The organism is Pseudoclavibacter sp. JAI123 (assembly GCF_013409665.1).
In the GTDB taxonomy this organism is placed as follows: Bacteria; Actinomycetota; Actinomycetes; order Actinomycetales; family Microbacteriaceae; genus Pseudoclavibacter.
Genome location: NZ_JACCCM010000002.1, coordinates 514,369 through 572,039, shown reverse-complemented (window position 1 = coordinate 572,039; position 57,671 = coordinate 514,369). Strand labels below are relative to the sequence as shown.

Annotated in this window: 48 protein-coding genes and 1 tRNA gene (2 of these 49 only partly in view); 16 read left to right on the top strand and 33 right to left on the bottom strand. The window is 69.9% G+C overall.

Going from position 1 to position 57,671, the window contains the following annotated elements; genetic code table 11:
- The 9 genes from HDC34_RS14750 to HDC34_RS14710 all read right to left on the bottom strand — a co-directional run.
- On the bottom strand, positions 1 to 514 hold the 5' portion of the coding sequence (locus HDC34_RS14750; protein WP_179557548.1) for a universal stress protein. 329 nt of this gene lie to the left of the window's left edge; 514 of the gene's 843 nt are visible here — the first part of the coding sequence; it begins with the start codon at positions 512 to 514; its stop codon lies off the left edge, out of view.
- 31 nt (positions 515 to 545) lie between these two features.
- Complete coding sequence (locus HDC34_RS14745; RefSeq protein ID WP_179557547.1) at positions 546 to 1,718, bottom strand: hydroxymethylglutaryl-CoA synthase; 1,173 nt, start codon at positions 1,716 to 1,718, stop codon at positions 546 to 548.
- 26 nt (positions 1,719 to 1,744) lie between these two features.
- On the bottom strand, positions 1,745 to 2,791 hold the full coding sequence (locus tag HDC34_RS14740) for a hydroxymethylglutaryl-CoA reductase (protein WP_104311488.1): 1,047 nt from the start codon (positions 2,789 to 2,791) through the stop codon (positions 1,745 to 1,747).
- Positions 2,788 to 3,873, bottom strand: coding sequence for a type 2 isopentenyl-diphosphate Delta-isomerase (gene fni, locus HDC34_RS14735; protein ID WP_179557546.1), 1,086 nt, complete (start codon positions 3,871 to 3,873; stop codon positions 2,788 to 2,790). The genes HDC34_RS14740 and fni overlap by 4 nt, the downstream gene beginning before the upstream one ends.
- Positions 3,866 to 4,954 carry a phosphomevalonate kinase gene (locus tag HDC34_RS14730; protein WP_179557545.1) on the bottom strand — a complete coding sequence of 363 codons (1,089 nt, stop codon included), beginning with the start codon at positions 4,952 to 4,954 and terminating at the stop codon, positions 3,866 to 3,868. The genes fni and HDC34_RS14730 overlap by 8 nt, the downstream gene beginning before the upstream one ends.
- On the bottom strand, positions 4,951 to 5,964 hold the full coding sequence (gene mvaD, locus HDC34_RS14725; RefSeq protein ID WP_218855262.1) for a diphosphomevalonate decarboxylase: 1,014 nt from the start codon (positions 5,962 to 5,964) through the stop codon (positions 4,951 to 4,953). The genes HDC34_RS14730 and mvaD overlap by 4 nt, the downstream gene beginning before the upstream one ends.
- Complete coding sequence (gene mvk / locus HDC34_RS14720) at positions 5,961 to 6,908, bottom strand: mevalonate kinase (protein WP_179557543.1); 948 nt, start codon at positions 6,906 to 6,908, stop codon at positions 5,961 to 5,963. Before mvk ends, mvaD begins: the two co-directional genes overlap by 4 nt.
- 125 nt (positions 6,909 to 7,033) lie before the next feature.
- A complete protein-coding gene (locus HDC34_RS14715; RefSeq protein WP_179557542.1) occupies positions 7,034 to 7,444 on the bottom strand; it encodes a VOC family protein in 411 nt (136 codons plus the stop codon).
- Positions 7,445 to 7,669: 225 nt separating this feature from the next.
- Positions 7,670 to 8,242 carry a TetR/AcrR family transcriptional regulator gene (locus HDC34_RS14710; RefSeq protein WP_179557541.1) on the bottom strand — a complete coding sequence of 191 codons (573 nt, stop codon included), beginning with the start codon at positions 8,240 to 8,242 and terminating at the stop codon, positions 7,670 to 7,672.
- A 70-nt stretch (positions 8,243 to 8,312) separates the two neighbouring features.
- On the opposite strand from HDC34_RS14710, the gene HDC34_RS14705 reads away from it, so the two are divergent.
- Positions 8,313 to 8,906: an NAD(P)H-dependent oxidoreductase gene (locus HDC34_RS14705; RefSeq protein WP_179557540.1), complete on the top strand. Its 594-nt coding sequence runs from the start codon at positions 8,313 to 8,315 to the stop codon at positions 8,904 to 8,906.
- Here the strand turns inward: HDC34_RS14705 and HDC34_RS14700 are convergent.
- On the bottom strand, positions 8,870 to 11,638 hold the full coding sequence (locus tag HDC34_RS14700) for a rhomboid family intramembrane serine protease (protein ID WP_179557539.1): 2,769 nt from the start codon (positions 11,636 to 11,638) through the stop codon (positions 8,870 to 8,872). The two genes, HDC34_RS14705 and HDC34_RS14700, sit on opposite strands and share 37 nt — an antisense overlap.
- Positions 11,639 to 11,757: 119 nt before the next feature.
- Here HDC34_RS14700 and HDC34_RS14695 point away from each other — a divergent pair, with 119 nt between their 5' ends.
- From HDC34_RS14695 to HDC34_RS14665, 7 genes are all read left to right on the top strand, one after another.
- On the top strand, positions 11,758 to 11,985 hold the full coding sequence (locus tag HDC34_RS14695) for a hypothetical protein (protein WP_179557538.1): 228 nt from the start codon (positions 11,758 to 11,760) through the stop codon (positions 11,983 to 11,985).
- 104 nt (positions 11,986 to 12,089) lie between these two features.
- Positions 12,090 to 22,568 (top strand): non-ribosomal peptide synthetase, encoded by a 10,479-nt coding sequence (locus tag HDC34_RS14690; protein WP_179557537.1) that lies wholly within the window; start codon positions 12,090 to 12,092, stop codon positions 22,566 to 22,568.
- An 80-nt stretch (positions 22,569 to 22,648) separates the two neighbouring features.
- On the top strand, positions 22,649 to 22,858 hold the full coding sequence (locus HDC34_RS14685) for an MbtH family protein (RefSeq protein ID WP_218855261.1): 210 nt from the start codon (positions 22,649 to 22,651) through the stop codon (positions 22,856 to 22,858).
- Positions 22,855 to 23,838 carry an ATP-binding cassette domain-containing protein gene (locus HDC34_RS14680; RefSeq protein WP_179557536.1) on the top strand — a complete coding sequence of 328 codons (984 nt, stop codon included), beginning with the start codon at positions 22,855 to 22,857 and terminating at the stop codon, positions 23,836 to 23,838. Before HDC34_RS14685 ends, HDC34_RS14680 begins: the two co-directional genes overlap by 4 nt.
- A complete protein-coding gene (locus HDC34_RS14675) occupies positions 23,835 to 24,635 on the top strand; it encodes an ABC transporter permease (RefSeq protein WP_104311477.1) in 801 nt (266 codons plus the stop codon). Before HDC34_RS14680 ends, HDC34_RS14675 begins: the two co-directional genes overlap by 4 nt.
- On the top strand, positions 24,632 to 25,435 hold the full coding sequence (locus tag HDC34_RS14670; protein WP_179557535.1) for a 4'-phosphopantetheinyl transferase superfamily protein: 804 nt from the start codon (positions 24,632 to 24,634) through the stop codon (positions 25,433 to 25,435). Before HDC34_RS14675 ends, HDC34_RS14670 begins: the two co-directional genes overlap by 4 nt.
- Before the next feature lie 158 nt (positions 25,436 to 25,593).
- Entirely contained in the window at positions 25,594 to 25,863 is a 270-nt protein-coding gene (locus HDC34_RS14665; RefSeq protein WP_218855260.1) for an acylphosphatase, read from the top strand.
- Positions 25,864 to 25,869: 6 nt separating this feature from the next.
- Here the strand turns inward: HDC34_RS14665 and HDC34_RS14660 are convergent, their stop codons facing one another.
- On the bottom strand, positions 25,870 to 26,523 hold the full coding sequence (locus tag HDC34_RS14660) for a TetR/AcrR family transcriptional regulator (RefSeq protein WP_179557534.1): 654 nt from the start codon (positions 26,521 to 26,523) through the stop codon (positions 25,870 to 25,872).
- A 71-nt stretch (positions 26,524 to 26,594) separates the two neighbouring features.
- Between HDC34_RS14660 and HDC34_RS14655 the strand changes: the two genes are divergently transcribed.
- Entirely contained in the window at positions 26,595 to 27,548 is a 954-nt protein-coding gene (locus HDC34_RS14655; protein ID WP_179557533.1) for an NAD(P)-dependent alcohol dehydrogenase, read from the top strand.
- Here the strand turns inward: HDC34_RS14655 and HDC34_RS14650 are convergent.
- The 16 genes from HDC34_RS14650 to ileS form a co-directional block, all read right to left on the bottom strand.
- Positions 27,545 to 28,303 (bottom strand): DUF1345 domain-containing protein, encoded by a 759-nt coding sequence (locus HDC34_RS14650; protein WP_179557532.1) that lies wholly within the window; start codon positions 28,301 to 28,303, stop codon positions 27,545 to 27,547. The genes HDC34_RS14655 and HDC34_RS14650 overlap by 4 nt on opposite strands.
- A gap of 106 nt (positions 28,304 to 28,409) precedes the next feature.
- Positions 28,410 to 28,485 (bottom strand) — tRNA-Ala (locus HDC34_RS14645).
- A 76-nt stretch (positions 28,486 to 28,561) separates the two neighbouring features.
- Entirely contained in the window at positions 28,562 to 29,347 is a 786-nt protein-coding gene (locus tag HDC34_RS14640) for a sulfite exporter TauE/SafE family protein (RefSeq protein ID WP_258068066.1), read from the bottom strand.
- Positions 29,348 to 29,352: 5 nt separating this feature from the next.
- Positions 29,353 to 29,757 (bottom strand): ribosome silencing factor, encoded by a 405-nt coding sequence (gene rsfS, locus HDC34_RS14635; protein WP_104253061.1) that lies wholly within the window; start codon positions 29,755 to 29,757, stop codon positions 29,353 to 29,355.
- A 70-nt stretch (positions 29,758 to 29,827) separates the two neighbouring features.
- The gene (locus tag HDC34_RS14630; RefSeq protein WP_179557531.1) at positions 29,828 to 30,604 is read right to left on the bottom strand and encodes a hypothetical protein; all 777 of its coding nucleotides are present in this window, start codon (positions 30,602 to 30,604) and stop codon (positions 29,828 to 29,830) included.
- On the bottom strand, positions 30,601 to 31,230 hold the full coding sequence (gene nadD / locus HDC34_RS14625; protein WP_104311471.1) for a nicotinate-nucleotide adenylyltransferase: 630 nt from the start codon (positions 31,228 to 31,230) through the stop codon (positions 30,601 to 30,603). Before nadD ends, HDC34_RS14630 begins: the two co-directional genes overlap by 4 nt.
- Before the next feature lie 22 nt (positions 31,231 to 31,252).
- A complete protein-coding gene (locus HDC34_RS14620) occupies positions 31,253 to 31,507 on the bottom strand; it encodes a hypothetical protein (RefSeq protein ID WP_146080758.1) in 255 nt (84 codons plus the stop codon).
- A 28-nt stretch (positions 31,508 to 31,535) separates the two neighbouring features.
- On the bottom strand, positions 31,536 to 33,044 hold the full coding sequence (obgE, locus tag HDC34_RS14615) for a GTPase ObgE (RefSeq protein WP_104253065.1): 1,509 nt from the start codon (positions 33,042 to 33,044) through the stop codon (positions 31,536 to 31,538).
- 106 nt (positions 33,045 to 33,150) lie between these two features.
- A complete protein-coding gene (gene rpmA, locus HDC34_RS14610; protein ID WP_068481308.1) occupies positions 33,151 to 33,405 on the bottom strand; it encodes a 50S ribosomal protein L27 in 255 nt (84 codons plus the stop codon).
- An 18-nt stretch (positions 33,406 to 33,423) separates the two neighbouring features.
- Positions 33,424 to 33,732, bottom strand: a complete 309-nt coding sequence (gene rplU, locus HDC34_RS14605) for a 50S ribosomal protein L21 (protein ID WP_068481311.1) — start codon at positions 33,730 to 33,732, stop codon at positions 33,424 to 33,426.
- Positions 33,733 to 33,954: 222 nt separating this feature from the next.
- On the bottom strand, positions 33,955 to 36,615 hold the full coding sequence (locus HDC34_RS17915; RefSeq protein WP_257023301.1) for an Rne/Rng family ribonuclease: 2,661 nt from the start codon (positions 36,613 to 36,615) through the stop codon (positions 33,955 to 33,957).
- A gap of 287 nt (positions 36,616 to 36,902) precedes the next feature.
- Positions 36,903 to 38,168: a M20 family metallopeptidase gene (locus HDC34_RS14595; RefSeq protein ID WP_179557530.1), complete on the bottom strand. Its 1,266-nt coding sequence runs from the start codon at positions 38,166 to 38,168 to the stop codon at positions 36,903 to 36,905.
- A gap of 90 nt (positions 38,169 to 38,258) precedes the next feature.
- Positions 38,259 to 38,681 (bottom strand): nucleoside-diphosphate kinase, encoded by a 423-nt coding sequence (gene ndk, locus HDC34_RS14590; protein ID WP_179557529.1) that lies wholly within the window; start codon positions 38,679 to 38,681, stop codon positions 38,259 to 38,261.
- A gap of 62 nt (positions 38,682 to 38,743) precedes the next feature.
- The gene (locus HDC34_RS14585) at positions 38,744 to 39,193 is read right to left on the bottom strand and encodes a DUF4233 domain-containing protein (protein WP_179557528.1); all 450 of its coding nucleotides are present in this window, start codon (positions 39,191 to 39,193) and stop codon (positions 38,744 to 38,746) included.
- Positions 39,190 to 40,518, bottom strand: a complete 1,329-nt coding sequence (locus HDC34_RS14580) for a folylpolyglutamate synthase/dihydrofolate synthase family protein (protein ID WP_257023343.1) — start codon at positions 40,516 to 40,518, stop codon at positions 39,190 to 39,192. The genes HDC34_RS14585 and HDC34_RS14580 overlap by 4 nt, the downstream gene beginning before the upstream one ends.
- A 230-nt stretch (positions 40,519 to 40,748) precedes the next feature.
- Positions 40,749 to 44,054, bottom strand: coding sequence for an isoleucine--tRNA ligase (gene ileS / locus HDC34_RS14575; RefSeq protein WP_179557527.1), 3,306 nt, complete (start codon positions 44,052 to 44,054; stop codon positions 40,749 to 40,751).
- 405 nt (positions 44,055 to 44,459) lie between these two features.
- Here ileS and HDC34_RS14570 point away from each other — a divergent pair, with 405 nt between their 5' ends.
- Positions 44,460 to 44,945: a hypothetical protein gene (locus tag HDC34_RS14570; RefSeq protein WP_179557526.1), complete on the top strand. Its 486-nt coding sequence runs from the start codon at positions 44,460 to 44,462 to the stop codon at positions 44,943 to 44,945.
- 53 nt (positions 44,946 to 44,998) lie between these two features.
- Here the strand turns inward: HDC34_RS14570 and HDC34_RS14565 are convergent, their stop codons facing one another.
- Positions 44,999 to 46,516, bottom strand: coding sequence for an HNH endonuclease signature motif containing protein (locus HDC34_RS14565; RefSeq protein WP_179557525.1), 1,518 nt, complete (start codon positions 46,514 to 46,516; stop codon positions 44,999 to 45,001).
- A gap of 378 nt (positions 46,517 to 46,894) precedes the next feature.
- Between HDC34_RS14565 and HDC34_RS14560 the strand changes: the two genes are divergently transcribed.
- Entirely contained in the window at positions 46,895 to 48,019 is a 1,125-nt protein-coding gene (locus tag HDC34_RS14560) for a hypothetical protein (RefSeq protein ID WP_179557524.1), read from the top strand.
- Here the strand turns inward: HDC34_RS14560 and HDC34_RS14555 are convergent.
- Positions 48,004 to 48,639: a helix-turn-helix domain-containing protein gene (locus HDC34_RS14555; RefSeq protein WP_179557523.1), complete on the bottom strand. Its 636-nt coding sequence runs from the start codon at positions 48,637 to 48,639 to the stop codon at positions 48,004 to 48,006. The genes HDC34_RS14560 and HDC34_RS14555 overlap by 16 nt on opposite strands.
- 49 nt (positions 48,640 to 48,688) lie before the next feature.
- Between HDC34_RS14555 and HDC34_RS14550 the strand changes: the two genes are divergently transcribed.
- Genes HDC34_RS14550 through nikE form a run of 4 tightly spaced genes read left to right on the top strand, consistent with a single transcriptional unit; the run spans position 48,689 to position 53,886 of the window.
- The gene (locus HDC34_RS14550; RefSeq protein ID WP_308807359.1) at positions 48,689 to 50,338 is read left to right on the top strand and encodes an ABC transporter substrate-binding protein; all 1,650 of its coding nucleotides are present in this window, start codon (positions 48,689 to 48,691) and stop codon (positions 50,336 to 50,338) included.
- A gap of 40 nt (positions 50,339 to 50,378) precedes the next feature.
- Positions 50,379 to 51,380 carry an ABC transporter permease gene (locus HDC34_RS14545; RefSeq protein WP_307852839.1) on the top strand — a complete coding sequence of 334 codons (1,002 nt, stop codon included), beginning with the start codon at positions 50,379 to 50,381 and terminating at the stop codon, positions 51,378 to 51,380.
- A complete protein-coding gene (locus tag HDC34_RS14540; RefSeq protein WP_179557521.1) occupies positions 51,377 to 52,261 on the top strand; it encodes an ABC transporter permease in 885 nt (294 codons plus the stop codon). Before HDC34_RS14545 ends, HDC34_RS14540 begins: the two co-directional genes overlap by 4 nt.
- Positions 52,258 to 53,886 carry an ABC transporter ATP-binding protein gene (nikE, locus tag HDC34_RS14535; protein ID WP_179557520.1) on the top strand — a complete coding sequence of 543 codons (1,629 nt, stop codon included), beginning with the start codon at positions 52,258 to 52,260 and terminating at the stop codon, positions 53,884 to 53,886. Before HDC34_RS14540 ends, nikE begins: the two co-directional genes overlap by 4 nt.
- A 40-nt stretch (positions 53,887 to 53,926) precedes the next feature.
- Here the strand turns inward: nikE and HDC34_RS14530 are convergent, their stop codons facing one another.
- From HDC34_RS14530 to HDC34_RS14520, 3 genes are read right to left on the bottom strand one after another with little or no spacing between them, the layout of a single operon-like run.
- Positions 53,927 to 54,760 (bottom strand): DUF4097 family beta strand repeat-containing protein, encoded by an 834-nt coding sequence (locus HDC34_RS14530; protein WP_179557519.1) that lies wholly within the window; start codon positions 54,758 to 54,760, stop codon positions 53,927 to 53,929.
- Positions 54,757 to 55,485, bottom strand: a complete 729-nt coding sequence (locus tag HDC34_RS14525; RefSeq protein ID WP_179557518.1) for a response regulator transcription factor — start codon at positions 55,483 to 55,485, stop codon at positions 54,757 to 54,759. The genes HDC34_RS14530 and HDC34_RS14525 overlap by 4 nt, the downstream gene beginning before the upstream one ends.
- Positions 55,473 to 56,702, bottom strand: coding sequence for a sensor histidine kinase (locus HDC34_RS14520; protein WP_179557517.1), 1,230 nt, complete (start codon positions 56,700 to 56,702; stop codon positions 55,473 to 55,475). Before HDC34_RS14520 ends, HDC34_RS14525 begins: the two co-directional genes overlap by 13 nt.
- Before the next feature lie 112 nt (positions 56,703 to 56,814).
- Between HDC34_RS14520 and HDC34_RS14515 the strand changes: the two genes are divergently transcribed.
- The gene (locus HDC34_RS14515) at positions 56,815 to 57,336 is read left to right on the top strand and encodes a metallophosphoesterase (RefSeq protein ID WP_104311459.1); all 522 of its coding nucleotides are present in this window, start codon (positions 56,815 to 56,817) and stop codon (positions 57,334 to 57,336) included.
- Here HDC34_RS14515 and HDC34_RS14510 read toward each other — a convergent pair.
- On the bottom strand, positions 57,252 to 57,671 hold the end of the coding sequence (locus HDC34_RS14510) for a helix-turn-helix domain-containing protein (protein WP_308807358.1). Its footprint extends 1,113 nt past the window's final position; the window shows 420 of its 1,533 coding nt (coding positions 1,114-1,533); its start codon lies beyond the right edge, outside the window — the gene reads right to left on this strand; it ends in the stop codon at positions 57,252 to 57,254. The two genes, HDC34_RS14515 and HDC34_RS14510, sit on opposite strands and share 85 nt — an antisense overlap.

Genomic DNA, 57,671 nt, shown 5'->3' with positions numbered 1-57,671 from the left:
GCTCCCCTGCGCGACTCGCCTCCTCCGCAGCCACCGCCAGGGCATTCTCCGAGAGGTCCGACCCGTCGACACCGACGACCACGCCGCGTCGGGCCGAGAGATCGGTGTCCGGGACGACCGCAACCGGAGATTCGCTGGCAGCGGCGACGCGAACGCTGTGCGTGCCACTCGCGCGTCCAGGAGCGTCACCACGGTTGCTGCCCACGACAAGCAGGCCGGAGGACTTCGAGAGCTCGGCGAGGGTCTCGATGACCGGACCCGTCAGCACGACGGTCTCCACGTCGAGGCCGGCGTCGACGGCGAGCGCCGCCTCGGTCGCCTCCTGCAGGATGCGCGCCGCAGCCGACTCCGCCTCGATCAGGAGGTCTGGATTCCCGGCACCCGCAATTCTCGGATCGACGATATGCGCGAGTTTCAGGCGTTTCCGTCCGCGTGACGCGCGGGCTGCCGCCCACCGCGTCGCGACGATTCCAGGATGGTTACCAGCGACTCCGACGGTGATGTTCTCGCTCATACCCGAATGCTAGCCCCGCACACCAGTGGAATCACTGCGTAGCGGCGTACTCGCGCTTGAGGTCGCTGAAACCGGCCAACCGGAATGGACCCTCCGTCTCGTTCGGGAGCGTGAACTCCCCCAACTCGGTCGGATCCCGACGTTCATGCCACTCCAGGTATTGTGCGGCATCTATGGGAACGCGATTCGCGAGCGTTGCTCGATTCTCTTCGGTTCGCAAGTGCTCTCGATATCCAGGTTGAACCGTGCCGCCGAAGAACTCCGCCACGCTTCCGGAGCCGTAGCTCAGGAAGCCGATACGGCTGCCTTCCAGCTCTTCCTCGCTGTCGAGCAGGCTCAGGAGCGCAAGGTAGATCGATGCGGTGTATGTGTTGCCGATGACCCTGTTGTAGCGCAGTGTGGGCGCGATCTGGGCGTCGAGAACCGCCGGTTCGAGGTCACCTCCTGCTGTCTTGATGAGGTGGCGGTGCGCCTTCGAGGCCATCTTGGTGAACGGCTGGTGGTAGCAGAAGCGATGGAAGTCGCCGATGGGGAATCCGCCCTGCTCGGTGTAGTCGTTCCACGCGCTCTCCACGGCCTGGAGGTACGCGCGAATCGAGTACTTGCCGTCGACGAGCGCGGTGACCTGGCCGTTCGGACGCCAGAAGTCCATGATGTCGCTGGTGAACACCCCTGAGCCTGGCTCGATGACGACAAGATCCGGGTCGGCCGCCACCAGCATGGCGACTGCGCCGGCCCCCTGGGTCGGCTCACCGCTCGAACCCAGTTCGTAGCGCGCGACGTCGCTCGCCACCACGAGCACGCGTTGCCGCGGGTCGCGTGCGACGAGGGCCGTGGCGAACTGCAGCGCGGCGGTGGCCGAGTAGCAGGCCTGCTTCAGCTCGACGACTCGGCAGGTGGCCGGCAGACCGAGCAGCTGGTGCACGTACACGCCGGCCGCCTTCGACTGATCGATGCCGGTTTCCGTCGCGAAGAGAACCGTGCGGATCCCCTCGGTGCCGTGCCGGTCGATGATCTGCTTGGCTGCCGCCGCGCCCATCGTGACGACGTCCTCGTCGGCGGCGGTGATGCTCATCCGCGCCTGGCCGATGCCGATGGTGTACTTCTCGATCTCAGTGCCGAGCCGCTCGGCGATCACCGAGAGGTCGAGCACTCGGGACCCCGTCGCGAAGGCGAGGTCGTGGATGCCGATTGGTGTTGTCATAGTGTTCGCTCGTTTCCGCGCGTCGCTCAGTTCGCGGCGCGTTCCAGCTTGATGTGCGAGGCCATCAGCTCGCCCTGGTTCGTCTGGGCTGCCATGAGGGAGAGCTCGCCGCAGAGAACGGTTGCCGCACACAGTACGGCCAGTCGCCGAGCGTTCGCTCCGGGCTCGCGGTCTTCCTTGCAGCCGAGGCGTTCGAGATTCGCCTCGATGAAGTCGAGCCCCTTGCCGTTGCCGACGCTCCCGACGATGAGGTTGGGCAGCGTGCACGAGAAGTAGAGGTCTCCGTCGCGCACCTCGGCGTGGGTGATTCCCTGCGAGCCCTCGACGATGTTCGCCGCATCCTGCCCCGTGGCGAGGAAGAAGCCGAGGAGCATGTTCGCGTAGTGCGCGTTGCCCGTTCGAAGGCCGCCAGCCAGCATCGTGCCGATGAGGTTCTTGCGCACGTTGAGCTGCGCGATCTTCTCCGGAGTCGACCGGAGCCAGCGCTCGACGGTGCGCCGCGGGAGCACGAGCTCCGTGACGACGTTCTTGCCCCGGCCGAGGATGCCGTTGACCGCGGTCGCCTTCTTGTCGGAGCAGAAGTTGCCCGAGATCGACTCGTAGCGGAGCTCTGGCCAGCGACGCAGGATGAAGTCCATGAGTCGCTCGGAGGCGAGCGTCACCATGTTGTGGCCGGACGCGTCGCCGGTCGTGAGCTCGAACCTGAGGAAGAGCAGGTTGCCGGCGATCTGCGCGTGCAGGTCGATGAGGCGAGCGAAGCGGCTGCTCGTCGCGACCACCTCCTGCAGCAGGTGCATGTGCGACTGGATCTCGTGGAGCGCCGTGAGCGCGACGCCGGCGTCGTCGGCCTCGAAGAGCACCGAGCGGCTCATGCGCTCGTCGATCAGGGTCGCCTTGATGCCGTCCGGCACGAGCATGGACATCTTGGCGCCGCGGCCGACCGAGGGCCAGAGCGGCTGCTCGTAGGTCGCGAGCGGGACGAGCTGCTCACCCTCCATGACGTTGCCGGTCACGCGGACTGGACCCACCCATTTGAGCGGAACTGGTGCGTGGTCGAGGAGCTCGGTGCTCATCGCTGTCCTTTCGATGGGAGGGTGCCGCGCCCGCGGGCTCGCGAGACGACGGCCGGGTCGATGCCGCGGGAGGCGCAGAACTCGAGGAGCGCGCCGTGGAGGATGAGCTCCTGCTGGCCCAGAGCCGCAGGAGTGGGAGCGCCGAGCATGGTCTGCAGCGCAGCGAGCTGATCCTGCCAGGAGCGGATGTGCTCGACGAGCGCCTCCAGGCCGTCCTCGACGAGCACCTCGAGGAAGTGGCCGGATACGCCGACGGCGCGCGCGCCGAGGGCAAGCGCCCTCAAGACGTCGAGTGGCGTTCGCACGCCTCCCGAGGCGAGCAGGACGGGCGTGGGCGAGGTACTGGCGTCCGCCTCGATGAGCGCCTCAGGGGTCGACTGTCCCCAGCCGACCAGAGAGGCGTAGTCGCCCAGGCGCCGTCTGGAGTTCTCGATCCTGGCGAAGTCCGTGCCACCCCGGCCGCTGACGTCCGCGTATGACACTCCGAGCTCGGCGAGGCGTGCGAGCGTCTTCGAGCTGAGCCCGAATCCGACTTCCTTGACGATGACCGGAACGCCGACTCGCTGCACGATGGCCTCGATGGCCCCCGGCCACGCAGCGAAGTCCCGGTCGCCCTCCGGCATCACGGTCTCCTGCACCGAGTTGATGTGGATCTGCAGCGCATTCGCCTCGAGCAGGTCGACGGCGCGCCGCGCGTCGTCCGGGCTGACGGTGGCGTTGACGTTGGCCATGACGAACCCGTGCGGGTTCTCATCGCGGATGACGCGGAAGCTGGGAGCCGTGGCGGCTTCCTTGAGATAGGCGGAGAGCGAGCCGGCGGCCATGGCGATGCCGGTCTCGCGAGCCGCCACCGCGAGGTCGCGGTTGATGGCGCCGGTGCGGTCGCTGCCGCCCGTCATGCCGTTGAGGTAGAACGGCACAGGCCAGCTGGCACCGGCGACCTCGACGGCCGTCGAGACGGACCCGCGGTCGATCCCGCCGAGGGCGTGGTGGACGAAGCGCACGTCGTCGAAGTCGTTGCGCGTGATGCCTGCCCGCTGCTCGAGGGCCAGGTCGACGTGCTCGTCCTTGCGGTTACCCATGTTCGCGAACTCCAACTCGACGGTGCGGTATGACGTGCAGGTCCAGGACCTCGATGCCGGCGGCGCGCCATGCGGCGTCGAGCGCCTCGTTGCGGGCCGGCGCCAGCGCGATTCCGCAGTCGCCGCCACCTGCCCCCGAGGTCTTCGCCGGTATCCCGACGCCGCGTGCCGCGGCGATGAGATCCAGCAGCGCGGGGGTGCGGATGCCGATGCTGCTCAGCTCGTCCAGCGCCTCGAGGTTGTCGGCCGCGTCGCGGATGGCCAGGAGGGCGTGCTCGACGCTGTCGGCTCGGACCGCCGCGACGAGAGCCGCCGTGATCCTGTCGCTCTCCCCGAGGAAGGCCGCGTATCCGGTGCTCGATCGCCAGGCCCCCGCGTGGAGTGTACCGACGAGCTCGGCCGTAGAGGCTGGCGCTGAGGTCCATCCCACGTGCAGCACCATGGAACTCGGATCTGGCAGCGACTCGAGCACGAGCCCTGGCCAGGCCTCGCTCAGACTCGCCTCGACCCCGCTCGCACGACGCAGCTCGCGAACAGCGAGCCGGTCGGGCGACGCGTAGTGCACCCATCCCCCGAGCGTGCTCGTCGCGATGTCAGCGCACGAGGCGGCCGGCCGCAGCTCGATGGTCGCGAGGCTCGCGAGGCGGAAGACCGCGTCGTCGTCGAGGCCGAGACCGAGGTGCTCGGCGACGGCGCGCACGGTGACGACAGCGACGGCACCGCTCGATCCGAGTCCGAACTTGCGACCGTGCTCGTCGTCGAGCTCGCTCTCGATCTCGAGCGCGAACGGCGAGGTCTCGATCCCCCGCTCACGTGCCAGGTCGTGGACGACGCGGATGCACTCCTGCACGAGCTCGCCACCGGCTGCGTCGATCGAGACCGAGTCGTCATGGATGGCAACCGGGACGGGCTGCGAGCCGAAGTGCAGCGACCGGACCGAGCTGCCCGCGTCGTTCGCGACGGCGTGCAGGCGGGCACGGATGAGCCTGGAGACCCCCACGATCACGGCGTGCCTGCCTGGTTCGACAACCGCGTACTCACCGGTGACGAAGAGCTTGCCAGGGGCTTCGGCGACGATCACCGCGTTGCTCCGGGGATGCCTGGGACCGCGGCCTGGTCGTCCGGACCGGACACGGCCACACCCGGACCTGACTCGGCGATCACGAACTCGGTGCCGGGAGCTGCGGCTGCGAGCGCTGCTCGGACCGCGGGGGCATCAGCGGAGCGGCACAGCGTCTTGACGTTCGGCCCGGCGTCCATGGTGGCGTACGCCTCGAGGCCGCCGCGGCGGAGGTCCGCCACGGCGTCGATGAGGGCCATGCTGCCCGCGGTGAGGTATCGGACGGGAGGCACGGCGCCGAGCATCGCGGCGTGCATGCGGAGCGCGTTGCGCTCGGTGATCTCACCGACCTCGGTGAAGTCGCCTCGACGCAGCGCGTCGCGCATGAGCGCGAGCTCGGTCGGGTTCGTCTCGACCCACGGCGCGTTGTACGGCGAGGTCTCGACGGTTCGGCGCATGGCGTCGCGGCTCGAGATCGGCTTCTCCCCGGCGTTGACGATGCCGAGCACCATGGCCGCGTCGACGTGCGCGTCGTTCACGGGCTCCGCGTAGGAGCTGAGGTCGTCGGTGCCGGCGTTCCAGACGGCGAAGCCGCCGAAGATCGAGCGCGAGGCGGAGCCGGAGCCACGCCTGGCGAGTCGCGAGAGGTCGCGTGCAGAGAGGTCGAGCCCGTACGCCGCAGCAGCCGCGGCAGCGAGGGCAGCGAAACCGGAGGCGGACGACGCAAGGCCTGCTCCGGTCGGTCCCGCGTTGCTCGTCTCGACGCGCGCGGCTCTCGTGCTGCCGGCCAGCTGACCGACGTGGTCGAGGAAGCGGGCCACCTTGACGGACGCCGCCTGCGGCATGGGGGCGCCGTCTTGCAGGACCTGGTGCTGCTCGGCTTCCGCCGCGAGCGTGACGGTCGTCGTGGTCGGGTAGACGGCGAGCGTCAGCGAGAGGCTCGAGGTCTGCGGGATGATCAGCGCTTCGTCGCGCTTCCCCCAGTACTTGATGAGCGCGATGTTCGGGAAGGCGACGGCAGTCGACCTCACAGCGGGGTGCCCGTGCTGGTGATGCTCCAGGTCTGGATGGCCCCCGCGCCCTGCAACGCTGCGGCGACCGCCGACGCATTGCCGCGCTCGACGACGGCGACGATGCATCCACCGAGGCCTCCGCCCGTGAGCTTGGCCCCGAGCGCCCCTGCACCCGTCGCCGCGGCCACGAGCTCGTCGAGTGCTGGGTGGCTCACGCCGAGCGCTGACAGGAGCTCGTGCGCCTGCGTCATGCGGGCGCCGAGCGAGCGTGCCTCGTTGGTCTCAAGGTCGGTGATAGCCAGGTCCGAGAGGTCACCGAGGGTGTCGATGATGGTCATCGTCGCGTCGTGGTCGCGTTCGAGCGAGGTGCGCACGTCATCGACGGCCTGGCGCGTCGAACCGTGCACGCCCGTGTCTGCGATCACGAAGCACGCGTCGAGGGCGACAGGCACCGGAACGGCGCTGGCGTTCTGGAATCGGATGGGCGACGGGATGGTCGTCGCCAGCGCATCGAGTCCACTCGGCTTGCCGTGCGCCACCTGCTCCGCCAGCTGGACGAGCGCGAAGTGCTCGCCGCCGGAGAGCGTGACGTTGTGGAGCCGCGAGACCGCGTCGACGATGGCTCCGGCCGCCGCGGCGCTCGACCCGAGGCCGCGCCCGAGCGGGATGTTGCCGCGAACGGCCACTGTCAGACCCTCGAGGTCGCCCCCGATGGCCCTGAGGGTCTCCTCGATCGCCGTGCGTGGCGCCTCGACGATCTCGGGGGCGGCAGCGAGCGGGCCTGTGTAGTGGTCCGACTCGAAGCGGGGCTCTGTGCCCTCACGCCATGCGGTCGCCCGCATGCGCATGGCACGAAGCGGAAGCGCGACGGCGGGCTTTCCGTAGACGACGACGTGCTCACCGAAGAGGATGAGCTTGGCGTGGGCGCTCCCGCGCCCGACGGCTCGTCCGATTCGCGGCAACGCAGAAGTGTCGAGAGAAGCAAGCGACGTCACGTCGAAACTCGATGGCACCAGGGTCACTCACCTCGCAGTAGGTCGGCGTCAAGTGTACGGCGCAGTCAGGCTGATCGCATGCAGCGCACTCGTCAGCTTCCCAGGATGTTGATCATCCACGCGATCCCGAAGCGGTCGACGAGCATTCCGAACGTGTCACCCCACGGCGCCTGCACGAGGGGCTGCTCGATCTCGCCGCCATCGGCGAGCTTGTCCCAGTAGCCGCGCAGCTCGTCCGCTGCATCGCCGCTGATGGAGATCTCGACCGTTCGTCCCGGGTTGGGCTCGATGAAGGACGGGGTGTCCGAGGCCATGATCGTGAAACCGCTCGTGGTCGTGAGCTGGCCGTGCATGATCTTCTCTGATTCGGAAGGGTCCATGGGCATGCCAGAGCCACCGAAGGTGCTCATGACGAGCTCTCCGCCGAAGACCAACCTGTAGTACTCGAGCGCCTCGCGCGCGTTGTCGATGAGGTGGATGTAGGGGTTCAGGATGACTGCCATGGTCGGGCCTCTCGTAGGTCGCGACGACGGTCATCGTCGCTGAATCTGATCGTGGCACAAGCCGCCGACAATCCGACGCATCCGAGCAGCGAATCTCGCTGAACTCCTGCCTCACGACCGTCACCGCGCCGACCAGCACCCCGCGGTGCGCGAACGACGCGTCGTCGCCTTCGTCGAGTCGCTCGCCTGACTCGAGCCTCACATCGAGACCGTGGCTGAGGAGCTTCAGCGCCGAAGCGACTCGGCGATCGCGGGCCTGATCTCAGCACGGGTGAGATGCCCCGCGATCACCAGACATGCGAGTCCCTGCATGGTCGCCCAGAGGGCCGTCGCGCGCGCCTCGATTCGCCCAGCGCCAGCCTCGGGGTCAAGTCCCGCCGCCGCGTCGCCGAGTGTGTCCTCGAGCTGACGGATGAGCGGGGCCATGGTCTCGCTCGGGGAACCTGGCACACACACCTCCGGGTCGTAGATCAGCGTGAACGCATGCGGGTTGTCGACGGCGAACTCGACGTAGGCGGCGCCAAGCGCAAGCGCGCGCTCCTGCGCGTCGAGGCCTGGCGCATCCGCGGCCAGGAACTGGTCGACGAGCCGCTGCATGCTCACTTCGCCGAGCCGCTTGAAGAGCCCGGTCTTGTCGCCGAAGTGGTGGTACGGCGCGTTGTGGCTGACGTCAGCCTCCCGCGCCAGCTCGCGCAGGCTGATCGATGAATGCGGCTTCTGCGCCAGCAGCTCGACGCCGGCTGCTTCGAGGACGGGGCCGAGGTTGCCGTGGTGATAGGGCGCATCCGATCTTGACATGAGCAACATTGTAGCTAGGCTGGCTCTCGCCACATCTTGACACTGTCCACTTCAAGGCTCAGGAGCCACCATGCACACCCTCGTCATCGACGGCCACCCCAACCCGAACTCCCTCTGCGCCGCGCTCGCGACGCGCTACGCCGACGCGCACGGCGACGCCAGGATCCTCGCCGTGCGAGACCTCGCGTTCGACCAGAACCTGCGCTTCGGCTACACCAAGCGGCAGGAGCTGGAGCCCGACCTGCGGGAGGCCTGGACCGCCATCCAGGAGGCGACGAGGATCGTGCTCGTCACCCCGGTCTGGTGGGGCTCCGTGCCGTCACTGCTCCAGGGGTTCTTCGACAGGCTCCTGCTCCCTCGCATGGCCTATGACGCCTCGGGCACGTTCCCCAAGGGCCTCCTCAAGGGACGCAGCGCGCGCATCATCATGACTGCGGACAGCCCCGGCACCTACCTGCGGCTCACGGGGAACACACCAGTCCGGCAGCTCAAGACGCACGTGCTCGGCTTCATCGGCCTCTCGCCCATCGCGGTCACGCGCTTCTCCCCCGTCAAGACCTCGACGGCCGAGAAGCGCGAACAGTGGCTCGCCGAGGCGTCCACGCTCGGCGAGAACGACGCCAGGCGCTACTTGCCGGCGCCGAGTCCTGCCCTGATGAGCTGACCCGTCGTCGCGGTCGGGAGGTACGCACGCGTCAGGCCGATGCCGATGCGCGGCAGGTCGGCCTCGTCCCGGTAGAGCAGGTACATGGGCTCGTACCTCGGGTTGAACTTCGTCTTGAAGTTGTGCAGGGACGAGAAGCCGTAGAGCGGCTCGAGGATCTCCGAGACCTGGCTCAGCACCTGGTCGAGCGCCGTGGCCTGGGCCTCGCCGGACCCCGCCAGTGGCGCCCCCGACAGCGAGGCGAAGGCGGCACCCTCATCCCGGAAGGCCAGCGCCGACGAGATGATGAGGAACTCCATGACGGGCTTGAAGCCACCGTCGCGTCGACGCATGAGATCGAGCGTCCAGCCGCGGACCTCGCCCTCGCTGCCGTAGACGGGCAGCCACGAGGTGACGCCGTGCACGCTGCCGTCGTCATCGATCGCGATGCCGAGCCGCACGGCCGGGTCGAGTGCCTCGTCGACGCCGCCGAGGGTGAAGCCCATCTCGGGCAGCCCCTTGTCACCCACCCAGTCCTCGGAGATCGCGCGCACCTGCGCGAGCACAGCCCACGGCTCCTCGGCGAGGGTCGTCATCTTGAAGCGGATGCCTTCGCGTTCGGCCCGGTTGACGGCGGAGCGGACGGGCTGCCAGGGCTTCCCCTTGAGCTCGAGACCGGGGAGGTCGATGATCGTGTCCTCCGCCACCTGAACTCGCTGCCAGCTGGATGGGGCGGCGTCCACGGTCGCCTGCGTCGCTGAGAAGAACGCCGGCGTGTGCCCGGCGAGCTCGGCGCGGGAGGCGAAGTCGTGGATGAGGTCGCTCAGCTCCGTCGCGGGCGCAACCGGGTCGCCGAGCGCGAGCGCGACCCCCGAGTACTCCTGGTAGGCGATGTAGCCATCCTTCTTTGGGCTCATCAGGTAGTGGTTCCGGGGCCAGAGCGTCATCCAGGAGATCGTGCTGCCCCCGACTCTCGGGAGGATCTCGCGGGCTTCCTCGACCGTTCCTCGCCGGTCCCCGGAGATGGAGTTCTTCGACGGGCGCACGCGCACGGCGAAGGACCTGCGGGCAACTACGAGGAAGAGCACGACGAGCACCCAGAGCAGCGAGCCCGTGAAGTTCATGGTCAGGCCGTCGTCGAGGCTGCCGGACGTTGCGACGTCGAGGACGATGAGCGCGAGCTCGAGCAGGTTGAAGATGCCGAGGGCCACGGCGACGATCCACGCGAAGCGCTGTCCTCGCCTGATGCCGTTCGCGACGAGGAGGATCACGACGACGTCGATCGCGACGCCGACCCAGGTCTCGGTCTCGGCGGTCGACTTGCCGAGCGGTCCGTCGAGCGTGAAGAGGGCAGCGACGACCTGCGCCGCACCGAGGCCGATGAGCGCCGTGAAGGCGATGAGGCGGTCTTCGCGCGTGCTCGTGGCGAGGCCCGTCTTGCGGTGCCGCTGCACGGCGTAGATCGTGAAGATGACGGCGACCGGCAGGAAGTGCTCGAGGTCCGCGAGGTCGCCCACATAGAGGAGGCGCAGGGAGACGAGCGCCCCGAGCGCGAGACCCAGTCGCAGGCGCCATGGCGGTCGGAGGACCCAGACGAGGGCGGCGGTCAGCGCTGCGATGCCACCGGATGCCCCCACGTCGAGGCTGCCCGCGAGTCTGGTCGCCCACTCCCACCCGGTCGGGGCGAGCGCGGCGACGATGGCGAGCGTTCCGAGCACGGCGAGTGCCTGACCGGCGAGGAAGACCAGGGCGGTTCGCTTCCAGCCGAAGCGGAACTCGAAGACACCGCCCACGATGAGCAGCTGCACGATGAGGAGCGCGTAGTGCCAGGCGCCGTTGCCGAGCAGCGACCCCGTGATGGGGGTCCACCACATGCCGGCCTGGAGCGGCGGCAGGCCGAAGGCCACGTCTCCGTACCAGGGCTGCGCTCGTGACAGGTGCCACATCGCGCCGGTGGCGACGCCTCCGACGATGAGGACCAGGACCAGGATGGTCGTGAACGGAGCACGACGGGCGAACGTGACGAGTGGGCGGACCGCCGCCCCGATGGCGTCGCGACCCGCGGCCCCTCCCGGAGCGGTCTCCTGCGCATCCTGGGCGGCAGGGATGAGCAGGTCGAGTTCCTGCTCGGTCTCGCTGCTCGCATCCGCCCCCTCAGGTCGGTTGCGGGCTCGGTAGACGACGACCGCGACGATGACGATGACCAGGACGACGGCGACGGCAAGCGCGGCCCAGCCGAACGCGTGGATGATCGCGAGGGCGCTCTTCCCGAGGGCGACCGTGATGGCGGTGACACCGGCCGCCCAGGCGACGCCACCGAGTGCGTTCGCGACGAAGAAGCGACCGTACGGCATGGCCATGGCGCCCGCGAGGGGTCCCGCGAAGACGCGGAGCAGCGCGATGAAGCGACCGAAGAAGACGGCGTACGCGCCCCATTTCTGCATGAGCCCGACGGCGGCGTTGATGCGCGCGACGCTGAAGTGCTTCGGGAACCGCTGCGAGAGGTAGCGCAGCAGTCGCGCTCCCCAGCGCTTGCCGATGTAGTAGCCGATCGAGTCGCCCACGATGGCGCCGACGGCGGCCGCGGCGGCGAGCAGCCACGGGTCGACCCCAGTGCCTGCCACGCTCATGAGCACCGCGGCGATGAGCACGCTCTCGCCAGGGAGGGGCAAGCCGAGACTCTCGAGCGTGACGATGACGGCCACGAGGAGGACAACGAGCAGCGGGGGGATAGCTATCAGCCAGTCGAACACGCGTTCAGGCTAGCTGTGAAACGACCGAGAGGCCTCGCATTGTTGCCAAACCGCCGCCAGATGGGTTCCGAAGGACTCTTGTGACCAACCCGGCACACAGCGAACTGAGGAGCAAGACAATGAAGAAGACGACGACGCGCACCATCGCCAGCCTCTCCACGGCCGCGGCCCTCTCTCTCGGCGCAGTCGCCCTGACGGCCGACCCCGCGAGCGCAGCCGACCTCGCACCGGCGAGCTCCGTCTCGACGACGGCGAGCGGCGCGCTCATCAACGGCCCCCTCATCGACGGTCCACTCATCGACCTCGGCGGCCTCCTCAACTCCCTGCAGATCGGCCAGTTCCAGTAGCGGCCGCGCCTCCGTCTGAGGGAGGCCAGCCGCGGCGACCCGCCGCAGCACAGCAGGAGACCAGGTGCCGAGGGAGACCTCGGCACCGCTATGAGGAGCGCACAGTGACGAAGGCCAGCCAGCAGACGCAGACCAGCCAGCAGACCCAGAAGGGCCAGCGGGGCCCGAGCAGCCAGCACGATGACGGCGCGGAATCGGCTCGCCTGCGCCTCACCCCGGCGCAGCTCGGCATCTGGTACGCCCAGCAGCTGGATCCCGACAACCCGAGCTACCAGATCGGCCAGTACCTGGACCTGCGAGGGCAGCTCGACGAGCGCCTGCTGCGGATCGCGTTCACGAAGACCGTGGCCGACCTCGACGCGATGAGCCTCGTGCTCGCCGAGGACGGCGACGGGCCGTACGCGATCATCGAGCGCCCGTCGCCCACCGCGGACCTCCTCGCGGTGACGGACCTGCGCGAGCTCGGCGAGGAGCAGGCGGTCGAGGTCGCCCTCGAGCGCATGGACCGCGAGCTCGAGACGCCGCGGCCGATGACGGGACGCGAGCTGCTCGGCACGACCCTGTACCGGGTCGCGGACGCTCGCTGGCTGCTCTTCCAGCGTGTGCACCACGTGCTCCTCGACGGCTACTCCGCCGTCGTGGGCCTCCGCTACCTCGCCGGCGCGTACACCCGGCTCGAGAAGAGCGCCCCCCGCGGGGTGCTCGGCGCCCTGCTCGCCGGCCCGATCGCGCACCTGGCCGCGCGCACCGCGTCTCCCCTTCCCGGATTGCCCGAACTGCTGGCCCACCTCGACGAGTACGCGGTCTCCGATCAGCACGCGGCCGACGCCGACTACTGGCGCGAGCAGCTCGCCGACGACAGCGTCGTGACCGGGCTCGAGGGAACCACCGGCCGGGCGGCCAAGCGCGTCGTGCGCGTGTCGACGAGCATCCCCGACGCCGACGCCAAGCGCCTGCGCGCGCTCGGTCGCGACATGCCGAAGACGGCAGTCGGACTGGTCGCCCTCTACCTGTCGAAGATGACCGGCCAGGTCCGGGTCTCGCTCGGCCTCCCCGTCACGGCGAGGCGCGGGAAGCTCGCGAAGACGACCCCGTCCATGCTGTCGAGCATCCTGCCCCTGCGCGTCGACGTCGCCCCGGGGCTGAGCCTCTCCGAGGTCATCGCCAACGCCGGCAACGCCGTGCGCGGCGCCGTCGCGCACCAGCAGTTCCGGGTCGAGGAGGTCGCGCAGACGCACGCCCTCGCCGGCCCCTCCGTCAACCTGCTCCCCGTCATCGACGAGCTCGTGTTCGGCCGCGCGCGCGGCACCGTCACCATCCTCTCGACCGGTCCGGTGCACGACCTGTCGGTCGTCATCTCCGGGCTGACGAGCGAGGCCGCCGAGCCCACGCTCCAGCTCGAAGGCGACGCCGAGCTCTACACGGCCGAGGTCCTCAGCGAGCACGCGGGGCGGATGCTCGAGCTGCTCTCGCAGGTGCTCGACGATCCGAGCACGACCACCGTCACGGACGCCAACGTGGTGCGAGCGGACGAGATCGCCGGTCTCCTCGGGCAGGGCTCCGGCGACGACGTGCCCATCGGCCAGGAATCGGTGCTGCGCGCGTTCTCGAAGGTCGCCGCGGTCCGCGACACGGCTCGTGCGGTCGTCGCAGCTGACGGCACGCTCACCTTCTCGGAGCTCGACGAGCTCTCGACGCGCCTCGCGCACCACCTCGTCGGCGAGGGCGTCGGTCCAGGGCGCACGGTGGCAGTGCGCATCGAGCGCAGCAAGCACCTCCCGATGCTCGTGCTCGCCGTGCTCAAGGCGGGTGGCGTCTACGTCCCCCTCGACCCCGAGTACCCCATCGACCGCGTCGGCAACATGATCGAGGACGCATCGCCCGCGCTCCTGCTGACCAGCAAGGCCCAGGAGCAGCGCGACCTCGCCGATGGCGCGTCCTGGCGCGTCGCGACCCTGCCGATCGACGCCGACACGTCCATCGCCTGGCGCAAGCGACCCGCCGACCCGAGCGGCCTTGCACCCGTCTCCCCCTCAGAGCTCGCCTACGTCGTCTTCACCTCGGGAAGCACCGGGCGCCCCAAGGGCGTCGGCGTGGACCGCCTCGCCCTGCGCAACCTCTTCGAGCACCACCGCGCCGAGATCTTCGACCCAGCGGCAGAGCGCCTCGGCCGGCCCGTGAGGGTCGCCCACACGGCCGGCCTCTCGTTCGACGCCGCGTGGGACCCGCTGCTCTGGCTCTTCGCCGGCCACGAGCTGCACCTCATCGACGACGACGTGCGCCGCGACCCGCAGCGCCTCGCCACCTACCTCGCCGAACACGGCATCGACGCGATCGAGACGACCCCGTCGTTCGCCGAGGCCCTCATCGCGGGCGGACTCTTCCAGCAGGACAGGTACCCGACCGAGATCGCGCTCGGCGGGGAGGCCGTCGGACCCGCCCTCTGGGACGCGCTCGCGGCCCAGCCGGACGTCTCCGCCCTCAACCTCTACGGCCCCACCGAGACGACCGTCGACAGCCTCATCGCGCCCATCGTGCAGGGCTCGGAGCCGCACATCGGCAGCTCGGTGCGCAACACGCGCCACTACCTCCTCGACGCCTCCCTCACCCCGGTGCCGGACGGCGCCATCGGCGAGCTCTACCTCGCCGGCGCCAACGTCGCGTCCGGCTACGTCGGCCAGCCCGGCCTCAGCGCCGAGCGCTTCCTCGCCGACCCGTTCGCCGGGGACGGCACCAGGATGTACCGCACGGGCGACGTCGTCCGTCGCCGTCGCAGCGGCTCGCTCCGCTTCCTCGGCCGCATCGACGAGCAGGTGAAGATCCGCGGGTACCGAGTCGAGCTCGCGGAGGTCGAGGCCGCGCTGCGCAGGCAGCCCGGGGTCTCAGCCGCCGCCGCGATCGTGGTGGGCGACGGCGCATCCGCCCGCATCGTGGGGTACGTGACCGGCGAGCGCCAGCAGGAGAACCTCGCGGCGCAGACGAAGGCCGCACTCGCCGCCGACCTGCCCGGCTACATGGTCCCGAGCAGCGTGCTCGCGCTGAGCGAGCTGCCCATGACCCCGAACGGCAAGCTCGACCGGCGGGCACTCCCAGCCCCGGAGCAGCGCCCGAACGACCCCGTGCAGCAGCCGCGCACACGCGCCGAGCGCGTCACCGCAGAGGCCTTCGCCGAGGTGCTCGGCATCGAGTCGATCGGCGTCGACGAGGACTTCTTCGGCGCGGGCGGCCACTCGCTCCTCGCCACCAAGCTCGCCTCGCAGCTCACGGAGCGCCTCGACCGGCAGATCACGGTGCGCGACGTCTTCGAGCGCCCGACCGTCGCCGGGCTCGCCGCGCTCGACGACGACAGCGCCGACGCCTCCCGCGCCCTCCCCCTCGCCCCAACGCCCCACGGCGACGAGCTCCAGGTCTCCCTCGCCCAGCGGCGCCTGTGGTTCCTGAACAGCCTCGAGCCAGGCTCCAGCGCCTACAACATCCCCATCGTGCTGCACCTCGATGGCACGCTCGACGAGGCGGCGCTCCGGGCCGCCTTCCGGGACATCGCAGAGCGCCACGAGCCGCTGCGCACGGTCTTCCCCTACGTCGATGGCGAGCCGAGGCAGCGCATCCTCCCGATCGACGCCGGCGCCCCCGCCTTCACCTCCGTCGACGTGCCAGAAGACCGGGTGGACGACATCGTCCGCCAGGAGTCACTGCGCCCCTTCGACGTGACCCGCGAGGTGCCGCTGCGCGCTGTCCTCCTGCGGACCTCGCCGACGAACCACGTGCTCGTCGCGACGATGCACCACATCGCCTCGGACGGCTGGTCGCTCGCCCCCTTCGCCGCCGACCTCTCCGCGGCCTACTCGAGCCACGTCGCCGCAGCCGCCGGCGAGAGGCGCGCCCCGGCCGACGACGTGCTGCCCACGCTCCCCGTCTCCTACGCCGACTACACGCTGTGGCAGCGGGAATCGCTCGGCTCAGAGGACGACCCCTCGAGCGCCATGAGCACGCAGCTCGACTTCTGGCGGCGCACGCTGGCAGACGCACCCGACGAGATCGCCCTCCCGCGAGACCGCGAGCGCGGCGCGCGGCGGAGCGACATCGGCCACCTCGCCTTCGAACTGGATGCGGAGCGCCACCGCGCCCTCCGCGAGGTCGCGGCGCAGCATCGGACGAGTCTCTTCATCGTCCTGCACGCGGCAGTGGCGGCGGCGCTCGGCCAGCACGGCGCCGGCACGGACATCGTCGTCGGCACCCCCGTGGCCGGACGCGTGGACCCGAAGCTCGAGCGACTCGTCGGCTTCTTCGTCAACACGGTCGCGCTGCGCACCTCGCTCGCGGGGAACCCGACGCTCGGCGAGCTCATCGAGCGTGTGCGCGTGGGCAACACCGAGTCGTACGCCCACCAGGACGTGCCGTTCGATGCGGTCGTCGACGCCCTCCGGCCGCCGCGCGTGGCCGACCGCCACCCCGTCTTCCAGGTGCTCCTCACGCTCCAGAACACCGAGCCGGCGAAGCTCGACCTCGGCGAGGTCGTCGTCACCGTCCCGAGCCAGGTCACGACCGCCGGCGTCAAGACCGACCTCATGCTCGACTTCTCGACCCCCGCCGGCGACGAAGGCCCGCTCGAGGCCGCCCTCGCCTACGACCTCGCGCTCTTCGACGAATCGACGATCGGGCGCATGCGCGACACCGTCGACCGCATGCTCTCCGCCATGATCGACACCGTCGAGCTCGCCCTCTCCGATCTCCCGGCCCTCGACCGGGCGACCCAGCAGCGGATCGACGCGCAGGCCCGCGGCGAGCGCCTGCCGATGGACGGGACGATCCTCGATGAACTCGCCACGAGCGTCCGCCGTCTCCCCGGAGAGCTGGCCCTCGAGGACGACACCGAGCCTCTCACCTTCGCCGAGCTCGGCGAGCGCATCGACGCCGCCACCCGTGGCCTCGTCGCCTCAGGCGTGCGCCCCGGAGACCGGGTGGCCATCGCGCTGCCCCGCTCCGGCGACGCCGTGACGCTCGTGCTCGCCGCGCTCCGCAGCGGTGCCATCGCGGTGCCCGTCGACATCGACTACCCGGATGCCCGCATCACGCAGATCCTCGACGCCAGCACCCCCGTGCTGCTCGTCGCGGTCGACGAGGCGCGCCTCGGCTCCCTCGCCGACGAGTCAGGGACTCGGACCGTCGCCCCCACCTCTCTCGTCGAGCTCGGCGCCAGCGAGTCGGACCTCGACCTCCCCGCCCTGCCGCTCCCCGAGCAGCCCGCCTACCTCGTGTTCACGTCCGGCACCACCGGTGTGCCCAAGGGCGTCCAGGTGCCGCACTCCGCCCTCGCCAATGTCCTCGCGCAGCACCTGCACGCGATGATCTCCCCGCTCCGCGAGCTCCTCGGCGGGCGCCCCCCGCGCGTCCTGCACGTAGCCGGCCTCGGCTTCGACGCCGCCTGGGACCCGATCCTCTGGCTTGCCGCGGGGTCGAGCCTCGTGATGGCGTCCGACGCCACGCGGCGCAACGCCGACGAGCTGGTGCAGCGCGTGTCCGGTTCCTCGATCGACGTGCTCGAGACGACGCCCTCGTACGTGCGCCAGCTCATCGGCACCGGCCTCCTCGAGCAGAGCGCCGAACGCGAGACGCCGCTGCTCGTCGCCCTCGGCGGCGAGGCCGTCTCGCCCGACCTCTGGGACTCCCTGCTCAGCGCTGACGGAATCGAGGCCTGGAACCTCTACGGCCCGAGCGAGTTCGCGGTGGACTCCGTCGTGACGCGCCTGACCGAGCCGGGAGGTGTCCGCATCGGCCGCCCGGTCGCCAACGTGACCGCTCGGGTGCTCGACGGCTACCTCCGCGACGTGCCGGACGGCGTGCCGGGTGAACTCCACCTCGCTGGCGCCTCCGAGGCCCACGGCTACCTGGGACGCACCGCCGAGACGGCGAGCGCCTTCATCGCCGACCCCTCAGGAGACGGCACCCGCCTCTACCGGACCGGCGACATCGTCCGCCGCCACCCCTCCGGCGAACTCGAGTTCCTCCACCGCGACGACGACCAGGTGAAGCTCCGCGGCTACCGCATCGAGCTCGGCGACGTCGAGCGCAGCCTCGAGCGCGCTCCGGGCGTCGAGGCCGCCGTCGCGACCATCCACGCGCCCGCAGGTCCCGACAGCGCGAGGCTCGTCGCCTGGGTCGCCGGGGCAGCCGATGCCGACGCCGTCCTCTCCCTCGCCCGCGCCGAGCTGCCGGAGTACATGGTTCCGGCCACCGTCACGGTGCTGGAGAGGCTCCCGCTGACCCCGAACGGCAAGGTCGACCTCGCCGCGCTCCCCGCCCCGGAGTCGGTCGCGGGCTCCCGCAAGCCCAAGACGGACGACGAGCACAGCATGTGCGAGGCGTTCGCCGCCGTCATCGGCCTCGACGAGGTCGGCCTGGACGACGACTTCTTCCGGCTCGGTGGGCACTCCCTGCTCGCTGTGGCGCTCGCCGGTGAGCTGCGCCAGCGCTTCGGTGCCGCCCCTCCCCTGCGCGCGATCTTCGACGCCCCCACGCCGGCCGCCCTCCTTACCGTGCTCGGCCGCACGGGCGAGCACCCGGTGGTCGTCCCCACCGGTGGGCCGAGCTCGCACCCGCCGCTCGCCGAGTGGACCGCAGCCAACCCGCGCGTCCACGGCGAAGCCCTGCCGCTCTCGCCCGGCCAGGCGCGCCTCTGGTTCCTGAACCAGCTCGCCCCCGAATCCGGTAACTACAACGTCGTGCTCAGCGCCCGCCTCGACGGCGACCTGGACCTCGAGGCGCTGTCCGGCGCGGTCGACGACCTCGTCGCGAGACACGAGGTGCTGCGCACCACGTACCCCGAAGTCGATGGGGCTCCGGTGCAACGCATCCACGAACCCGCCGCCGGTGTGCTCCAGCACGAGCCGGTCGACGCATCGGCCGGCTTCGACCTGACGAGCCAGCTTCCCCTGCGCGCAGGTCTGACTCCCGCCGGCGACGACTCGTGGCTGCTCGAGCTCGTCCTCCATCACATCTCCACCGACGGCGCCTCCCTCGCGCCGCTGGCGCACGACCTCGCCACGGCCTACACGGCACGGCGCAGCGGCTCGGTGCCGCTCCGGCGCCCGCTGCCCGCACAGTTCGCCGACTTCGCGCGCCAGATCCGGGCGAGCGAGGCGCCAGCGGATGAAGCAGAGCAGGTCGGGGCGTGGACCGCCCACCTCGAAGGCGCCCCGTCGGTGCTGCAGCTCCCTGCCGACGGCGCGCGGGCCGCGCAGAGCGCGCAGCCTGCCGGCCAGCTCGACTTCAGCATCCCCGCGAAGGTCGCGGGCGCGCTCGGCTCCGTCGCGGCCGGCAGGTCGGCGAGCGCCTTCCACGGCTGGCTCGGCGCGATCGCCGGCTTCCTCGCGCGGACCGGTGCCGGCACGGACCTCGTCATCGGGGCCCCCTCGGCCGGCCGCCAGGACGCCGATCTCAGCGACCTCGTCGGATTCTTCGTCAACACGCTGCCGCTCCGCGTGCAGCTCGGCGACGAGGCGACGCTGGCCGACGCCGTCGAGGCGGCCCGCACGGCCGCGCTCTTCGGCATCGACCACGAGCAGGTGCCGTTCGAGCGCATCGTCGAGGCGATGGCCCCGGAGCGTGTCCTCGGACGCCACCCCCTCTTCCAGACGATGCTCGCGGTCGAGGAGCGCAGCGAGCTCCCCCTCGCCCTGCCAGGCGTCGCCGTCACCCCGGTCGCTCCGGAGAGCACGGGCGGCGCGAAGTTCGACCTGTCCTTCACGCTGCGCACCGCAGAGGCCGGCGCCGACGTGCCAGGCGTGCTCGAGTACAACTCGGCGCTCTTCAGCGCAGCCGCGGCCGGCGGCCTCGTCGAGCGGCTCCTCGCCTACCTCGCGGCGGCCACCGAGACGCCGGATGCGCCCCTCGAGGCGATCCCGGTGCCAGGCACGCCAGGGCGCCTGCGTGCCTGGCCCTTCCAGGAGGCGAGCGACGCCAGCACGACGTCCGAGCCGAGCGCGGTGCTCGCCGCCTTCACCGCCTCTGCCGCGCGCACGCCCACGGAACTGGCGGTCGTGGCCCCAGACGGAGCGCTCGACTTCGGCGCCCTCACGGCTCGCATCGACCGGCTCGCCGGCGCGCTCCGCCGACGCGGCGTCGGCCGCGGCGACGTCGTCGCCTACCGCCTGCCGCGCTCGGTCGACACGGCCGCCGCCCTGCTCGCCGTATGGCGGGCCGGCGCCGTCGCCATGCCGATCGACCCCGAGTACCCGAGCGAGCGCGTCGACGCGATGATCGAGGCCGCAGAGCCAGCCGTCATCCTCGACGGCGGACTCGAGGAGCTCCTCGCCGACAGCTCCACGGAGCACGAGGCCGCCGGTCTCCCCGAGGTGTCGCTCGACGACCCCGCCTACCTGATCTTCACCTCGGGGACGACGGGTGTGCCGAAGGGCGTCCAGGTGCCCCACCGCGCCCTCGCGAGCCTGCTCCGCAGCCACCGATCGACCCTCCTGCCGGATGCGGCGACGCGTCGCATCCGCGTGGCGCACACCACGGGCGTCGGCTTCGACGCCGCCATGGACCCGATCCTGTGGCTCGCGAGCGGACACGAGCTGCACATCGTCGCCGACGACGTGCGCCGTGACCCCGAGGCGCTTGTGCAGCTGTTCGCGGACCGGCGGATCGGCGCGTGGGAGACCACCCCGAGCTACGTCGAGGCGCTCATGAAGCAGACCCGCCTCGAGAGCTGGCTCGACTCCCTCCCCGACGGGGACGGATTCACGATGCTGCTCGGCGGCGAGGCGATCACCGCTGAGCTGTGGAGCTGGCTGCGTGGACGAGCGACGGTTCGCGCGTGGAACCTCTACGGCCCGACGGAGGTCGGCGTCGACTCGATGCTCGCCGATATCGGTGAGACGGCGGCCCCCTCGCTCGGGGCGACGACGGGTGACGTCGTGGGCTACGTGCTCGACGGCCAGCTGCGTCCCAGCCCCGTCGGCAGCGTCGGCGAGCTCTGGCTCGCCGGCACGCAGCTCGCCCACGGCTACACGGGCCGTTCTGAGGCCACCGCCGACAGGTTCGTCGCCGACCCGTTCGCCCGCGACGGCAGCCGCATGTACCGCACGGGCGACCTCGTCGTCGTGCGGGATGCGCTCGACGGCGAACCGCGCCGAGTCGTGTCGCTCGGCCGCAGCGACGCCCAGCTCAAGATCCGCGGCCATCGCGTGGAGCCGGAGGAGCTGGCTCGCGTGATCGGCGCCCAGCCGGGCGTCGCCAACGCCGTGGTCCTGCCCGTCGAATCGGCCGGGCAACTCGCGCTCGGCGCCTGGATCGTGCCGAGCGACCCCGGCATCGCTGGCGGCGACCCGGACGCAGACGGCGAGGCCCGAGCACAGCTCGCGAGCCGAGTGCTCGATGCCGTGCGCGGCACGGTGCCCGACTACATGCATCCCGTGGGCCTCGAGATCATCCCGCGCATCCCCCTCACCCCGAACGGAAAGCTCGACCGGGATGCGCTCCCCGAGTTCCAGACGACGGGCGGGGCCGGTCGCGAGCCGAGCACGCGGGCCGAGCTGGCGGTCGCGGCGGCCTTCGCCGAGGTGCTCGGCGTCGAGGACGTGCGGGCAGACGACTCGTTCTTCGCGCTCGGCGGCCACTCGTTCGTGGCGCAGCCGACCATCCGCGCCATCAACGAGGCCCTCGGCGTCGACCTGCCCGTGCAGGCCATGTTCCAGGCGCCCACCGTCGAGGGGCTCGCTGCCCTCGCCAGCACCGGAGGCGGCGACATCGCGGAGAGCCTCCGGACGATCCTGCCGCTGCGGCCCGCCCGCGACGACGGCTCCCCTGCCGCCCAGGAACCGCTCTTCGCCGTGCACCCGGCCAGCGGGATCTCCTGGAAGTTCGCCGGGCTGCTCGCACACCTCGAGGGCGACCGCCCGCTCTACGGCCTCCAGCTGCCCGGCATCGCCCCGGACGACGGGGAGCAGACCGACCACGACACGCTCGCCGAGCTGCTCGACGAGTACGTGGACGCGATGAAGACCGTGCAGCCGGCAGGCCCGTACCGGATCGTCGGCTGGTCGTTCGGCGGCCGCCTCGCTCAGCACCTCGCCGCCCACCTGCAGCGCCGCGGCGACGAGGTCGCGCTCCTCGCGATCCTCGACGCCTACCCGACCGAGCACTCCTCGGTCGCGGGCGTCGACGGTGGCGACCGCATGTGGCGTGCCTTCCTCGATGCGAACGAGGTGGAGGCGCCAGCAGACGAGCTGGATGCGGATGCGGTCCGCGCGCTGCTTGCAGAGGCAGGCAACCCGCTCGCGGACATCCCTTCGGCAAGTATCGAGCGGATGGTGCGCGGCTTCCTGCGCGTGGGCGCCCTCCTCGACACGACGCCCGTGCCGACCTTCGACGGTGACCTGCACGTGTTCGAGGCGAGCGTCGATGTCCCGGCCGACCGCCCAGGACCCGACGCCTGGGCACCGCACACCACCGGCACGGTGACCTCGAGCCCAGTCCACGCGCGCCACTCCGCGCTCCTCGACGAATCAGCGCTCGGCGAGGTCGCTCCGGAGCTCGACCGCCTCATGTCGGATTCACACGCGCTATTCCCCAACCGATAGCGAACGGGCTCCGAAGCACTTGGAGAACCATTCGCGCCACCTCCATCAGGAACCCCCGCGTGACGAGAGAAGGGAACATCTTGACCAATCCGTTCGATGACACATCCGCAGAGTTCCGAGTTCTTGTCAACGATCTGCAGCAGCACTCCCTGTGGCCAGACTTCGCCGACGTCCCCGCAGGGTGGGTCGTGGTCTACGGACCGGCCCCGAAGCAGGCCTGCCTCGACTACGTGACCGAGAACTGGCGAGACATCACGCCGGTCCGCGAGCGCGACCTGGCGGTCTCGTGATCTCGATTCGCGGCCTGCGCAAGCGCTTCGGCGACTTCACCGCGCTCGACGGCGTCGACCTCGAGATCCCCGCCGGCTCCGTGCACGCGCTCCTCGGACCGAACGGCGCCGGCAAGACCACCACCGTGCGCGTCGTCACGACGCTGCTCGACCCCGATGCGGGCGACGTCGAGGTGGCCGGCCACTCGGTGCGGCATGAGGCCCAGGACGTCCGCCGCAGCATCGGGGTCTCCGGGCAGTACGCGGCCGTCGACGAGAAGCTCACCGGAGTCGAGAACCTGACGATGGTCGGCCAGCTCTACGGCATGCGCAGGCGAGACGCCCGCGCCAGGGCCCACGAGCTGCTCCGCGACTTCCGGCTCGACGACCTGCCGGCGAAGAAGCGGGCCGGCGAGTACTCCGGCGGCATGCGCCGGCGCCTCGACCTGGCGGGTGCGATCGTCGCCCGACCGCCCGTCGTGATCCTCGACGAGCCGACCACCGGCCTCGACCCCCGCGGGCGCCGCGACACCTGGGACGCCATCCAGACCCTCGCCACGGCGGGGACGACCGTGCTCCTCACCACGCAGTACCTGGAAGAGGCCGACCAGCTCGCCGACTCCATCTCCGTCATCGACGCAGGCAGCATCGTCGCGGAGGGCACGGCCGCCCAGCTCAAGGCCCGAGCCGGCGGGGCGTCGATCGACCTCGTCCTCGAATCGTCCGAGGATGGACACCGCGCGCTCGACCTCATCACGACGGTCAGCGGCGGAGCGTCCATCGACGACCGTGGCGTGCGCATCACCGCCAAGGCACCGCGTGGCAGCCACGACCTGTCCACGGTCCTGCGTGCGCTCGAGGACGCCGACATCGCCACGAGCGAGGCCGCTCTCCGGCAGCCCACGCTGGATGAGGTGTTCCTCCAGATCACGGGCCAGCGGCCGGATGAACCGGCCGAGGATGCGACCGCGCACGACGAGCGAGAGGCGGTCACCGCATGAGCGCCATCACCGCAGCATTCCGCGACGGCGGCATCGTCGCCCGTCGGAACGTCCTCAACGTCCAGCGCACGCCGGGGGCGCTGGTCACCGGCATCGCGCAGCCCATCATCTTCGTGCTCATCCTCGCGTTCGTCTTCGGCGGGGCGCTCGGCGGAGCCGACTATCGGCAGTTCCTCATCGGCGGCATCCTCGCGCAGACGCTCACCTTCAACTCCTCGTTCACGGCCGTCTACCTCGCGAAGGACCTCCAGTCGGGCCTCATCGACCGGCTCCGCACGCTGCCCATGTCACGCGTTGGCGTCATCCTGGGCCGGACGAGCTCCGACCTCGTCACGAGCATCATCTCGATCGCCGTGATCCTGACCTGCGGACTCGCGATCGGCTGGCGCGTCGAATCCGGCCCACTCGAGGTGCTCCTCGCGTTCGGGCTGCTCCTGCTGTTCGCCTTCGCGACCTCCTGGATCGGCGCGACGATCGCACTGACCGCCAAGAGCGTCGAGGTCGCGCAGAGCCTCGGCCTCCTCTGGCTCTTCCCCGTCTGCTTCATCTCGGGCGCCTTCGTCTCGGCCGACATGCTTCCCGGTCCTCTTCGCGCCTTCGCCGAGTGGAACCCGGTGACCGCGGTGGCAAGCGCCGTGCGAGAGCTCTTCGGGAACGCGGCTCCGAGCGGCTTCACGGCCGCCGGCGGATGGCCGGCCGAGAACGCCGTGCTGTATGCGTTCCTCTGCAGCGTCGCCATCATCGCGATCTTCGCGCCGATCGCCGTGTGGCAGTACCGCCGCATCAGCCGCCGATGATCGCCGTGCTCGCCGCTGGCATCGACGAGGTGCTCGACGCCGCGTCGCAGTGCGCGAGCGAGGACGACCGCGTCACGGCGAGCGCCAGGCGCAGCGAGGAGCTGCGCCGGCGAACGCTCGCGGGACGCGCCGCGCTCCGGCTGCTCGCGGCCTGGGGGCGTGGCCTGCCGCTCGAGCAGGCGAGCGAGCTCGAGATCCTGCGCCTCTGCCCCGACTGCGGTCGAGCGCACGGGCAGCCGCGCAGCGCCGACCTGGCCCTGAGCTCCTCGACGAGCGCTGGACGGGTGCTCGTCGCGATCGCGGACCCAGCGGATGCGATCGGCGTCGACATCGAGACCGTTCCGCGGCAGCTGTGGGCCGGGTTTGATGCGTATGCGCTGCACCCTGACGAACGCGCGCGGGTCGTCAGCGATGCCGGCCAGCCGTCGGGTGTCGCCGCCCGTATCGGCACCTGGACCGCCAAGGAGGCGGCGCTGAAGGTCTCCGGCACCGGCCTGCGGACCGAGCCCGCCTCGCTGCGCGTCGACGCGCATCCGGACCCGCAGCACGCCGGCTGGCACCGCGTGCACGGCGCCCCCTCCCCCAGCTCCGCCGGTTCTCGTGGCCCCGGTGATCCTGCCGCACCGACCCCATCGCCCGTCAGCGTTCGGATGCTCGCGGTACGAGGCAGCGCAAGAGCCGCGGTCGCGACGAACCGCCCGCAGGAGGTGCGCCTCTGGACGATGCCGGAGCTGCTGACGGAACTCGGCTGCCTGCCCGACACCGGCTACGACGAGGGCGAGCTCTCCCACCTCACGTGAGACGCTGCGCCTGCCTCCGCAGACGCTCCGCCTCCGGAAGGCCTCGTCCCCACTGCCCGCGGCAGCCGGAGGTTCCCCAGGTGAGAGAAACCTGTGTCTCGGTGCGAGCCCGGGCGGGCTTCTTCCCGTACCCGCCGTCGCCGGAGCAGAATGTGCCCATGCGGAGAGTCAACGTGATCGTGTCCGGGAACGTGCAGGGCGTCGGCTACCGCTTCAGCGCCGCGCAGGAGGCTGAGCGCCTCGGTGTGAGCGGCTGGGTGCGCAACCTGCACGACGGCCGGGTCGAAGCCGAGCTCGAGGGTGAGGAGAGCCAGGTCGACGCGCTGCTCGCGTGGATGGCGGAGGGGCCGCAATTTGCAGAGGTCACCTCCTCGCGTGTCTCCGAGCGCACCCCGAAGGGCATCGAGGGCTTTCGCGTCGTCCGCTGACGCCGTTCACGCGCCCCGCTCGAGGGCCAGCCTCGTCTCGAGCTGGTCGAGGATCATCTCGAGGCCGACGTCGAACTCGTCAGCGATGTCGTACGCACCACCGATGATGCGTTCGCCGACGAGCTCCGCGAGGTGCGGGAACTCGTCGGCGGGGAGCTCCATCGCTGCGACGAACTCCTCCGCGTTCTGGCCCTGCTCGAACGGCAGGTTCTGCTCGGTGAGCACGAACCCGAAGACGTACGCATCGAGCAGCGAGTAGGCATGTGAGGCCAGCAGCACCGAGAACCCGCCGGCGCGCAGCGAGCCGAGCGTCGCGTCGTGGTGGGCGAGCACCGCCACCGCCGGGTTCGAACGGGACTCGAGGAGGCCGAGCGCCCAGGGATGTGCGCCGAGCACCTCGCGAGCTGCGCGCGCCCTTGCACCCATCTCGGCTCGCCAGTCCCCGCCGCCAGGTGGCAGGGGAATCTGCTCGAATGCCCACCCTGCCAGCGCGTCGAGGACAGCCTGCTTGTTCGCCACGTGGTGGTAGAGCGACATGGCCTCGACTCCAGCCTCACGCGCCACACTGCGCATGCTGACGGCGGCGAGCCCGCCTCCATCAGCGACGCGCACCGCGGCGTCGAGGATGCGCGTCCTGCTCAGCGGTTGACGGTCTGCCATTTCTCCTCCTTGCAGGCTTACATCCGTAAGGCTACTCTGAGATCATCAGACTTACAGGCGTAAGGGATCTCATGAGAGCTGCAGTCGTCACCAGGTACGGACCACCAGAGGCCGTCGTCATCACCGAGGTTCCGAACCCGACACCCCGCACGGGCGAGGTCGTCGTCCGAGTGGAAGCCGCTGCCGTGACCTCCGGAGATGCGCGAATGCGCGCCGGGCGTTTTCCCGCCGGCTTCGGGATGCTGGCGCGCCTTGGTATCGGGGTCAGCGGGCCGCGCAAGAAGGTGCTCGGGATCGCCGTGGCGGGCACCGTCGAATCGACGGGCGCGACGGGCAGCAGCTTCCCGCCGGGCACGAGGGTCGCCGCCATGATCGGCGGCGGACTGGGCGGGCACGCAGAGCTGGCCCGGGTTCCCATCGCGCGCCTCGCCCGCCTCCCCGAGCAGGTGTCGTTCGAGGATGCGGCCGGCCTGCTGTTCGGGGGCGGCACCGCCCTCCAGTTCCTGCGCGAGCGCGCCCACCTCCAACCCGGCGAACGCGTCCTCATCAACGGAGCCTCTGGCGCAGTCGGCTCGAGCGCCGTGCAGCTCGCGAAGGCCCTCGGCGCGCACATAACTGCCGTCTCGAGCGCGCGGAACCGGAGCTTCGCGCTGCGCCTCGGCGCCGACGAGCACGTGGACTACGCCGTCACGCCCGTCGAAGACCTCGATGCGCGGTACGACGTCGTCCTCGACACCGTCGGGAACCTCAGCAGGCGGTCGGGCCGGCAGCTGCTCTCCCCCACGGGACGACTCATCCTCGCCGTCGCGGGCCTCGCAGACACGGTCACCGCACGCGGCAACGTCATCGCCGGGCCCATTCCCGAGCGCACGGCCGACATCATGGAGCTCCTGACGCTCACCGCAACCGGCGCCCTCGACCCCGTGACGAGCGTCGCAGGCGGCCTCGAGAGCATCCAGGACGCCTACGCCGTCGTCGACTCCGGTCGCAAGGTCGGCAACCTCGTCATCCTGCCGAGCAGCTAGCTCGTGAGGCCGCCGAAGAGCACCGACACCATCATCGCGACGATGACCGAGTTGAACGAGAACGCCAGCACGACGTTCGTGCGCGCGATCCGCCAGCCTCGGCGGGACGTGATCTCTGCCGAGGCGGTCGCGGCCATCGTCGACATCAGCACGGCGAGCGTCAGATAGTCGCCGAACCGCGGCTCCTCCTCGAACGGGAACACGATCTCCGGGCGACTCGCCCGCTCCTGCTCGGGGGCGGATGCGCCCTCGAGCCCGACCGCCGGCGCCGTCGCTGCTGTCGCGTCCAGGCGCAGGTACTCGAGCGCGAAGGCGTAGACCATGAGCGCCCACGACGCGGCCACCGTCGCGAGCCCGAGCACCACGAAGATCGTCTGGTCCCGGAAGGCGGGTTCCTGCGCGATCGCGATCGTCAGAGCGACGGCGACCATGGCGCCGGCGGTCGTCCAGTCGGTCGCTCCCCCGTAGCCGACAAGCCGATGCCACCATCGACGCTTGGTGATGCGCTCCTGTCGGGACGCCACCCGCAGCTGCACGGCATCCGCGTTGCGGTACGCCAGGTGCGTCCAGACCAGGTAGACCGCACCGAACAGGGGCCAGAAGACGATGAAGATGCTCACCAGGTAGCGCACGGAGTCGCCGATCTCGACCCCGAGCCTGCTCGCCACGAAGATGTAGAAGGCCGCTGCGAAGGGTGTCGCGATCAGCGCGCTCCAGTTCGCGCGCGCGTTGTCGCTCGTTATGCGTCTCGCCATGCGGACATCCTGCCCCATGCCGACGTCGCCAGTTCGGGGAGAGGAGCACGTACGCCCGCAGCGCGATCGAGAAAGCCCCGGTCAGCGCGTGCTGACCGGGGCTTCTTGGTGGATCTGAGGGGATTCGAACCCCTGACCCCCTGCATGCCATGCAGGTGCGCTACCAGCTGCGCCACAGACCCGCACCCGTTTCCGGGAACTCGAAAATAATAGCTCAGAACCTGAGGCGTACCAAATCGAGGCGGCCGGCGCGTGTCGCTACTGCGCGCGACGGCGTGGCCACGCGTCGATCCCCATGCGAATGGCGGTCGCCGCGAGGAACACGGCGAAGAGGATGTTCGCGAGCGATGGCGAGATGGCCGCAGCGCTCAACCCTCCGAGGGTCGTGGTCAGGCAGGCCGACCCACCGACGGCGAGGCCAGCACCCACGTCGACATTCTTGCGGCGGAGGTTGCTGATCGTGCCGGAGATCGCCGTCGGAATCATCATGAGCAGCGAGCTGCCCTTCGCCAGCAGGTCACTGGACCCGAACAGCACGACCAGCATCGGGACGACGACAACGCCGCCGCCGATGCCGAGCAACCCGGAGAGCACACCCGTGCAGAGACCGAGGACGACGAGCAGCACTCCCCCGAGGACGTCGATATGAACGGCGGCGTCCCTCGAGGGCACGACCAGGAAGAGGGAGATGATGACGACGACGATGAAGGCGATGAACGACCACTGCAGGGTGCGCTTCGAGACCTTCTGCAGGAGCCAGGACCCGATCGGCGCCCCGACGATCGCACCCGCCGCCAGCAGCAGGGCGAGGAGCAGATCGACGTGGCCGCCGATCGCGTACGTCACGACGCCGACGATCGCCGACGGCAGGATCGCGAGAAGCGAGGTGCCCGCTGCCAGGCGTGGGTCGAGTCGCACCAGGTAGATGAGGGCCGGCACGATGAGGATGCCCCCACCGACGCCGAAGAGGCCGGAGAGGAAGCCCGCCAGCAAGCCGGTGACGACGAGCCATGCCCATCCCCCCGGGGACCTGCGGGTGGTCACGCCGGTCAGCTCTGTGCTTCCGGAGCCGAGTCCGCGGATTCCGCGTCGTCGGCGCCGATGTCGAGCTTCACGACGGGGGCGTCGTTCCACAGGCGCTCGAGCCCGTAGAACATGCGCTCCTCCTCGTGGAAGACGTGCACGACGATGTCGTTGAAGTCGAGGAGCACCCAACGGCCCTCGCGGCGACCCTCACGGCGCAGCGTGCGCTGCCCGATGTCGCGCATCGCGTCTTCGATCTCGTCGGCGATGGACAGCACCATGCGCTCGTTTCGGCCGGAGACGAGCAGGAATATATCCGTGAGCGGCATGTTGTTCGAGACGTCCAGGGCGACGATGTCGAAGCCGAGTCTCGTGTCGGCAGCCTTCGCTGCGACGTGTGCCAGTTCGATTGCTCGCGTACTCGCGGTCATTCGGTCCCTTTCATAGAGAGCCCTTGAGAGCTCATCGTGGTGTCCGAGAGGCGATGCGCTCGCCAGCTGATCAGAACCAACCCTGAACGATACCCAGGATCACGGCGACAACGCCAGCCACAGCGACGGCGATCCCGCTGACGACGGCCCAGATCGAGAGGCGGATGCCGTGTCCGCGACGAGGCGCGAGCGGCATTCCCGGCTCGCGGACCGCGCGACTGGCAGCGACCGGCGTGTGCTCTTCGACGACTCTGGTCTGCTGCGGCTCGTCGCCGTCGTCGTCCCGGTCGATCTCGGGCGAGTCGAGGCCGCTGGTGAGCGTGCCGAAGTTGGAGAGCTCGCGGGAGACCTGCATCTTGCCCGTCACCATGAGGTCACCGGCGCCGCTGAGGGCACCCGTGATGTCTGGCGAGCTCATCTCAGGCATGACGATCATGCCCGTCGGAGTCTCGTCTGTGGAGTGGCTCGCCATCACGAGGCGACGGAAGTAGTCGCCGCTCGTGCCGTCTTCCTGGGCTTCCTGCTCGACGGCTGCCGGGCTGCGGTTGAACGAGTCGCCGGGCAGCTCCGCGGGCTCCGCCGTATCAGCGGTCTCGATGGGCCGCTCAGGCGAGAGCCCGTCGATCTGCAGAGGAGCCTCGAGGGCGACACCGGATGCGGGAGCGGGCGCTGAGGGCTGCCCTGGAGCGTCAGCGCTCGTGGCATCAGCGCTCGACACGTCAGCGCTCGGAACTCCCGCGTCGACCGAGACGGTCGGCGTGCGGTTCGGCAGCGGCGTCTCCTCGCCCTTCTCGCGGCGCCGTTCGAGCTCTCGCAGCTCGCGGCGGGTCAGTGGGGCGTCACTCATATCGCATCAATCTCTTCAGCCGTGTACAGCCGGTGCTTCGCCATGTACTGCACGACGCCGTCCGGGACCAGGTACCAGACCGGTTTCTCCTCGTAGGCGCGCTCCCTGATGTCGGTCGAGGAGATCGCCAGCGCGGGAATCTGGAGGACGGCGACCTTGTCTGCCGGGATCCCGTCGGTTCGCAGCTCGTGACCGGGTCGAGAGACGGCGACGAACTGCGCGAGCTCGAAGAGCTCGAGCGAGTTCTTCCAGCCGAGGATCTGCGTGATGGCATCGGCTCCCGTGATGAAGTAGAGGTCCGCATCAGGACGGAGGCGCTGCACGTCGCGGAGCGTGTCGATCGTGTACGTGGGACCGTCGCGGTCGACGTCCACTCGACTGACCTTAAAGCGCGGGTTCGAGGCCGTCGCGATGACCGTCATGAGGTAGCGGTGCTCGACGGGCGTCACGTGCGACTTGTGCGAGGGCTTTCCCGTCGGCACGAAGAGCACCTCATCCAGCTCGAAGTGCGCCGCCGCCTCGCTCGCCGCCACGAGGTGCCCGTGGTGGATGGGGTCGAAGGTGCCACCCATGATGCCGACACGACGGCGCGCGGCTGCAGGGGAGGTCTCGACGGTATGAGGCATGGGGGCGGCGCGGCTCTTCGCGCTAGTGCTTCGAGTGGACCGAACCGGCTTCGATGACACCAGCGTGGTTGAACGGCTCGTACGGCACGACCTTCGAGTCGACCGGGTGGCTGTGCCACGTGTTCCGGAACGCGTACGTCACGGCGATGAGGACCACGAAGGTGACGAGCGTGACGACGCCGAACATGATCGGGGGCATCGCCAGCTCGTTGACGACGTGGTGCCCCTCTTCAGCTAGCACAGCGTTGGCAAGCACGGCAGGAATCAGCTCGATCATGCCGTCCATCCTACCCATGTTCGAAGGGTCACTCGTCGACCTTCCATACGCCGCCCTCACGCTCACGCTCGAGCTCGGCGCGGGCCGCGGCCTTGCCGTCCATCCGCTCGTAGTAGCCCTCGCGACGCTCGCGTGTCGTCGTGCGAGCGTTCTCCTCGAGGCGACTGTCCGTGCCACGGGGCGAGACGGTCAGCTCGGCCGCGCTCGTGAGCGTGGGCTCCCAGTCGAAGACGATGCCCTGCGAGCCAGGTCCGATGATCACCGCGGACCCGGCGACGGCCCCCGCCTTGAAGAGGGCATCCTCGACGCCGATCTTGTTGAGACGGTCGGCGAGGTAGCCGATCGCCTCATCGTTGGCGAAGTCGGTCTGCGCGACCCAGCGCTGCGGCTTCTCGCCCAGGATGCGGTAGGTGTTGCCGTGCGTTCCACCCTCGACGCGGATCTCGAAGTCCTTCTCGTCGACGGGGCGCGGGCGGAGCACGATGCGCGGCTTGATGGCCAGCTCGGCCAGCTTCGCCTCGCGGTCGCGTTCGATGAGCTCACCGAGCGCGAAGGAGAGCTCCTTCAGCCCTTCGTGGCTGACCGTGGAGATCTCGAAGACACGGTAGCCGCGCTCCTCGAGCTCGGGACGGACGAAGTCCGCGAGTTCGCGGCCGTCCGGCAGGTCGATCTTGTTCAGCGCGATGAGCTGGGGGCGCTCGAGCAGGGGCGTCTGCCCCTCGGGCACCGGGTAGCTGCGCAGCTCCTCGAGGATGACATCGAGGTCACTGATCGGGTCGCGACCCGGATCGAGCGTTCCGCAGTCGAGCACGTGCAAGAGCGCAGAGCACCGCTCGACGTGCCTCAGGAAGTCGAGGCCAAGGCCCTTGCCCTCGCTCGCGCCCTCGATGAGCCCGGGGACGTCGGCGACCGTGTAGCGGTACTGGGCCGCCTGCACGACGCCGAGGTTGGGGTGGAGGGTCGTGAAGGGGTAGTCGGCGATCTTCGGCTTGGCGGCCGACATGGCCGCGATCAGGCTCGACTTGCCGGCCGACGGGTAGCCGACGAAGGCCACATCAGCGACGATCTTGAGCTCGAGCTGCACCTGCAGCTCCTCGCCGGGCGTGCCCAGCAACGCGAAGCCGGGAGCCTTGCGCTTGGTGTTCGCGAGCGATGCATTCCCCAGGCCGCCCTGGCCGCCCTCGGCCGCGACGTAGCGCATGCCGGGCTCCGAGAGATCGGCGAGCTCGACCCCGTCCGCGTCACGGACAACCGTGCCGACGGGAACGGGGAGGTCGAGCGGCTGACCCGTGTAGCCGTTCCGCCAGTCGCCCATGCCGAAGCCGCCCTTGTCACTCGAGCGGTGGGGCTTGTGGTGGTACGACAGCAGCGTCGTCTCCTGCGGGTCGGCGAAGAACGTGATGCTTCCGCCGTTGCCACCGTCACCGCCATCGGGGCCGGCGAGTGGCTTGAACTTCTCGCGCTTGACGGAGACGCAGCCGTTGCCACCCTCTCCAGCGCGCAGATACAGCGTCACCTGGTCGACGAAGGTGGCCATGAAGAGCTCCTGTAGAACGATTGGTCCTGAAAATACGGATGAGGGGCGGACCGTGGCCCGCCCCTCATCCTGACACCGCCCTGATATTCAGGGACTGTGCTTGCTGCTATTCGCCAGCGACGATGTTGACCACCTTGCGGCGGCCCTTCGCACCGAACTCGACGATGCCTGCCGAGAGGGCGAACAGCGTGTCGTCGCCACCGCGGCCCACGAGGGCGCCGGGGTGGAAGTGCGTGCCGCGCTGACGGACGAGGATCTCGCCCGCGCTGACGGTCTGGCCCGCGAATCGCTTCACGCCGAGGCGCTGAGCGTTCGAGTCACGGCCGTTGCGAGTCGAGCTCGCTCCCTTTTTGTGTGCCATTGAAGTCTGCTCCTCGACTTACTTGATGTCGGTGATCTTGATGCGCGTGAGCTCCTGACGGTGGCCCTGACGCTTCTTGTAACCGGTCTTGTTCTTGTACTTCTGGATGACGATCTTCGGGCCACGGAGGTCGTTCAGGACCTCGGCAGTCACCGTGACCTTAGCGAGCTTCTCTGCGTCACTCGTGATGGTCTCACCGTCGACGAGCAGCACAGCCGGAAGCGTGACGTTGCCCTTCTTGTCGGCAACAACACGGTTCGTGGTGAGCACAGTGCCCACCTCTACCTTCTCCTGCCGTCCACCGGCGCGCACAACTGCGAATACCACTTCAGTACCTTTTCTCCGAGCCCGACAAGGTCGGACGCTGTGTGTTCAAACTCTGGAAGCCCTGCTCGCTGCGGCGAGCTGACTCTGCCCTGCTACCGGGCGAGGGAATGCCAGCACGAATGCAAACGTGCAACAGCGAACCACTTTACCCGGCAGGGTCGGTACGCGCAAGCGCACCCACCCGGTGGGCGCTCTCGCGCCCGGCCGCCCTGCTCTGGCCGCCTATTCGGCGGAGAGCGGAGGCGTCGTGATGCGGCGGCGGCGCGGACGCCCCGAAGCACCCTTCGGCGGCTCAGCCGTGACCGGCTGGACTGCCTCCGGTGCCGACGTCACCGACGCGTCCTGAGACTCCTCAGGGGCGGCGGGTGTCGTCACCTCGACCGCGGCTGGGGCCCCGGTCGTTTCGCTCGCTGCTGGCTGCTGCTGCTCACCCTCGGGGGCGACCAGTGCATCCAGCAGCGAGTCGAGTTCGCGCAGCGCTGCCGGGTCGGCCTCGCGCGTGGTCTGGGCCGGCTCGGCGCTCTTGGCCGAGTCGAAGTCGAAGAGGTTCTCGCTGGCGCGAGCCTTGCGGTCGTCGGTGTCAGACTGCTGTGCCTCGTTGCGGTCGACAGGCGCCGCGTCGCCAGACGCCGCTTCCGGCGACTGCTCCTGCGTCGACGCGGGTGCCTGGGCGTCCGTCTTGGCACGCCTGCGCCCACGACGCGAGCGACGAGACTCACTCGGCTGGGCAGCCTGCTCGTCACCCCGCACCTCGGCGGCCGGCGCCTGGGCACCTGGCTGCGACGGCGCATCTGCGGCCTGCTCCTCGCCGTGCTCGCCCGGCTTCTGACCGTTGATGGTGGATGCGGCGATCTTGGAGAGGGCCCCGCGGAGCTCGTCCGTGATGCCGTGCGTGGACGTCGACGGCGCCGCCGGAGCTGCGACCGCCCGAGGGCCCTGCTGCTCGCGCTGCTGTCCGCCTCCGCGGCCCTTGCGGCCGTTCTTGCTGTTGGCGGCGCTGTCGGGCGCTCCACCGCGGTGCTTGAGCACTGGGTCGTGGAACACGATGACACCGCGACCAGCGCAGGACTCGCACGGCTCGCTGAACGTCTCGAGCAGGCCGAGGCCCAGCTTCTTGCGGGTCATCTGCACCAGACCGAGGCTCGTGACCTCGGCGACCTGGTGCTTCGTGCGGTCGCGGCTGAGGCACTCGATGAGGCGACGCATGACGAGGTCGCGGTTCGATTCGAGCACCATGTCGATGAAGTCGACGACGATGATGCCGCCGATGTCACGGAGACGCAGCTGACGCACCACCTCTTCGGCGGCCTCGAGGTTGTTCTTCGTGACTGTCTCCTCGAGGTTGCCGCCGGACCCGACGAACTTCCCCGTGTTGACGTCGACGACCGTCATGGCCTCGGTGCGGTCGATGACCAGCGATCCACCGGAGGGCAGCCAGACCTTGCGGTCGAGGGCCTTCTCGATGTGCTCGGTGGCGCGGTACTCGGCGAAGACGTCGCCGCCCTGGAATGCCTCGACGCGATCGACGAGGTCAGGGGCAACCTGGCGCAGGTAGGTCGTGATGGTCTCGAGCTCATCGCTGCCCTGGATCACGATCTTCTGGAAGTCCTCGTTGAAGACATCGCGGATGATCTTGATGAGCAGGTCGGGCTCCGAGTGCAGGAGCGCAGGAGCTGGGCCTGCCTCGATGCGGGAGGAGATGTCGGCCCACTGTGCCGTGAGTCGGTTGACGTCGCGCTCGAGCTGGTCCTGAGTCGCCCCCTCGGCGGCGGTGCGCACGATGACGCCGACGCCTGCCGGCAGGGTCTCCTTCAGGATCTTCTTGAGGCGAGCGCGCTCCGTGTCCGGCAGCTTGCGTGAGATGCCGTTCATCGAGTTGCCGGGGACGTAGACGAGGTAGCGGCCGGGAAGCGAGACCTGGCTCGTGAGGCGCGCGCCCTTGTGGCCGATCGGGTCCTTGGTGACCTGGACGAGCACGCGGTCGCCTGGCTTGAGGGCGTTCTCGATGCGACGCGACTTGCCGCCGACCTCCGCGGCGGCCCAGTCGACCTCTCCGGAGTAGAGGACGGCGTTGCGCCCGCGACCGATGTCGATGAAGGCGGCTTCCATGCTCGGCAGCACGTTCTGGACGCGGCCGAGGTAGACGTTCCCGATGAGGGACGACTCCTGCGAGCGGGCGACGTAGTGCTCGACGAGGACCTTGTCCTCGAGCACGCCGATCTGCACGCGGTCGTCCTTGGCACGGACGAGCATGACGCGGTCGACGGACTCGCGCCGGGCGAGGAACTCGGACTCGGTGACGACTTGGCGACGGCGACCGCTCTCGCGGCCCTCGCGACGCCGCTGGCGCTTTGCCTCGAGACGCGTCGAGCCCTTGATCTTCTGCGGTTCCGTGATGAGCACCGGCTCTTCGGCCTGCTGCTCCTCGCGCGGCTGACGGCGACGGGTCGTCGACTGCGAGCGCTCGGCGGATGCCTGCCGGCGGTCGTCACGTGAGGACTCGCGTGAACGGTCTCCACGGTCTCCTCGGTCCGAGCGGTCTCCGCGATCCGAGCGGTCGCTCGACTCCTGGCGGTCGTAGCGGTCGGCGCGGTCGCTGCGCTCCGGACGCTCGTACGGCTCGTCGTCCTGTCGTCGCGTCCGGCTGCGGTCCTCGCGCGGTGCGCGCTCCAGGACCGGTGGCAGATCGGGCTGCAGGAAGAACAGCGTCGTCGACGAGATGACGGCGGGGATGGGCGAAGTCGTGTCTTCCCCGGACCCCTGTTCCTCGGTCTGCTCTTCCACCGCCTGGGCGGACTCCTGGCGGAGGTCCGCGTCGAGCTGGTCCTGGCCGCTCGCCGACTCCGTGTTGCTGTTCTGGTCTGATTCGTTTGTGGTCACCATTTCTGGTGTGCTCCTACTCCGGCGTGGCGCAAAGCGTGCGCCCACCCCTCCGGGCGATGAGGATGCCACGCATCCTCACCGAAAATGGTCTCCGCCCGTTCGGCGGAAATGTTGTTCGTGCTGTGCCGCGGTTGCGGCGATACTGCCTCCGGCGCGTGCGACGGAGCGTTGCTCTGCTCGTGGCGCGTGCCTGAAAAACTTCGGGTGCCGTGGGACTCTGCCCGGTCGACGATCCCAGTATCGCACGGCCGACGCTTCCGGGCCCTGATTCGGCTGTGGGCCGATCGTCAGGGAAGCGCACGCCTGTGGTGGGCGATGCCGAGGATGCGCTCGGCGGCCGCGCAGTATCCGGCGAGGAATGCGCTGGCCACGAGCCCCACCGCGTCTTCCGTCGGGAGGAAACGCGGGTGGTGCAGCGTCGGGGCGTACGCACCGTCTGGACCGGGAAGCCCAGCCGTCTCGACGCCGGCGAAGCACATGATCGACGGCACCTCGTCGCAGTAGTACGAGAAGTCATCGCCGCCGAGCGAGCGCATGGGCTCGGCACCGTCGACGCCGAGCCGCGCGAGCCAGTCGTCGGCGTCGGAGGCCAGGTGGGAGTCGTTGATGAGCACCGGCATGTTCTGGTGCATGTGGACGACAGCCTCGGTCCCGTAGGCCTCCGCCGTGCGCACCGCGAGATGCTGCACCGCTGCGAAGAGCAGCTCACGGTCTTTCGGGGCGGTGGTGCGCATGGACGCGAGCAGCCGCGCGCTCGAGGGCAGCACGTTCGCGGCGCCCTCCCCCGCGCTCAGCGTGCCGACGCTGATCACGGCCGGGTTCATCGGGGAGATGGTGCGACGGACGACCTCCGGGAGGCCGAGGGCGATCTGGGCGATCGCCGCGACGGGATCAGCTGCCTGGTGCGGGTACGCACCGTGGCCGCCGCGCCCCTGGAGTGAGATCTCGATCTCGTCAGCGGCCGCGTTGATGTAGCCGCCGCCGATCGCGATGGCACCTCGCGGGACGCCCGGGTGCACGTGTGCGCCGATGACGTGCTCGACCTGGAACCGCTCGAGCCCACCCTCCTCGACGATCTGATGCGCCCCAGACGGATAGGTCTCCTCCCGCGGTTGGAGGATCGGCACAAGACCGACGGGCAGCTCCAGGTGGTCGGCGGCACGGATGAACGCGACCAGCGCCGCCTGATGGACGTCGTGGCCGCACGCGTGCATCGCCCCGTTGGCCGAGGCGAAGGGAACGCCGGTGAGCTCGGTCAGGGGCAGCGCATCCAGTTCCGCGCGGACCCCCACCGCACCTCCCGCGCTCGGGCCGAGCCGCCCGATGCGCCCCGAGTCGGCGATGCGATGCATCGCGACCCGGTCGCCGAGCTCGCTCTCGAGACGGGCGGCGGTCTCGTTCTCGTCGCCCGAGAGCCTGGGGTTCGCGTGCAGCTCCTGGCGGAGGCGCACGGCGGCCGGCAGCTCGTCGCGCAGCGCGACGCGCCATGCCGCGGCCAGCTCGTCGAGCCGCTCACTGTGCGCCGTCGCTGACGGCCATCGCCCAGCCTTCATCCGTGTCTCGCCCCCGAAATCACTCGTCTCGGACCTGCCGGTCCGCGTACTGCGAAGCCTACGACTCCGCCGCCTTGCAACCCGAGTCGGTCAGGCTGCGAACCAGATGCCGAGCTCGCGCTCTGCCGACTCGACGGAGTCGGACCCATGGACGATGTTCAGCAGCACGCCGGCATCCCAGTCGCGTCCGAGGTCGCCGCGAATCGTGCCGGGTGCGGCCGTCGTGGGGTCGGTGGTGCCCGCCAGCGAGCGGAAGCCCTCGATGACACGGTGGCCCGCGACGCGGATCGCGACCGTCGGTCCCGACTGCATGAACTCGAGGAGCCCCTCGTAGAACGGCTTGCCCTCGTGCTCGGCGTAGTGCGCGGCCAGGATTGCGCGGTCGGCGTGCACGAGGCGGATGTCGACGAGCGAGTAGCCCTTCGTCTCGATGCGGCGGAGCACTTCGCCCGTGAGGCCGCGCTGGACGCCGTCCGGCTTGACGAGCACAAGCGTCTCTTCGATGGTTGCCATGATTCCTCCGTTGGTCGTGGTGGTCTGCCCGTGAGGGCCAGGTCGGTGGATGTGAGCCCGCGTCAGCTGCTCGGTGTGTCGGTCTGGTCGATGGGCTGCCCGTCGATGCCGATCTCTCCCGCCGCGAGGCGACGGTTGTACTCGGCGATGATCGGGGCACGCTGCCGGTCGATCTGGCCGCCCTTCCACATGAAGTACGTCCAGGAGGCGAGGAACAGCGCCCCGACGACGAACATACCGGGGTGGAGGAAGCCGGCGGCGACGAGCAGCACCTGCACCGCCCATCCGAGCCAGATCCCCCACTCGTGGCGGAGGAACCTGATGGTCACGAGGATGAGCGCGCCGAAGGCAGCCCCGAGCACAAACGCGGGGACGGGGTCGAGCACCCGCATCCCGAAGATGAGGAGTGTGCCCAGGAAGACGACGAAGAGCTCGAAGCCCAGGAAGATGGAGCCGATGACCTCGCGGATGCTGCGCTGGCGAGGGAGGCGGGTTCGGTTCCGCGGACTCACGACTCCTGCGCCCAGCCTTCGTCGCGCGACAGGGTCAGCGCCGTGCCGATGAGCGTGACGGAGCCTGTGATCAGGACCGCCGCGTTCATGCCCTCGTCCGCGCCATCTGCGAGGAGGTCGAGGGCGACCTCGCGGGCGCGCTCGATGGCGTCCTCGGCACGCTCGAGAACCTCGGGTTCGCTGCCCGTGACGTCGCGCACGATGTCGCCGAGCGATTCGGCGTCGATGGCACGCACCGAGTCGGACTGCGTGACCACGAAGCGCTCGGCGATGGGCTGCAGTGCTCGGATGATGCCGGCGGCGTCCTTGTCCTCGAGCACGCCGAGGACCACGACGACCCGCGAGAAGTCGAACGACTCGGTCACCGCTCGCGCGAGCGCCTCCGCGCCGTGGGGATTGTGGGCGGCGTCGATGAGCATGGGGGGCGTGACACCGATGCGCTCGAGTCGGCCGGGGGACGTCACCTCGCCGAACGCAGCTTCCACGAGCTCGTCGTTCAGGCTCCGGTTCGCGCCGAAGAAGGCTTCGACGGCTGCGAGAGCGACCGCCGCGTTGTGAGCCTGGTACTCACCGTCGAGCGGCAGGAGGAGGTCTTCGTACTTGCCCGCGATGCCGCGCACGGTGATGAGCCGACCGCCGACCGCGAGCTGGTTGTCCGTGACCGCGAAGTCGGTGGGCTCGGCGAAGACCTGGGCCTCGGAGATGCCCGCGGCCCGCTCGATCTCGGCGAGCACCTCGGGCTGCTGCTCGGCCGTGACGACGCGAGCGGCGGGCTTGATGATGCCGGCCTTCGTGCGCGCGATCTCGTCGAGGGTTCGGCCGAGCCGCTGCGTGTGGTCCAGCGCGATGGGCGTGAACACGGCCACCTCGCCGTCGGCGACGTTCGTGGAGTCCCACTCGCCACCCATCCCGACCTCGACGACCGCCACGTCGACGGGCGCGTCCGCGAAGCACGCGTAGGCCAGCACGGTGAGTGCCTCGAAGAACGTGAGGCGCGGCTCGCCGGCGGCCTCGAGCTCCGCATCCACGATCGAGAGGAACGGCGTGATGTCCTCCCAGTTCGCGACGAGTCGCTCGTCGCTGATGGGGCTCCCGTCGACGGCGATGCGCTCGTTGAGGCGCTCGAGGTGTGGGCTCGTCAGGAGGCCGGTGCGCAGGCCGTGGGCGCGCAGCACCGTCTCGATGATGCGGGCCGTCGAGCTCTTGCCGTTGGTGCCCGTGAGGTGGATGACGGGGTAGGCCGTGTGCACGTCGCCGAGCAGCTCGACCGCGCGCCGCGTGGCGTGGAGGCGCGGCTCCGGAGCCGCCTCCCCCACGCGCTCCATGAGCTCGTCGAAGACCCGCTCGCCCTCGCTGGCCCAGTCGGTTCCTTCGAGAAGGAGGCGCTCGTCTTCCTCGCGCTCGGTCAGGACCTCGTCCTCGTCGTCGGAGACCGCTGGCATGAACGTCTCGGCGATGTCCTCGGGCCGGAGCTCCAGGTCGCCGGAGTTCACGGCTTCCTCGTTCCCCTCGGCGTGGTCGTCCCAGTCGCCGGAATCCTGCTGGTCGCGTTCGCTCACGCCACTACCTCCACGTCGATCTCCAGTGCACCATACGTGTCGGCGCTCACCTCGGCGTCTGCGGGGACAGCGAGTCCGCCGGTCACCTGGAACTCGACGGCGAGCGTCTCGCCGGCGATGAGCTCCCGGTGCGTCTCAATGGCTGCGACCGACGCGTCGTCGGCACGCAGGGTGAGGCGGATGCGGTCGGAGACCTCGAGTCCGGCCTCCTTGCGCGCGTCCTGAACGGCACGCACGACGTCGCGGGCGAGGCCCTCGGCGGCGAGCTCGGGGCTCACGTTCGTGTCGAGCACGAGGATCCCACCGCTTGGCAGCAGGGTGATGGCGCGGTCTTCGCTCTCACCGGCGGTGACGAGCTTGACCTCGTACTCGCCGGCCTCGAGCTGCAGGCCGCCTGCCGTGACGACGCCGTCGACCTCGCTCCAGTCGCCGGACTTCGACGCCTTGATCGCGAGCTGCACCTGCTTGCCGAGGCGCGGACCAGCGGCCCGCGCGTTGACCTGCAGGACGCGGTCGATGCCGTACTTGGCCTCCGACTCGTCGACGAGCTGCTCGAACTCGACGGACTTCACGTTGAGCTCGTCGCGCAGGATGCCCGCGAACGGCTCGAGCGCGTCCGTGTTCGGGGCGACGACGGTGAGGCTCGCGAGCGGCAGGCGCACGCGGCGCCCGGCCTGCTTGCGCAGCGACAGGGCGGAGCTGGTGACGCGGCGCACCGCGTCCATCGAGTCGACGAGCGTCTGGTCGCTGGGGAAGGCGGAGGCGTCTGGCCAGTCGGTGAGGTGTACGCTGCGGCCGCCCGTGAGCCCGCGCCAGACCGTCTCGGTGATGAGCGGCGTCAGCGGGGCGGCGACGCGGGTGAGCGTCTCGAGCACCGTGTAGAGCGTGTCGAACGCCTCGGTGCTCGTGGCGTCGTCGGTCACGCCTCGCCAGAAGCGGTCGCGGGAGCGGCGCACGTACCAGTTGGTGAGCACGTCGCCGAAGTCGCGCAGGCGCGAGGCGGCGGTCGTCGAGTCGAGCGCCTCGAGGTCGGCCTGCACCTCGGAGACGAGCACGCCGAGCTTCGCGAGGATGTACTGGTCGAGCACGTCGCTCGAGTCGGTGCGGAGCCTCGCCTCGTAGGCCGAGGTCGAGCCGACCGCAGTGTTGGCGTAGGTCGTGAAGAAGTAGTACGTCGACCACAGGGGCAGCAGGAACTGGCGGACGCCCTCGCGGATGGTCTCCTCGGTCACGATGAGGTTGCCGCCGCGCAGCACGGGGCTGGCCATGAGGAACCATCGCATGGCGTCGGAGCCGTCGCGGTCGAACACCTCCTGCACGTCCGGGTAGTTGCGGAGGCTCTTCGACATCTTGCGGCCGTCGTTGCCGAGGACGATGCCGTGGCTCACGACGCGCTTGAAGGCGGGGCGGTGGAAGAGCGCCGTCGACAGCACGTGCATGACGTAGAACCAGCCGCGCGTCTGCCCGATGTACTCGACGATGAAGTCGGCGGGCGAGTGCGAGTCGAACCAGTCGCGGTTCTCGAACGGGTAGTGCACCTGCGCGTAGGGCATGGAGCCGGAGTCGAACCACACGTCGAGCACGTCGGGGATGCGCCGCATGGTGGATGCGCCCGTCGGGTCGTCCGGGTTGGGCCTCGTGAGCTCGTCGATGAATGGGCGGTGCAGGTCGGTGGGGCGCACGCCGAAGTCGCGCTCGATGTCGTCGAGCGAGCCGTAGACATCCACTCGCGGATAGTTTGGGTCGTCGCTCTTCCACACGGGGATGGGGCTGCCCCAGTAGCGGTTGCGGCTGATCGACCAGTCGCGGGCTCCCTCGAGCCACTTGCCGAACTGGCCGTCCTTGACGTTGTCCGGCACCCAGTCGATCTGCTGGTTCAACTCGACGAGCTCGTCGCGGAACTGCGTGACGCGAACGAACCAGCTCGAGACGGCCTTGTAGATGAGGGGCTTGCGGCAGCGCCAGCAGTGCGGGTACGAGTGCTCGTAGCTGGCCTGCTTGAAGAGCCGGCCGTCTGCCTTGAGGAGCTGCGTGAGCGGCTTGTTGGCGTCGAAGACCTGCAGGCCAGCGACGGGCTCGACGGCGGAGAGGAACTTGCCGCCCTCGTCGACGGAGAGGATCGTCGGGATGCCCGCGGCGTCGCTGAGCACCTTGTCGTCTTCACCGTAGGCGGGCGCCTGGTGCACGATGCCGGTGCCGTCGCTGGTCGTGACGTAGTCGCCGAGCAGGAACTGCCAGGCGTTCTGGGTGCCGTACGTCTCGGTGTCGGCGTAGAAGTCCCAGAGGCGCTGGTAGCGGACGCCGGCGAGCTCGGTGCCCTTGAGGGTGCGAGCGGTCGCGGCTGTCGCGTCTTCTACGGCCTCGTAGCCGAGCTCCTTGGCGTGCGCTGCGACGCGCGCGGTGGCGAGCAGGAACGAGCCCTCGCCCGCCGCGGTGCCGTCGGCCGCGCCGAGCGGTCCTGCGGGCACGACGGCGTAGTCGATCTCGGGGCCGACGGCCAGGGCCAGGTTGGTGGGGAGCGTCCAAGGGGTCGTCGTCCACGCGAGTGCCTTGACGCCGGCGAGGCCAAGCGCATCCGCCTGCTCGCCTTCGAGGGGGAAGGTGACCGTGACCGTCTGGTCCTGACGCATCTGGTAGACGTCGTCGTCCATGCGCAGCTCGTGGTTGGAGAGGGGCGTCTCGTCGTTCCAGCAGTACGGGAGCACGCGGAAGCCCTCGTAGGCGAGGCCGTCGTCGTAGAGCTTCTTGAACGCCCACAGCACCGACTCCATGTAGGAGATGTCGAGCGTCTTGTAGTCGTTCTCGAAGTCGACCCAGCGGGCCTGGCGGGTCACGTACTCCTGCCACTCGCGCGTGTACTTGAGCACCGATTCGCGGGCGGCGTCGTTGAAGGTGTCGATGCCCATGGCCTCGATCTCGGCCTTCGACTGGATGCCGAGCTGGCGCATGGCCTCGAGCTCGGCGGGCAGTCCGTGCGTGTCCCAGCCGAAGCGGCGGTGCACCTGGCGGCCGCGCATCGTGAAGTAGCGGGGGAAGACGTCCTTGGCGTAGCCGGTGAGGAGGTGCCCGTAGTGCGGGAGGCCGTTGGCGAAGGGTGGGCCGTCGTAGAAGACCCATTCTTCAGCGCCTTCGCGCTGGTCGATGGACGCCTGGAAGGTGCCGTCTTCGCGCCAGAAGTCGAGGACGCGCTCTTCGAGGCGCGGGAAGGACGGGGAGGCGGCGACGCTGTCCCGGGTCGAGCCGGCGGGGGTCGAGCCGGCGGGGTCGGCGGCTGGTCCGAACGAGGCCTTCGGGTAGCTCATGCGGTGGAACTCCTGGCAGTAAGTGGATGTGCTTGGTCTGCTTCAGGGACGCCGTGCGGCGCGGTACCACCCCGATTGCGGGCTCCCCCGGGCTGCCTCCCGTGCAGGGAGGGCATCCGCTGGAACTCGCCACTCGTTCCGAGCTGTGACGGGCTCACCCGCCCGGTTCTACTTGGCGTTCGCTCCTCGAGGGGTGCGCTCGCTGTTCTTCCGGGGACTCCCCGCTGATGGGCGGATCAAAGTCGTACTGGCAACATCGTACGCGCCCTGCTGTCGCGAGTGAAACGGCTGGCGTTGTTCTCGGGGCGGTCCGTCGTGCGCCAGCCCGTTCATGGACAGGCTGTGTACTCTCGCTTCGCCGATGCTCGCCTCGCAGCGGGCACCTCGAAACGAACGGAACGACGCATGCTCACGACCCGCCTTCCCAAGCTCGCAGCGATCTGCGCCTTCGCCGCGATCGCGTTCACCGGATGCTCGGCGGCCGGCAGCGGAGGGGCCGCGACTCCGTCCCCGACGGCGGCCGCGTCCGCGGAGAGCACAACCGCGGAGGGTGGCGGCACGTGCGCTGACGTGCAGGCGGAGATCGACTCGATCCGGACGAGCGTCGAGAGCATCTCAACGCAGGTGCCAGGCGACATCCCGGGTGCCGTCGCGACGCTCTCGACGATCGGCACGAGCCTCACGACGCTGCAGGAGAGTGTCACCGACCCTGATCTCAAGACGCATGTGGACACGCTGGTCACTGAGGTGACGGAGCTGCAGGCGACGGCCGGGGAGCTGGCGAACGGCGAGGGCGGTTTCGCGGCCGCCGCGAGCATCCTGACCCAGCTCGGCGAGGTCGAGTCGGCGCTGTCGTCGCTGACCGCGTACTGCGAGCTGCAGACGGCGTAGCTGGACGCCGGGCGGCTCGGAGTGGTGCGGGTCGGGTGAGTCCGTGGTCCGTTCTAGGACGGGTTGGGTGCTGACCCGCGCAGAGTACTGCGCCGGAGGAGTCGGTATTCCCAGCCTGGTCTGAGGGCTCGCCATCTGCCGGTTCGGTCTTTCACGACTTCGAGCTGGTTCTTGTGGGCCTGATGGTGGTGGAAGCTGCAGAGGAGCACTCCTTCGTCCACGTCCGTGACGCCCCCTTCAACCCAGGGCGTGGTGTGGTGCGCTTCGCACATGCCCACGGGCTTCCAGCAGCCCGGGGTGATGCAGCCTTTGTCACGGGCCGCGAGCGCTCTGCGTTGCGCGCGACTGTAGAGCCGCTGGCGGCGGCCGAGTCTCAGCGGTTCGCCGTTCGAGCCCAGGAGTGCTACTTGCACGAACCCGTCGCAGAGGGTCTTCGCCACCAGGCTCGGCGGCACGGGCGCTCCGGTGCGCTCGAGGTGCGGCAGCTCGGTCGGGCGCTTGGCTTGTCCGTTCAGGCCTGAGTCTGTTGTGGTGATGACGAGCGTGGGGGCCTCCCCGCCGGCGCGGGGAGCATCCGGGGCTTCTGCAAAGCGGGCGAAGACCAGCTCGACGGCGTCCATGCGCTGCTGGGCGGGCGTGCGCGGGTCGACGATCTGCTCGTCCGGATGCGAGACGTCAACGTCTGCCGCGTCCAGTTCCGTCGTGCCGACGCGCGCAGCCTCGCTTTCGGCACCAGCTGTGTCGGTGGTGCAGGCGTCAGCGTCTCCGTTGGGCGTGGCGCTTTCGGCGGCAACCTTGCGGCGGGGCGAGGTGACGGTCTCGCACACCTTCCGGAGCAGGTCCCCCTGTTCGGGGGTCGCGACGAATCGCCCAGTGACGGTGCCGTCTGCGCGTTCCCGCATCCAGAACCCCCGCTTGCGCGCCGCGCGCTCTGCGAGCGGCTCGGCCCCGTCGGGGTCGAGGAAGGCCACCCACTGCGCGGCTTGCACGCGGAGCAATTCGGGCGTTGCCGGAGCAAGATCTTCTGGGTTCACGCCGCGCGCTGAGTCAACGAGTTCAGCTTCAGCGGCGTCGAGGTGCGCTCGTTCGGCTCGGCCGTTCGCTGGCTTCAATCCTTTGACGATCGCGGACGCTTGTGCGAGCGAGATCTGCGCGGCTGCAAGGGCGGTCGCGACGGCCGGATGTGGCGGCTCGAGCTGCTCACCGGTCAGGCTCATCGGGCCACGGGTGGCCTCCGCAAGGCGAACCAGCGCCCCCGCTTCAGCGAAGGTGACCCCGAGGAGCTGCTGAAGCATTTCTGCGGAGCTGGCGAAACCCACGCTCCGCGCGAGATCATCCCTCACCGAGCCCTCATCGTCACGGCGAAGCACTTCACCGGCAACCTCGACCAACGCCGCATCAAGTGCCCGCCGACGGCTCGCAAGCTCCGCGATCACCGCGGGAATCTCCGCCGCCAGCAGGCCGAGCGTGTCCCCCGACGCCGAGATGAGCGAGTCGACCCTCGCGGTCTCCGACGACGATCGCGTGAACGTCGCCGAATCCCGGTGAGTGCCCACCTGCCCAAGAACCATGACGACCTCCCCCCGGGATCGCCTTCAGCCTAACAGCGATGAGGCTGTTGGAGAAGTGCCTGATCAGGTTTTTGCCACTTTTTTCGAACACAGAAGCGAACAATTGTCAGTTCTGATGAAGATCCGGTGGACCACGCCTGGAGCCCAGCCAGCACCTCACCCGACCGCTCCCGATCCCGCGATGCGCGCCGATTCCGCCTCAGCTAGGTCACGATTAACCGACAGGTCCGATTCCATTGTTGCGGTCCAATGTACGGCGCGTAGCGTGAAGAGATGACGAGGCCACACCTGCTCGTTTGCCTGTCCGCATTCCTCGAAGTTGTCGCCAGCCTGAGCATGCCGGCCATACGACCACTCGAAACGTCGCGACTTGAGGTCGTGACCGACGCGCAGCTCACCGAATGCCTCGTCAAGATCAGCGAGTACTCCTTCACGCCAGACGGCAGCGTGTTCAAGTCGAGGGCTCACGAGGAGTTCACCAACCTGAAGCAGGCGCTGTACCATCACCAGCCCGACGAGGTGGGTTTCCTCTACGCCACCGACAACGCTCCCCTCGAGTCGGAGACGGAAGACGCGACGGTCTCGATTCCCGTCAAGAGTCCGCCGGGAGGGCAAACAGCGGTGAACCCCGCCGCCCTGGCCGAGACCGCCGGGGGCAGCGCGCTCACGTTCCAGCTCCACGAGGCCGCGGCTTCGGTTCGAGAGGTCTGCGCGGTGTTCCTCGACGCCCTCGCAGCCCCCGCGATTGCCGACGTCGTGCGCGGCGTGGCCATCGACCAGAAGTACAACCGGGTCGTCATCCTCGCCCGCGACGTCGCCCGGGTAAGCGAGTATGCCGCGAAGGCTTACGGGAGCCTCGCCGTCGTTGAGCAGGCGACGGGAAGCGTCGAGGAGTCGCGAGTCTGGGACACCGGCCCCTTCCCGGCAGGACAGCGCATGTCCGTGGTCGGGCAGAGCCAGCGCGGATGCTCATCGGGATTCGACATGCGCGACGCCGAAGGGGTGCCGTTCATGCTCACGGCCGCACACTGCGCCGACATCGGGCAACGGTGGCGCAGCGGCGGCCCCCTCGGAACGGTCACGGACAACCTCAACCCAGGCAGGGACGTCGCCTTCGTGTTCGGCGGGTCGCCAAGCGGGCAGATCTACCGTGGCGACAGCACCACCTCGAGGACAGGCGAGGTGGTGGGCGTGCTCGGCGGGACTCCGAACTACGGCGCCACCGCAGGATTCAGCGGGGCCACCACGGGCGAGAGCTCGGCACCGTATCGGTGGTCGGGCTGTTCACGCTCGTACTGCAACCTGTACTTCTTCTCCGGCAACCTCACCGACCTCGGCGACAGCGGCGGCCCCTGGTTCGCCCACCTCCCGGGCTCCGCGGACGTACTCGCCGTCGGCGTGCATCGCGGCCGAGAGACGACGGGGAGCGGCACCTACATGGTGATGACGGACGTGCGGTACGTCATCGGCTTCACGTCGTCGCGGATCTACTCCGCCGTGTAGCCGCGCAGGATCGGCGCCGTCGCCTCGTCGACGAGCTCGGCCAGGCTGCCTCGGGCTGGGCCAGCCTCGACCCAGCGGTCGCCCGCGGCGACCACCGCTGCGACGATCGCGCCCGCGCAGACGGCCCGCTGCAGCTCGTCGAGGGCGGGTTCGGTGCGCGACAGGTACCGCCGGAGTGCCGCCTGCTGGACGAGCGCGCGCTTGGAGCCGGTGGCCGCGAGGTCCTCACCCGTTCCGGTCATCTCACGAAGCGACGCCGCCCACGGGATGTGCTCAGGGCTGACCGTCGCGGCGATGGCGAGGAGCACCCGGCGCAACTCGGCCAGCCCGCCACCCGATCCGCTGACGCCGTCGTCGGCGAGATCGGCGGCAGCCGCATCGAGGAGCGAGGGGATGCCGGCCAGCAGCGGGTCGAGGCCGACCCACAGCACGTCGGCCTTGGCGGTGAAGTAGTTGAAGAAGGAACTTCGCGCGACCCCCGCTCGGCGGGCGATGTCGCTCGCGCTCGTCTGCTCGTACCCCTGCTCGAGGAACAGCTCGAGGGCGGCCTCTTCCAGGGTCTCGCGACTCGACGCCGAGGGCCGACCTCGACGCGCGGCCCGCTCCTCGTGATCCGTCATGTCCGACTCATTTCTGCATGGTGTCCATAAACACGGTTACACTCTGCGAGTGTCAGAATCAGTCACCCGCCGTTCCGCGAAGCCCGCCGCGCTCCTCGCCTTGTCCGCAGCCCTCATCGTGCCACTTGCCGCCTGTTCGAGCGACACCGGCGCCGCAGGGGAGGCTGAAATCCTTCGATATGCCTCGGGCGACGCCGAACCGACCTGCCTCGACCCGCACGTCGGCGGGAACTGGCCCCAGGCGATCCTCGCGAACCAGTTCCTCGAGTCGCTCTTCTCGAAAGATGAGGCCGGCGAGATCGTGCCGTGGCTCGCGACCGGCGCCGAGCCCTCCGACGACCAGCTGAGCTGGACCGTCTCCCTCAAGGAAGGCGTGACCTTCACCGACGGCACGCCGTTCGATGCGGACGCGGTCGTCGCCAACGTCGAGCACATCAAGAACCCGGACACCGCATCGTCGACGGCGATCCTCGCCCTCGGCAAGGTCTCCGAGGCGGTCGCCGTCGACGAGCACACGGTGCGCTTCGACCTCAGCGAACCGGACAGCGCCCTCGTCGAATCGCTCGCGCAGACCTGGCTCGCCATCGAGTCCCCGGCCGGCCTCGAGCGCGGCACCGACGCGAACTGCCTCGCCCCCATCGGCACGGGAGCGTTCAAGGTCGAGTCGTGGGAGAAGCAGTCGCAGGTCGTGCTGACCCGCAATCAGAACCACACGACAGCGCCGGAGGACGGCGTCGCGACCGAAGACCAGCCAGGAGCGGCCGTCGACACGATCGAGTGGAAGTTCATCCCCGATGCGGCCACCCGCCTCGCCGCCCTGCAGTCGGGCCAGGCAGACATCATCGACTCCGTGCAGCCGGATGCGCTCTCGCAGTTCCAGGCGAACGGCACCGAGGAGACGCTCATCGGAGCGCGCCCGGGCGTGACCGCTCGCATCGAGCTGAACACGACCCGCGCGCCGTTCGACGACCCCAAGGTGCGTGAGGCGTTCGCAGCCTCAGCCGACATCGACGCCGCCGTCGAGTCGCTCTACTTCGGCACCCTCGAACGCTCGACGTCGGTGCTCTCGAGCGCCACGCCGTTCGCCACCTCCCATCCCGACGCGTTCGGGTTCGACGCCGCTCGCGCATCCACCCTCCTCGACGAGGCAGGCTGGACGGCACGCGACGCCGACGGCGTGCGCACCAAGGACGGCAAGCGCCTCGAGGTGGCGTTCCCCGTCTCCACGAACCAGTCGATCCCCGCCGAGATCTCGGTGCTCGAGCAGATCAAGGCGACAAGCGCCGAGGTGGGCTTCGACGTGCAGCTCGAGCTGCTCGACCTGTCGACCTGGTACGAGCGAAGCGGCACGTGGGAGTTCGACGCCATCGTCGCGCCGTACTCGAAGAACTCGGCCGACGTGCTCCGCATCGTCTACTCGACCGACAGCATCACGCCAGCCCCGAGCGGGTATCACGCCAACAACACTGGGCTCTCGCTGCCCGAACTCGACGAAGCCCTCGAGGCCGCCGTCAAGACGACCGACGACGCCGAGCGCGAGCGCCTGTACGGCGAGGCCCAGCAGCTCATCATCGACAGCGGCACCGTCATCCCGCTCTACGACCAGACCGTGCAGTTCGCCTACGGCGACAACGTGCACGGCTTCCGGCTCCAGCCGAACGTCAACGTGCCGTCGCTCGTGAACGTCACCATCGAGTAGCTGGACGACAGACGAGCGCGGCACGCGAGACAATCGACGAGTGACGACGGATGCGCGGTCTCGCGCGGCACGACTGGTGCCGCTGATTCCGCGCATCCTCCTCCGTCTCGGCGGCGTCCTCTTCGTGCTGTGGGCGGTCATCACCGTCACGTTCTTCGCCGTGCGGGCCGTGCCGGGCGACCCGGTGCTCGCGATCCTCGGCGGGCCCGGCTCGAACGCCAGCGCCGAGGCGGTCGCGCAGGCGCGCGCAGACAACGGGCTCGACCAGCCGCTCTTCCTCCAGTACCTCTCCCAGCTCTGGCGCACCGCGACGGGCGACCTCGGTTTCAGCTACGCGCAGCGCGAGAGCGTCGCGGACCTCATCGGCGAGCAGCTGCCCGGCACCCTCGCCCTGGCCGGCCTCTCGCTGCTCCTCGCCTGGGTCATCGCGCTCGCGGTCGCCTGGTGGTCGACGGGCGGCGGTCGCCTCGCGTGGGGCATCGCCTCGACGCTCGAGGTCATCGCCGCCGCCGTTCCGCACTTCTGGCTGGCGGCCGTGCTCGTGCTGATCTTCGCAGGGATGCTCGGCCTTCCGGTTGCGGTCTCCGGCCCCGGGTTCTCCGGCCTCATCCTTCCGAGCATCACCCTGGCCCTTCCCCTCGCCGGCTATCTCGGGCAGGTCATGCGCGAGCAGATGCTCGATGCCCTCGAGTCGCCGTTCGTGCTCGCGGCGCGTGCGCGGGGGGAAGGGCGAAGCGGCGTCTTCTGGCGGCACGTCCTGCGCCACGCTGCGATCCCCGCCGTCGGTCTCAGCGGCTGGGCGCTCGGCTCGCTGGTCTCCGGCGCGGTGGTCGTCGAGACGATCTTCGCGCGGCCAGGGCTCGGCCGCTCGCTGCTGGATGCCGTCGGCGCGCGCGACGTCCCCTACGTCATCGGCGTGCTCATCGTCGTCGCGGCCGCCTACATGCTCGTCACGGTGCTGACCGACCTGGTCGAGCCCCTCATCGATCCGCGGGCGCGTGACCGGGCCGGGTCGCGCGAGCGGGTCGGGGTGCGCGCATGAGTCTCGAGGCCGCGGCGGTCCGGGATGCGCGTGCCGGCTCAGGTGGGCGTCGCTCCGGGCGCGCCGGCTCAGGCTCGCGGCGCGGCGTGTGGCTCGCGGTCTGGCTCGGGGTCACCGCCCTCTACGTGCTCGCCGCCGTCTTCCCCCAGCTGCTCGCGCCGGGCAACCCGCTTGCCGTGAACCCGGCCGACGCGTTCTCGCCCCCGAGCCCCGAGCATCCGTTCGGCACCGACGAGTCGGGGCGCGGCGTCTACACGCGGGTGGTGCACGGCGCGGCATCCTCGCTGACGATCGGCGCGCTCGCGACCGCCATCGGCCTCGCGCTCGGCGCCGTGTTCGGGCTCGCGGCCGGCCTCGGGCCACGGTGGCTCGACTTCGGCACGACCCGTATCGTCGAGGTGTTCTTCGCCTTCCCCGGTATCCTCCTCGCCCTCCTGCTCATCGTGCTCGCAGGCCCTGGAGTGGTGACGACGACGATCGCCGTCGGCCTCTCGACGGCGCCCGGGTACGCACGGCTCATCCGCTCCCAGGTGCTGCGGGTGCGCGCGAGCGCCTACGTCGAGGCCGACCTCGTGCTCGGCAGGTCGCGCTGGCACACGTTCGCGCGCACGCTCCTGCCGAACGTCGCGTGGCCGCTCTTCTCACTCGCGACCCTCGGGCTGGGGCAGGCGATCGTCTGGGCGGCGGCCCTCAGCTACCTGGGCCTCGGCGAGCCGCCGCCCAGCCCGGAATGGGGTTCGATGCTCTCGGCGGGCCGCCTCTACCTGCCGACCGGCAGCTGGTGGCTCACGATCTTCCCCGGCACCGCGATCGTCGGCGCCGCGGTCACGGCGACGATGCTCGGCCGCATCATGCAGCAGCGCACGAGGCAGGCGTCGTGAGCGCGCACGGAACACTCGAGGCGCTCGGCGCGCATCCGGTTGTGGAGGCCGACGGGCTGCGGGTCTCGTACGGCGACTTCGAGGCCGTCCGCGGGGTCTCGTTCGAGGTGCGGCGCGGCGAGTGCCTCGCGCTTGTCGGCGAGTCCGGCTCCGGCAAGTCGGTCACGGCGCGTTCCCTCCTGGGGCTGAGCGGTGACGGCGCGCGAGTCAACGCCGGAGTGCTGCGCCTCGACGGAGACGAGCTGCCGACGAAGACCTCCGACGGGGCGTGGCGCTCCATCCGCGGCGGCCGCATCGGGCTTGTCCACCAGGATGCGCTGGTCGCGCTCGACCCGCTCCGCCCGGTCTGGCGCGAGGTCGACGACGCGCTCCGGCTGCACACCGACCTCGGGCGCGCGGCGCGGCGCCAGCGCGTACTCGAGCTTCTCGACCGCGTCGGCATCGAGGATCCCGCGTCGATCGCGAGACGCCGCAGCGGGCAGCTCTCCGGGGGCCAGCGTCAGCGCGTGCTCATCGCCGCCGCCCTCGCCGGAGACCCGGCGCTGCTCATCGCCGATGAGCCGACGAGCTCGGTCGACCAGGCGGTGCAGGCGCAGCTCATCGGGCTCTTCAACGCGCTCAAGGCAGACGGCATGACGATGCTCTTCATCACGCACGACCTCGGCGTCGTGCAGCGCCTCGCCGACCGCGTCGCGGTCATGAGCGAAGGCCTCGTCGTCGAGACGGCACCGACCGAGCAGCTCTTCCGCGCACCCCAGCACGACATCACCAGAACGCTCCTGGCAGCGCAGCCGAAGCCAACCGGCGACTCGTCCGGCAGCGCGTCCGCGGCCTCCGCCGCCGCGACCGCTCCTCGGCTGCTCGACGTGCGCGCCGTGTCTCGGACCTTCCGCACCCTCGGGGCCGCGCCGGTGCATGCCGTGCGCGGCGCCTCGTTCTTCCTCGGCCACGGGGAGACGCTCGGCATCGTCGGCAGCTCTGGCTCAGGCAAGTCGACGCTCGCCCGCATCGCGCTCGGCCTCGAGCAGCCGGACGCGGGGTCGGTCACCTTCCTCGGCGAGGCCTGGAGCCCGGCACCCGAGCGCAGCCGCAGGTCGCGTCGGCCGAGACTCGGCTACGTGCCCCAGGATGCACTGTCGAGCTTCAACCCGCGGCGCACCGTGGGCGAGATCCTCGCGGATGCGATCACCGCTGGCAGGTCGAGCTCGGTGCGCACGAACCGTGCGGCCATCGAGGCGGCGCTCGAGCAGGTCGGGCTCGACGCCTCGGTCGCGGGGCTCCGCCCGCTCCACCTCAGCGGCGGGCAGCGGCAGCGAGTGGCCATCGCGCGGGCCCTCGCCCCCGACCCGGACGTGCTGCTGTGCGACGAACCGGTGTCGTCACTCGATGTGACGGTGCAGGCGCAGGTGCTCGCGCTCATCCAGCGGCTCGTCAACGACCTCGGCCTCGCCTGCCTCTTCATCTCGCACGACCTCGCGGTCGTGGCCCAGCTCTCCGATCGCGTCGCCGTCATGAGCCGGGGCGAAGTGGTCGAGACCGCGCCCGTCGCCGAGCTCTTCGCCGCGCCGAAGCACCCGGCCAGCCGCGCCCTCCTCGAGGCCCACAAGAGCCTCGAGGTGCGCTGAGCTCGCCGGGTGCCGGGGAGTGGTGAGGTGCTGCGTCGACCTACTCGACCGTCAGGAAGCCGGAACCGACCGAGACGGAGAGCGTGCTCTCTGCGTCGTCTGACTGCCGGACGTTGACGTTCGCCATCCCTGACTCGCTGAGGTTCGACTCGACCTTGTACGCGCCGTCAGGGAGCGCGACGCTGCCGAAGCCCGATTCGAGCGAGATGTCAGTGCCCTTGGGCGCGGATCCGGTGAAGACGGCATTGACAGCACCCGAGTTGGCCGCCAGCACCACATCCCCCGACACCTCCGCCTCGATGTTCGTGGCGCCGGACCCGGTGCTCACCGTGAGGTTCGCGGCGGAGCCCTCGAAGTTGCTCGCGCCCGAGTTCGTCTCGATGACGAGGTCGCCGAAGTCACCCTCGAGGCTCGCGGCCCCGGAGCTGACGGTGATGTGAGCATCCAGGTCCTCCCCCGACAACGTCCTCGGCAGCGTCAAGGAGAGCTCTTCGTCGCCGAAGGGGCCGCCGCTGCGGCCACCCGCCCGCTCGACGGCGAGCTCGCCGCCCTCGGTCGTGAGCTGCCAGTCACCGGCCTGCTTGAAGCCCTTCGTCTCCACCGCGAGCTGCGCTTCGGAGACGTCGCCGAACTCGATCTCGATGCCTACAGAGTCAACGTCGACGCGCAGCGAGGACACGCCCGCAACCGACTCCGTGATGGTCGCCTCGTCGCGCATGACGTCGCGGAGGCTGTTGAAGACGGCGCTCGTCAGCGTGCCGGCGACCACCATCCCGCCCACGATGGCGACGGTGATCGTGATCCAGCCGAAGCGCTTCGTGCTGTCACCCTGGGCCTCAGGGCGCGTGTCCGGTTCGAGCGTTGGCGTGGTCATCGGAGTTCTCCGTTCGGGAATCGGGCCGCGTGGCCCTGTCCATCGAGGGGTGTCTGTGGGTTCGAGCGGGGCGAGTGCCCCTGCCCGTCAAGGTGCGCGAGGACGGCCAGCACGCGCCGGTTGCCGCCGTCGCCCTGGTCGAGCTCGAGCTTCTGGAAGACCGCCGAGATGTGCTTCTCGATGCTCCCGGCGCTCACGTGGAGCGCCTCGGCGATCGCGTGATTGGAACGTCCCTCTGCCATGAGCCCGAGCACTTCGGACTCGCGCGGCGTGAGCCGCTCGAAGCGCGCATCCCTCGTCTTCCTGGCGAGCAGCTGCGCGACGACCTCCGAGTCGAGCACCGTGCCGCCAGCCGCGACGTTGTCGACGCCGGCGAGGAACTGCTCGACGTCGGCGACCCGGTCCTTCAGGAGGTAGCCGAGGCCGCCGCGCGAGCTCGAGATGAGCTCGGAGGCGTAGCGCTCCTCGACGTACTGCGAGAGCACCAGCACTGCCAAGCCGGGGTCAGTGGCGCGGAGTCGAAGCGCCGCACGAATGCCCTCGTCGGTGAAGCCGGGCGGGAGGCGGACATCGAGGATCACAAGGTCGGGGTCCGTTTCGGCGACGAGCCGATCAAGGCGACCGTCGTCGGCGAGGATGCCGACCATCGTGTGTCCGGCGTCCTCGAGCAGGCGGGCGATGCCCTCCCGCAGGAGCGCGGAGTCTTCGCAGATCAGGATGCGCATGGCACGCTCACCTCGATCGTCGTCGGTCCTTCCGGTGGGCTGGAGATCGTGATCCCGCCGCCCGCCGCCTCGATGCGGTCGGTGACGCCGTCGAGCCCGCCGCCGGGGATGAGGCGCGCCCCGCCCCGTCCGTCGTCCTGGATGCGAGCCCACAGCATCGAGCCGCGCATGCGAACCTGCACCGAGATCTCCGAAGCGCCGGAGTGCTTCGCCGCGTTGCCCAGCGATTCGGCGACCGCGAAGTACACGGCGGCCTCCGCGTCCTGCGAGCAGCGGCCCGGCAGCTGCGCGTCCAGCACAACCGGGATGTGGGAGCGCGCCGCGAGGCCGGAGAGCGCGGCATCGAGGCCACGGTCGGTGAGCACGGCCGGCTGGAAGCCGCGGGCCAGCTGGCGCAGCTCCGTCACGGCCTCCTTCGTGGAGGCGTGCGCCTCGTCGATGAGCTCCGCCGCACGGGACGGGTCGGAGTCGAGCTTCGTCTTGGCCATGCCGAGGGTCATACCGATCGAGACGAGGCGAGGCTGCACGCTGTCGTGCAGGTCGCGCTCGATGCGGTCGCGCTCCGTGGCGGCACCGCGAACGGCGACGGTGCGGCGACGACCGGCGTCGCGCACCTCCTCCTCCAGCTGCTGCTCCCGGTCGCGGGAGAGGAGGCTGATGGATGCGGCGCGCTGCACGTAGGCGAACGCGACGATGAGCGCGACGGCGACGAGCAGCATCCCGATGCCGATGAGGACCCCGACGAACGGGGTGACGGCGAAGTCCATGCCCCACACGCTCAGCGTCTCTCGATTCTGCAGCGGAGAGAAGATCGCGAAGACGCCCGAGACGCCGAGCTGCAGCGAACCGAGGGTCAGCGTGCCGAGGACGGCGACGATCACGAGGTGCAGCATGGCCTTCCAGTTGGCCCCGTCCGCGAACTGGACGAGCGGGGTGAGCACGAACCGCCAGCCGTCGCGGCGACGCGAGCGGCGCATCCCGGAGTCGTCGAGCGGACGGTCGTAGAGGGCGGCGACGCGGCGACGCTCGAAGGCCGAGACGCCACGGAACGCGAAGGCGAGGCCCGCGAGAACGATGACGCCGACGCCCAGCACGAAGAGGAGTCCGACGCCGAGGCCGAGGAGGCCGAACAGGAGTGACAGCAGGAGCGGCGCGATGACGCCGCCGGCGGCGAGGTGCAGCGAGGTGAGACTCAGCTGCTTGACGTTGTTCTTCATGTCCACAACGCTATGGTCGCGCGTCACGCGGCAACACGGAGCATCCCTCACACCTCAGCGGGGGTTTTCCCCCAGAACGCGCGCGTCTTGCTTCACCTGGGAGCATGAGTGCATGCCCCTCGACCTCGTGCTCATCGCCGACACTCACCTGCCGAAGCGCGCCAAGGCCCTCCCCGACGCGCTGTGGACGGCGATCGAGGGGGCGGATGTCGTGTTCCACGCGGGCGACTGGGTCGACCTCGCGACGCTCGACGAGCTCGAGGCCCGGGCACGCCGCGTCATCGGCGTCTGGGGCAACAACGACGGGCCGGAGCTGCGGGACCGCCTCCCTGACGTCGCGCGGGTCGAGCTCGATGGCGTCCGTTTCGCGATGACCCACGAGACCGGGCAGAAGACGGGCCGGGAGCGCCGCATGGACGCCGCATTCCCCGACGCCGACGTGCTGGTCTTCGGGCACAGCCACATCCCGTGGGACACGGTCACCCCGAACGGCCTTCGCCTGCTCAACCCCGGCTCCCCCACGGACCGGCGACGCCAGCCGCGGGTGACCTACCTGACCGCGAGGGTGGAGAGGGGCAGGCTCACGCAGGTGATGCTGCGGGATGCGCGCACCGGCGAGGCTGTTCCCGTCTGAGCGTCGGCGGTCGCGCGGTCCGCGTCGATGTCGTGGCGCTCGAGGAACTCGAACACCTCGCGCTGGTCGACACCCGGGAAGTCACCCGTCGGGAGCGGCGAGAAGACGTGCGCGTGCACGCGCGCGCTCGGCCAGGCCTTCGCCGCCCACCGTTCGCTCAGGTCGCTGCTCGGGGTACGACAGCAGGCCCCGTCGGGGCAGGTCGAGGATGCGCGCTGCTTGGTGTCGCGTCCGCGGAACCACCGCGCCTCATCGAAGGGCACCCCGATCGTGATCGAGAACTCCCCAGCGTCGGCGTGCCCGGTCTGCGTCGAGCACCAGAACGTGCCAGCCGG

Excerpts from the sequence above, each read along its gene's own strand:
- HDC34_RS14595 (WP_179557530.1), bottom strand. The coding sequence starts at position 38,168 with ATGAAGGCTGGGCGATGGCCGTCAGCGACGGCGCACAGTGAGCGGCTC.
- HDC34_RS14630 (WP_179557531.1), bottom strand. The coding sequence starts at position 30,604 with ATGAGTGACGCCCCACTGACCCGCCGCGAGCTGCGAGAGCTCGAACGG.
- fni (WP_179557546.1), bottom strand. The coding sequence starts at position 3,873 with ATGGGTAACCGCAAGGACGAGCACGTCGACCTGGCCCTCGAGCAGCGG.
- HDC34_RS14515 (WP_104311459.1), top strand. The coding sequence starts at position 56,815 with ATGCCCCTCGACCTCGTGCTCATCGCCGACACTCACCTGCCGAAGCGC.
- HDC34_RS14520 (WP_179557517.1), bottom strand. The coding sequence starts at position 56,702 with ATGAAGAACAACGTCAAGCAGCTGAGTCTCACCTCGCTGCACCTCGCC.
- HDC34_RS14675 (WP_104311477.1), top strand. The coding sequence starts at position 23,835 with ATGAGCGCCATCACCGCAGCATTCCGCGACGGCGGCATCGTCGCCCGT.
- rsfS (WP_104253061.1), bottom strand. The coding sequence starts at position 29,757 with ATGACCGCGAGTACGCGAGCAATCGAACTGGCACACGTCGCAGCGAAG.
- HDC34_RS14620 (WP_146080758.1), bottom strand. The coding sequence starts at position 31,507 with ATGATCGAGCTGATTCCTGCCGTGCTTGCCAACGCTGTGCTAGCTGAA.
- HDC34_RS14665 (WP_218855260.1), top strand. The coding sequence starts at position 25,594 with ATGCGGAGAGTCAACGTGATCGTGTCCGGGAACGTGCAGGGCGTCGGC.
- HDC34_RS14660 (WP_179557534.1), bottom strand. The coding sequence starts at position 26,523 with ATGGCAGACCGTCAACCGCTGAGCAGGACGCGCATCCTCGACGCCGCG.
- HDC34_RS14565 (WP_179557525.1), bottom strand. The coding sequence starts at position 46,516 with ATGGTTCTTGGGCAGGTGGGCACTCACCGGGATTCGGCGACGTTCACG.
- HDC34_RS14705 (WP_179557540.1), top strand. The coding sequence starts at position 8,313 with ATGCACACCCTCGTCATCGACGGCCACCCCAACCCGAACTCCCTCTGC.
- HDC34_RS14580 (WP_257023343.1), bottom strand. The coding sequence starts at position 40,518 with ATGGAGCGCGTGGGGGAGGCGGCTCCGGAGCCGCGCCTCCACGCCACG.
- obgE (WP_104253065.1), bottom strand. The coding sequence starts at position 33,044 with ATGGCCACCTTCGTCGACCAGGTGACGCTGTATCTGCGCGCTGGAGAG.
- rpmA (WP_068481308.1), bottom strand. The coding sequence starts at position 33,405 with ATGGCACACAAAAAGGGAGCGAGCTCGACTCGCAACGGCCGTGACTCG.
- HDC34_RS14570 (WP_179557526.1), top strand. The coding sequence starts at position 44,460 with ATGCTCACGACCCGCCTTCCCAAGCTCGCAGCGATCTGCGCCTTCGCC.
- HDC34_RS14745 (WP_179557547.1), bottom strand. The coding sequence starts at position 1,718 with ATGACAACACCAATCGGCATCCACGACCTCGCCTTCGCGACGGGGTCC.
- HDC34_RS14655 (WP_179557533.1), top strand. The coding sequence starts at position 26,595 with ATGAGAGCTGCAGTCGTCACCAGGTACGGACCACCAGAGGCCGTCGTC.
- ndk (WP_179557529.1), bottom strand. The coding sequence starts at position 38,681 with ATGGCAACCATCGAAGAGACGCTTGTGCTCGTCAAGCCGGACGGCGTC.
- HDC34_RS14715 (WP_179557542.1), bottom strand. The coding sequence starts at position 7,444 with ATGGCAGTCATCCTGAACCCCTACATCCACCTCATCGACAACGCGCGC.
- HDC34_RS14530 (WP_179557519.1), bottom strand. The coding sequence starts at position 54,760 with ATGACCACGCCAACGCTCGAACCGGACACGCGCCCTGAGGCCCAGGGT.
- HDC34_RS14525 (WP_179557518.1), bottom strand. The coding sequence starts at position 55,485 with ATGCGCATCCTGATCTGCGAAGACTCCGCGCTCCTGCGGGAGGGCATC.
- HDC34_RS14555 (WP_179557523.1), bottom strand. The coding sequence starts at position 48,639 with ATGACGGATCACGAGGAGCGGGCCGCGCGTCGAGGTCGGCCCTCGGCG.
- HDC34_RS14710 (WP_179557541.1), bottom strand. The coding sequence starts at position 8,242 with ATGTCAAGATCGGATGCGCCCTATCACCACGGCAACCTCGGCCCCGTC.
- nadD (WP_104311471.1), bottom strand. The coding sequence starts at position 31,230 with ATGCCTCATACCGTCGAGACCTCCCCTGCAGCCGCGCGCCGTCGTGTC.
- HDC34_RS17915 (WP_257023301.1), bottom strand. The coding sequence starts at position 36,615 with ATGGTGACCACAAACGAATCAGACCAGAACAGCAACACGGAGTCGGCG.
- HDC34_RS14670 (WP_179557535.1), top strand. The coding sequence starts at position 24,632 with ATGATCGCCGTGCTCGCCGCTGGCATCGACGAGGTGCTCGACGCCGCG.
- HDC34_RS14540 (WP_179557521.1), top strand. The coding sequence starts at position 51,377 with ATGAGTCTCGAGGCCGCGGCGGTCCGGGATGCGCGTGCCGGCTCAGGT.
- ileS (WP_179557527.1), bottom strand. The coding sequence starts at position 44,054 with ATGAGCTACCCGAAGGCCTCGTTCGGACCAGCCGCCGACCCCGCCGGC.
- HDC34_RS14650 (WP_179557532.1), bottom strand. The coding sequence starts at position 28,303 with ATGGCGAGACGCATAACGAGCGACAACGCGCGCGCGAACTGGAGCGCG.
- HDC34_RS14695 (WP_179557538.1), top strand. The coding sequence starts at position 11,758 with ATGAAGAAGACGACGACGCGCACCATCGCCAGCCTCTCCACGGCCGCG.
- HDC34_RS14740 (WP_104311488.1), bottom strand. The coding sequence starts at position 2,791 with ATGAGCACCGAGCTCCTCGACCACGCACCAGTTCCGCTCAAATGGGTG.